Source organism: Streptomyces sp. NPDC059010, assembly GCF_042740355.1.
Taxonomy (GTDB): domain Bacteria; phylum Actinomycetota; class Actinomycetes; order Streptomycetales; family Streptomycetaceae; genus Streptomyces.
The window spans coordinates 9,953-62,026 of the sequence record NZ_JBHYJA010000057.1 but is presented as its reverse complement, the minus strand read 5'-3'; the positions used below and the strand labels follow the sequence as shown (position 1 = coordinate 62,026).

The window sequence follows — 52,074 nt, the reverse complement described above, 5'->3', positions numbered from 1 at the left end:
CCCGGCCCCCCCCCCGGGGGGGGGTGCTTCCACCCCGCGCGCCCCCGGGGTGTTCATCGGGCGGCCCGCGGGGCGGCCCCCCCCGGGGCGACCCCGGGGGCGGCGACCTGGTGTGCGGGGTTACGGGCGGGACGTCTTGGGGTCCTTGAGGATGCAGTTGCCGGACTCGGGCAGCGGCCGGCGCTGCGTCAGCAGGTCCTGGAACCGCGCGCCGGGGCGGAACTTCACGGCGCGGGAGGCAGCGACCGTCACCGTGGCACCGGTCTGCGGGTTGCGTGCCTTGCGTGCCGGACGGTGCCGGGGGGTGAGAGAGCCGAAGCCGGTGACGGAGACGGGGTCGCCCGCGACGACGGCGCGCACGATGACGTCGAGAACGGTCTCCACGGCTTCGGTCGGCGAGAGGTGTCGGCCTCCCTTGGCGGCGACGGCCTGGATGAGCTGGGCTTTGTTCACTGGTTTCCCTTCATTTCACATACAGAGCTGAGTAGTTGGGGTGCCGGGTGGACCTGGACGGGGAGGGCGAGCCATGCGATGGGCAGGGCATGGAGGCCGAAGCCTGGATCGCCTTCCAGGGCGGTCGCATTGAGCGCAGCGCCCTCATCCACTGAGTTCTCTTCTATCAGTTTCAAAAATGCCACCTATCTCTGGGGAAAGGTCAGGCAGGGGTGCGCAGGAGGGGACCACCGGCGCTGAGCACCACCGACAGCGGCAGTGCGGCTCCGGACGGGTCAGCGGAGACGGCCATCGGCTCCTGCCCGGGCGCGGGACGGGCGACGATGCGCCACACCTATCCCCCACCGGTGCACGTAGCCGGCCCCCACTTCGTAGGGCAGTCCCTCGTGCAGGAACCACCGCGTGCGCAAAGACGTGGTCCAGCCGTCCAGCGGTTTCCCGTCCGGCCCTTCGGCGAACTGGGGCAGGTGCAGGCCGATGAAGTCCTGGCCCGAGGTGATGATGAACGCCGCCGCCCTCGCTGCAGGCCAGATCTCGATGTCCTGGCCTGCAGCCTCCCACAGGGCGAGATCTTCGGAGCTGATCTGTACCGGGCGCGGCATGGCCAGCGGCGGGCGCGCCTCCCGGCGCACGATGTCCCGCCAGGGCAGCTCGGGCGCATCAGTGGGGACGGGCATGGTGATCTGCGCAGGGCCCTCGGCGAAGCGCAGCAGCGGGCGGCCACTGTCGAGGGTGTGCTCCACATGGACGCGCTCGGAGGTGTCCAGCCAGGCGCGCAGGGCGATGGCCTCGTCGTAGTCGACAGGGGCCGTCCAGTGCGCGGTGTTCTCGATCGGCGCGCGGGCGACGGCGAGCGTGCGCGCTCCGGCGCCGACGGCGTGGAGCCAGCCGCGGGGGCATTCGAGAACGACTACGTCCAGGCCGTCGGTGTCGCGGCCGCGGAGGTGGTGCGGGGCGATTTTGTCGAGGATGGCGGACAGGTCCTCCGCCTTGATCGTGAACACGTCTCTCTGTCTCTCCAAGAAGGGTTGGAAGGGGTATTCATGAGCCGGAGGCGCGCTTTCGCTCGCGTCGGCGAGCCTGGTCAAGCCGTCCGGCTTCCCGGCACAGGGAGCAAGCCGGTTCACCGCGTCGGTTGTGGGCGCGGGCCCCTGCCGGAGTGCCGTGCGTGATAGGTGCAGCGCCTTCCTTCAGTTCGCCAGGGTGGGCGCCCTCGCAGGTGGCGCGGACTTCGCCGTCGAGCCACAGCCGTCCGCCGCAGATCCCGTCGAACCGGGAGCCGCGCGGCTTGACCAGTGCAATGCACTGCGCCCGGAAGGGGCACGCCTGGCAAACGGCAAGCAGCCTGCGCGTCTCCGCCGTGCTGAGTGAGTCCGCGGTCACGTCGCCGGGAGTGAAGCGCGCGTCCCCGGCGCACCGTGCCTCGCTGGCCCACCCAGGGCCGCTCATCCGATCTCCGTTACGGCTATGGGGTCGGCGGCAGCGGCATCAGACGCCACGCCTTGTGGATACGGTGCCGCTCGGCGTCGAGCTCTTCCCGCTGCTGGGCGAGGACGCCCAGCTGATCGGATATGGCAGGGGTCATGACGGTGTTCTCCTTCTCCTGGGGGTGGGTCAGGCCAGGACCGGTATGAGGCACTCGCCGAAGAAGCGGGCGACGCTGACGGTCACGGCCTGTCCGGCCTGATGGGTCACTTCGGCCTTGTTGCCGACGGGCTCGAACGTGTCGGGGAACCGCTGTGCCCAGAGCTGCTCGCGTGGCTGGAGCATGCGGAAGTAGCAGTCCTCGATCGCGGGCGCGTTGTGCACCACGGCCGCCGAGTCACGGGTGGCCATGGTGTGCAGGGGCTCGCCAACGGTCTTCGGCGTGTTGCCCTTGCGGTAGGGGATGACGAGCGTGTTGCGCTCGCGCTCCCGCACGGCCCCGTCCGGCACGACAAGACCGTGATGGCGGGCCGTGGCCAGTGTGCTGAGCGGGTTGGTCACCGGTGCGGCGTCGCAGTTGTTGCGGAACTCCACGATGAACGGGGCCGGATCCAGGGTCACCAGAGCTTCGCTCTCCCGCGTGGTGCGGGTGCGCATCGGCCCCTCCACCGGATACGCGGTGTCGTTCCACGAGCCTCCGACCGGTACGAGTAGGGCTTCGCCCTGCTTGCCCGTCCTCGTCGGCAGGGGGCGATCGTGCGGAGCGAAGGCCCGGTCGGTGCCGTCCTTGCCGTGGGTGAGGGTGATGACACTGGGCTCGAAGGGGTACTTCGCCCGTCCGGCTTCGATGCGCCGCATCGTGTTCGGCACCAGCGGCCGATCCCGGTCACCGATCCGTGTGCCGATGTCGTCCCACATGATGATGTCGGACGCGGGGCGCACATAGGGCTCGACCAGGGCATGACCGCAGCTGGTCCTGGGGCACCGGTAGTCGTACTGCTGGCCGTACTTGCCGACCTTGACCTTCGGGTTGCGCCAGCTCTGCCGGGCCTTGACGTCACGCCCGCACGAGAAGCAGTACGCCCGCGGCCGAGGTGCCAGATCCGGGCGGCGCACGCTCTTGAGCGTGAACACGATGTACACCCGGTCGCGCCACTGGGGGGCGTACGGGTTGGTGTCGGAGCCGATGTGCGCGGAGGACACGGAAACGATCTGAACGCGGTAGCCCAGCTTCCTCATGGACCTGATCCATTCCGGGAAGAACGGCCAGTCCGTGACGAACTCCACGACGTTCTCGACTACGACGCACGGAAACTTCTTGACCGCCGCCGCGCCCAGGACGCACCACGCGGTGGCGCGGGTCATCTCGAAGGCTTCCGGGGGTAGTTCGCGCCATTGCTCCTCTTCCTCGAAGAGGGCTTCCTGCGCAGGATCGGGCGGGCGCCTGCGTCCGCCGGCGGGGCTGATCTCGGTACAGATGACCGACGCCCACAAGATCTCTGCCATCGGCAGCCAGCGCATCGGGTAGTTGCGCAGATCGGCAACCCGCCCGGTGGCGCCGGGGAGGTTGAGCTCGAAGGTGTCGATGGCGGTTTGCCAGTGATTGATGCCGAGGAGGATGTCGAATCCGGCCTCCTTCAAGCCGAGGGCATCTCCGCCTGCTCCGCAGAGGAGGGATATGGCACGGGGCAATGGGGGTGTCTCCAGGAAAGCGGGGCCGCCCGGCCCGGCGGTGGGGCCGGGCGGCCGTGGTCAGGGTTGTTCAGGAGCGCAGAGCGCGTGGTGGTGGCGGCTGTCTTCGATACCGAGGGCGATGAACGCCGTGAGGCCGAGGAGTAGAAGGATCAGCAGCCAGGTCACCGGCCGCGCTCCTTAACGGCCATGGCGCCAGCCGTTGATGTACGCGCCGACCTCCTCGGCGAGAGGTTCGAGGGACATGTCGCCCGGCGGTTCGCCCTCGCCGGTCGTGGTGTCGTAGATGACCTTGGCTGTGCCGTGGGTGTTGTCGATGTGCTGGGCCTGCCAGCCGCCGAGCTTGCTGCGGTCGCTGTGCCAGTCCAGCGATGTGCGGCCTGTGATTGCGACGTACTGCTCGCCGTCGTCCGTGAGCGGGACGACGATGCTCAGCTCGTTGCCGGGCCAGTCCACGTCGACCTCCGTGCAGTGCTGTTCGAGGGCCTCGATGACGTCGGCGTACAGCGCGCGGGCCTTGGCCTTGTCGGCCTGGCGCAGGATCTGGACGGCGCTGAGGTAGTGGAGAGCCATCACGCGCCCTCCGTCTCAGTACTGCGTGCGACGCGGAGGGCGGCGATGTAGCCGTCCTTCTCCAGTACGGCGAGGGGGTAGCCGTCCTGCTCGGGCCGTTCCCAGACGCGCTGGTATCCCTCGGCGGCCATCAAGTGCCGGCACCACTCGAAGTAGCGGGCGACGGCCATCCCGGGCGTCTCGCTTGCTCCGCCCTGGGTGGTGTTGAGGCCGTACGGAGCGCAGTAGGTGGCCGATGTGGTCAGTCGGTACTGGGGCCGAGGGGCGTTCAGGGTGTCGATGCGCGCGAACATCGGCAGCAGGCCCGCGTGGCAGTGGCGCTGTGGGCCGCCGGGCACGGAGTCGTACAGGACGGTGTGGCGTCCGGGGTTGTCGATGTCCCGGCGTATGACGCGCCAGCCGGTCACCTCGGCGGGGTCGGCGGGCAGTCCGTGTTCGGTGGCGACGACCAGTTCGGTGCCGTCGCCGATATCGGCGCGGATGACGAACTCGTCGGTGAGGTCGACGTCGCTGATCCAGCCGAGGTAGCGAAGCGGGGTGATGACGTGCCAGTAGCTGCGGAAGAGCTGCTGCCACAGCGGGTCGGCCCGAAGAGCGTGGTCGGGCAGTGCCGCGAGGGTGGTCATGTGGTCTCCAAGAGGGGTATTGCCGGGCGCACGTTTCAAGTTGCACCGATTTGAAAAATGCAACCTATTTTGGATTGCGTTGAGTTCAGTGCACAGCGGGGAGTTCGCGGGAGCCGAGGATCTGCACCGCCCACATCCGCCCGTCGCGCGTGACGGCGCAGCCGACGGGGCGGCCCCGGTAGGGCAGGACGAAGGCCGAGCCCTGCTCGCGCTTAGCGATCGAGGCGGTCAGTTCGTGCACCCCGGCGGAGGCGCACCCAATGGAGCAGTACAGGCCTTCGCCGAGGACGGGTGTCGCGTGCGGGCCGTGGATGACTTCGGCGACGACGACGAAGGCGTCGGGTGCGGGGTCGAGGGTCGTGGTGGTCATGCAGTCTCCAAGAGGGTCGAGTTCGAAGGGCTTTCGAACTGATACTTATATTTTATTCGCATGCACCGGGGCGTCAATGATCGTCTATCTCTGAACTCGCCTCCCCATCAGGAGAGTTGTGTCGTGTACGCGCCGCGCGGGCCAGCTCCCGCGCCCGCCGGCGGGCCGTCTCCAGCGCCTGGGGGTCCGTCTCGGCCACACGGCGCCGCTGCTCGGCGAGGAAATCCCGCAGCCACTGCTCCTGCGAGGCGTGCTCGCGTGCAGCAGCCTCCCGCCGCGCCTGATCGCGGCCGGCCCGCGGGTTCGTCGCACACCCCCGGCAGTTGCCGACCGGCACCGGATGCTTCGGGCAGCCGGGCGGCGGCTCACCCTCGGCCTGCCCATCCCGGTTTCCAGCCGAGCCCTCCGTGGGGGTAGGGGGAGAAGGAAGGATGTAGGAAGGAGAAGGAAGAGAAGGGGTTTCCCCAGGGAAACCCTCTCGGTTGCCCTGGGGAAACCCACTGGGTTTCCCTGGGGCAACCCTCTCCAGCCCGGCTTCAGGGTTTCCCTGGGGAAACCCTCCTTCGTGCTGTTCTCCTGCCGCGGCACGCACTTCGTCCCGCTCGGCCACGTCCTCCTGGGTGCGGGCTGCCGCCGACGGCTTGCGCCGCGGCACCTTCCGGGCCAGCCGCGGATTCGTCGGTGCACGCCGCGCCACACTGCGCCACTCGATCAGCTCCTCGGTCGACGGAATCGGGGGCACGCCATGCGGGAACACCCTGTACTCGGCGCGCCGCCCTATCCGGCCGACCTCGCTGCGCTCTACCAGGCCGAGACCGACGAGCTCCGTGACGACCCTGATGACCTGCTTCTCGCCCACACATGCCCAGGCCATCATCCGCTCCAGGCCCGGACGTGCCAGGCGCGTCTGGTCGTCGGCAGAGTCCGCGATCTTCATCAGGACGAGCTTCTGCGTTCTGTTGATCACCTCCTTGGGCAAGTAGGCCGCCACCACCATCAGTTGGATGCTCACCGGCACCTCTTTCGTGTTCCGTCCGAGTCGACTCGGGCCGCACTGGGGTAGGGGCAGGACCATCGCGGCCCTGCCCCTATCGGAGGCGCGGGTCAGGTCCTGGTGCGCGCGGTGACGTTGATGCTCACCGCGGTGCGCCGCTCATGGTCGAGCCGCTGCGGCACGGGGATGCCGGCCGCTCTCAGCTGTGCCTTCATCACCGCGGTATCGGGGCCCATGGGCACGGTCAGCCCGGCCTGCCGGTAGAGCGCGACCATGGCGTCGATGTCGTCGACCTTGGACGGATTGCCGCCGCTCCACGACAGCACGTTGCCTCCGTACACGCCCTCCGCAGACCCGTCGAGCTGGGCGCGCAGATCCTTCTGCCGCTCCTTGAGCGGCTTGATCTGCTCGGATACCTCGACGTACTCGGCCAGCGCCTGTTCCCGCTCGGCGTCGTCGTGGATGAGCATGCTCTGCGGGCGTTGACCGGCGACGGCCGGGCCCCAGCAAGCCGTCTTGAAGGGGCAGTTGTCGCAGATCGCGGACAGGCCCGGCCCGGAGAAGGTGCGTGGCAAGTCCTCGGGCGTCTCGGCGGCGCGCACCTGCTCCACCCACCAGCGCGCGCCCTGCGCCCGCTCGGCATGGAAGGGCATCTCCTGGACGTGGTCCTCACCCGAGTCGCGGTTGAGGAACCGGAACCGGACGCGGCCCACGGGCAGCGGGCCGAGACGGGCGAGCTGGCGCTGACCGTCGATGTCGGCGAACCCTTCAGTGCGCAACAGGTCGGCGTAGAGCAGGACTTGGCGCAGCTCGGCTTCGCTGGCCCCATACCGCACGATGGAGTCCCACTGGAAGGGGCTCTTGGTCTTGACGTCCTCCACAGTCAGCTCCTCGGCCGGGAGGCTCGGGCGCAGCCGCTTTGGCAACCGGGCCGCGGTACGGCCATCGAGCTGGACGGCATCGATGTGCCCGCGGATGGTGTCGTCCTCGACGCGGCGTTCGATGATCCAGCCGTACTCCTGGCGGACGGCGTCGAGCGCGCCTTCGTGCAGCCAGGTGCCGAGGATCGCCTTGCGCTTCTCGCCGACGTCGGTCGGCGTGCGGCCGTGCAGGAGGTATCCGGCGCGCCGTGCGCACACGGTGTCGCTCGCGCCGATCTTCGTCTGCCGGGAGCGGGGGCGGCGTGCGTCGGCCGCGTGGGCTGCGGGCCACAGGCTGACGGGCCGTTCCTGGACGAGGGTCACTGCTGCGCTCCCACCTGGCCGGTTGCCACGGCAGCTGCCGACTGCGGCCAGACGGCCCGGCAGAACAGCTCCAGCGCCTCCGGGATGGCACCGCCGAGCCGCTCGCCACCGGCAAGTGCGTGCCCGACGGCGGGTGTGGCCATGCCGTCGCTGAGCCGGTCGGCGGTCACGAGGTACTGCTGGCCCTGTCGGTCGACGACGTTGATCCACCGCTGTTCGATCCGCCCGGGGATGTCCTCGTTGCGGGGAGTGGAACCTCCGGCCATACGGCGGCGTATGGCTTCGGCCGCCTGAGGGCTGGTGTCAGGACTGATGCTGAACCCCTCGCTGCGCAAAGCCAGGGCGACCGTGTCCGCTTCGGCCGCGATCGTCGTAGTGCGGGTGGCCCTTGCCGACGCGACGATCACCTCTGCGGGATGGAACAACTCCCACAACAGGTCCGGGATGGGCAGCGGCTGCACGCTCACACCGGTATCGCTGTGGCGCTTGAAGACGAGGATCTCCGGCATCTCGTCCCAGTCGGTTCGTGCCGACAGGGACGCTCGGGCAACGGTCAGTATCTGGCACTGCAGGTCTGTGCTGTTCATGATCTTTCCCCCGTGGTTCAGGACATGGCTGACGGCTTACCGGCGGAGCCGGCCGTCTTCTTGCCCGTGGCCCGCTGACGGCGCGCAGCAGGCTTGCCGCCCGCCTCCGGTCCACCCGGCTCGCTCTTCGGCCGGGCCGGGGTGCGCTTGCGTGGCTGGGGCTGTTTCTCCTCCGCGGCCGCGCCTTCGGACGGCTCGGCATCGCTCCCGGGCTCGCTCGCCTCAAGGCCGGCCGCCTCGCGCAACCTGCGGGTGGCCTCATCTGAGGCTCCGGCCACGACTTCGGCGTCAGCCTGAGCCATCTCCTCGTCCACATACACGCCGGACAGGTCCTGCGGGGCGGCCATCCGCAGGGAGCCCGCCTCGGCGCATTTGCGCAGCATGTGGGAGCCCATCTGCCGCCACATCTTGGCGACGACGTACTTGCTCTGCTTGGCGTCCCAGTACTCCGGGGCGAACTCGCTCCAGCGCGCGATGAACGGGAAGCGGCTCGCTCCCCGGAGCACGGTGACCTTCACGGCCGACGGCGGAACCGGTGCCAGCCACACGTCGTGGGCGGTGCCGTCCGCGTCGTAGTAGACCGTGTCCTCGTAGGAGATGCGCTCCCCGGTCCGCTCGGCAGCCCGGTGGGCGATCGCGCGGAAGCCGTCGATGCCGGTCTGGATGGTCCAGTTGACCGGGTTGTCCTCACGGTCCTCGCCCTTGTTCTTGCGGCCGATCATGTAGATCTGGCGGGCAAACGGGTCGAGACCGGAGCGCACGCAGTAGTGGAAGAACACCGCCAACTGCGCGCGGGGCGCCTGCTGCAGGCCGGGGCTGATCAGCGCCAGGGCAGCCACCTGGCGGGCGGAGAACTCCGCTTGGTCCGCGCGCAGCACGATCGCGCTCTGGGCGACGGCCTGTTCGGGCAGTGTCCCCACAGCAGCCGGTGCGCGGTCATCCTGTGCGGTGTCGAGGGCTGGTTGTTCGGTTGGTTGGTTCATTGGGTCGTTGGTCTCCAAGAGGGGTGGTTCAGTCGGTCCGTAGAGCGCGGACCTCGAACGCGGGGGTCCACTCCGGGTGGCGCTCGATGAGCAGCCGCACGTAGCGGGAGCGGAAGTTGTTGTTGAGGCGGAACTCGTCGCCTTCGGTGGCCGTGGCGTAGCGCCAGCGCAGGACCTCGAACAGCATCCCGATGCCGACACGGGTGGCGCCGCGCCTGAGGTAGTCGGCGGTCAGGCTCTCCAGCGCACGCAGCACCCACGGGTTGAGCCGGTGGAACGCCTCGAACTGCGCCTGGATCGTCGCCGCCTGGCCGTCAGGCAGCCGCACGGTCTGGATCACCAGGCCCGGAATCTCGTCCTGGACGGCCCCCATAACCCCACCTCATCGCGACAGGTTTCAAGAATGCAACCTATCTTGGGGGTTAGGTGCCGGATGATCAACCCCACTTACGACATGCGCGACTTCACTCCGCCACAGTCAGGCCGGGGTTGCACCCTCGACCAGGTCCTCCATGCGCACCTCCCGCTCCTCGTTGACGCGGGAGACGTCTGCAAGCAGGCGGACAGTGAGAGCGGAGTCAGATTCCTTCACTACGCAATGCGGCTGCGCCAGCCCCATGAGCAGGACCTCTTCCGCCTTCAATGACGGCAACGCAGCCACCAGTCGATGCGTCCACAGACTGCACGATTACCTCCTATGCGAACCGGATGCCCCCGAAAGGGGATACGTATATCTTATTCGCATAAAGGCTCTGCGTACAGTGTTTACGCAGGTCATAGGCTCTTCCGTGCGTGTCGTCCCCGTGTCAGGACCTTCGAGCCGGGCCCGTCGTACGTGCCGCCACGCAGGGCGGCGACCACGGCCTCGTCGACCTGCCACGGCAGGGTGCGGGCGCTCGCACGCAGCTCAGGCACCGCCTCCAGCACCGTGTCCAGCAGCCACAGCGGCGATCCCGACAGCTCCCAGTCGGGGTCCGGGAAGCGGCCGGTGGCAAGAGACGTGGCGAGATTGCCCTGCGAGGGCAAGTGGAACAGCTGGATGATCTCCTGCTGGCCGACGATCGCGGGCAGTTCGTCACCCAGGTCGGCCTCCCACCCCTCGCCCTGCTCGGCGATGAGCCGCTGCTTGACCTCCACGTCGACCTGCTTGAACCGCGGGGTGGTGGTGCCGTAGCGGGCCGCGAAGGCCAGGGGCCAATACCGCACGCCCGACACAACGATGGCGGTGGCCGGGTCCAAGGCATTCCTGCTCGGGCTCAGCCACTGCCCCACCATGGCCGGCTCGACCCGGTACAGGGCAGCGAACTCCTGGTGACCCACCAGATACGGCTTGAGCCGATGCATCGTTCCGTTCTCCGCCTTCTCATCGCGCGTGCCGACGGAAGAGTAGCGGCAGCAGGCCATGGGCCTGTGAAGTGGACGTTGCTATCGTGGACCATCGGTCTTCCAAGAGGCCTCCGTGGCCCCCCGCTTCGTCGGGGGGCCACTTGCCTTCTACGCTTCACGCTACGCGCGCGGGCTTCGCCACGCTTCCAGCTGGGTGTGGCACTCTCAACAAGCTATGGGTGAGCCAATCCAACTCTGTGTGCCAGCCGTTGCATGGGCTTCTCTTTGACGCCTCGAAGCGGTCTGGCTCGGCGCACTCCGACATGCGCCCCCAGCCTGCGACGCCTACGGTGGAAGTGGGTACGCCCGATCTTGTCCGGCAGCCGCCCGTCATCTGGAGGCGTGTCATCGTGGCGACAATCGACTTCTGGGGGCCGTATTTCTTCGATATGGGGGCTCAAGGTCTTCCGACCGGTGGGGCAAAGACCGTCTCATTCGCTCCGGTCAGTACTTTCGACGGAACTGTCACGGCTACAGCCCATCCGGACACCACCTCACCAAGTGGCACGGCTCACGACAAAACCGCTGTGTGGGCGCAAGAGGCCTACATCCAAAACATCCCCCATGTTCAGGGTGACCTCGTCTCCCATGAATACGTCCTTTGGGTGACCATGACCAACACGGGCGCAGCCACCGTCCGGTACATCACCCTGTGGATCTCTCTGGTCAAGCCGTGAAGGAGATTTCAATGCTTTTGACGGTGGTCCACGACCAGGCGGGGAACATCGTGGGTGCGGTGGCCCATCCTCCGGGTACCGCCCCGCCAGCGAGCCCGCGACTGGAATCTGGGCAATATGTTGCGGACATCGATGTGCCAGAAATTACGGCAGACCTCGAACCATCCGCAGTATTCGAGCGACTGACACAGGTAGTCAGTGACTATCGCGTTGAAGTAGGCGCCGACACAACCAGTCTGGTCCAGAAGTAAAGCGTCATCGCTCGCACCGGCACTGAGCTGGCCACCACTCAGCCCCGGATCACCCCGAACACCGTCAACGCCACCGCAGTGACGGTGGCAAGGACAGCGATGGTTGGCAGCGGCCACCTCCCCTTCTCCAGGGAGGCAACCCGTTGCTCCAAGTCCTCGACGGCCTTGTCTGTTTGGTCACTGCGCTGCACGAGTAGCGCCAGCTGCCCGTCGATGCGGGCAAGGCCGACTTCCAGGGCGCTGCGCAGCTCCGCGAGAGCCAGCGCGATCTCTCCCTCGGGCACGGATGCCTCCTTATCTTCTGCTGCGCGTCAGTACTTGGGGGTGGCCGGGTCATGCTGGCTCGACAGCCAGGATGCCGTGCCGACCCGTCCGAGGACCGTGCCGAGCGTGGACTTCAGTGCCGACAGGCCTGCGGGGATCGCGGCAACGGCTGCTGCCTGCCACGCGGAGAGCGACACCAGATCGGTGGTGCTGGAGGCAGCCATCAGGCCCAGGAGCGACTGAACGTAGGTGGCGATAGTCCGCTCCGCTATATCAGCGAGGGCCTGCGGCATGGGGTCGTGCTCCTGTTCCGGGGCGGTAGCCGTCGGATCGGTCGTGCCAGCTGCGCGCGGCACGCGCAGAGCCGCCCACGTCTGCGGGCCGGGGACTCCGTCAGCTGCAGCACCGTGGTGCCCGCGCTTGATCTGGTAGGCGGCGTACGAACGGCGGTGCGCGTCGTTCCACACCGGGCCGGGCGGGGTGTCGTAGGAGTCGCAGCCTTCCGCGATCAGCCGCTTCGCCATCGCCTCGATCACCGGTGACGACCGGCCGTCGCGGAAGAAGTCCCTGCCGGGGTACGCGGCGTACGTCGTGACCGGCTTCGGCCTGGGCTTCGGTTTCGGCTCAGGAGTGGGCTTCGGCTTCGGCTTGGGCTTGGGCTTGTCCGGCGTCTCGCCGTCGTCCTTGAGGTAGCGGGCGACGCGGGCGCGGAAGTCGTCCATGTCGATGCCGCCCGGGTCCGGCTTACCCGGCTTCCACTCCTTGTGGCCGATGACGCTGTGCTCGTTCCAGCCGTGGGCCCGGCAGACGGCGGCGGCAGCGCGGGCCATCGCGTCCAACTGCGCGGAGGGCCACATCTGGTTGCCGGTGTTGATGCACTCGAAGCCGTAGAAGTGCCGGTTGCCGTCGGTGTCGGCCTCGTTGTCCCGTGAGAGGGTCTTCTTCTCCGCGATGACGGCGAGCAGCACATCGGTGTCGCCCATGCCGGCGTGATTGGCCCTGCCGTACCCGACCAGGTGGATCGTCCCGGACCGGTCGATCACGCCGTGGCACAGAGGGCCGGGGAGGTCCTGGTAGCCGACGCGGCACAGCTCCACCATGTCGGCCTCGGACGAGTACGCGCCAGTGTGGTGGATCATCACCCCGTTCACGGGGCCCCAGTTGCCGTGGGTGTTTCGGTTGTGGGTGCGCCACGTTCGGTGCTCGACGACACCGAGGCCCGCGCGCTTCAGCACGGACAGAAACCTGTCCGCGCTCAACGGAGTTGCCACGCTCGCTTCGCATTCTCCCCTGCGCCGTTTGACAGTCGGCCGAGCCCACTGCTGCGGACTGGTCCCTCGGGAGGTGTCAGCGAAGACTGGGCCGGAGGGTCGGCCCGTGAACATGCTAACGCTGCAGTGATCTCCAAACATGCGGAGACCTCAACTCCACCTCTGAATACCGAAGTTGGAGGAATGACTTCATGACCGATGGGACAAGATGCGCGCACGGGCCGAAGTCTGAAGACAGCTCGCCCAGGTCGCGGATCTTCCGAATCGGGGGCTCAGTCCTTCAAGGCCGGCGAAGTGAGGTCAGGATGTCTGAAAGCAAGAAAGATCCGAAGCGGTCCCGGGTGTTCGTCCATGTGGGCGTCGCTGTCCTGGCGACGCTGATCATCGCAGCTGTCCTATGGGGCCCATGGATCCTCGACGACCCCTACCTGCGCGATCAGAACGGCAACCTCTCGTCCTCCGCCGGCACCATCATCACCGGCCTTCGCACCTCAATCGTCGCGCTGGCGGCTGCCACCATCGCCGCAATTGGGGTTCGGTACACTCATCGCACACTGGAGCACACGCGGGAGAAAGATCTAAGGCAACAGGCAGAGGAAGGCCTCAACCGTTACCGCCAGTTGGTCCATGACCACGACATTGGCTTGCTCCTCAAGGCCGTCGAAAACGATGATGTCGCGGATGCAATCGATACGTACGCCGTATCATTCTCTGCCGAGGATCGCCGCAAGATAGTCGTGTGCGATGCCCAGTACAAAAACGTGTTGCTGGCCTATCGTGGCGGAGTGATGCCCTTGGACGAATTCATCGGCCGAGTGCGGGCTTTGCTGCAGAATCACTACTTCCAAATGTACTGGGATGCCTCTCGCGACCGGCGCCGGAGCCTCCCTGAGGACGCAGTTGAAAGCTCTCTCGGCCTCATTGTGGATCGACTAAAAGCCGAATTGGATGAGTCCTCGGACGAGGAGTGGTGGGCCGTCGGCGCAGAGGAACCCCGTCAAGCGGACTGAGGCTAGATCGCGGCTGGAGGACGCAGACTGTGCCTCTACTCCTCGTCGCCGTCCAGACGGCACGAAGAGCTGTCGAGGCTGAGCCAGGTGGCTTTGACGCTGCCGCCGTCCTGGACGCGCAAGGTCACCTGGCCCTTGGGATCGATGTCGAGGTGAAGTTCGCGGCGCGCCGCATCGGAAGCAACGGGAATCGTGCGAGGTACAGCGGGCCAGAAGCCCTCCGGCAGGAAGGCGATCACGGCTTCATCCACGGCCCGGGTGCCTGGTAGGCCGATCCGTCCACTGAACTCCAGGGTGTTCCACAGGTTGGCGCGGATCTGCGGAGGTTGCGCGGGGTCGGGCACCACCGTGTCTCCGGTGAGCGGCAGGTTGCGCCACGGTGGGTACGGTGCGCGCCGGGCCCGCTCCAGGACACTGACGCGCCGCTCCAGGGCGGCCATGCGGCGTGCGAGCTCGGCGATCGTGTCCGGCATCTACGCCTCCTCCGTCTCGTCGCCGTTCTCCTCTGGTTTGAGGGTGCGTTCCAGCTGCAGCGTCACGCGCTCGGGGGTCTCGCCTTCGCCGGGGCGTACGGTCCAGCCGGTGATGCGGTTCCAGCCGTCGTAGGCGGTGTGCGGTTCGTGCAGGCGGATGCGGACGTCATCGCCGACACGCAGCGCCTCGATGGGGGCGGCGGGATGATCGGTGATCTCCATCTCGGTGAGGGTCGGCAGGATCTGCCGGGCCAGCCGCTCGCGGCGAGCGCGCTGCCGGAGCTTGGTCGTGTCCTTCTCGCTGGTCTCCAGCTTGTGTTCCAGGCGCAGCCGTCCGTTGCGTTCGCCGTCGACCACGACCTTGCGCCTCGCGCCTTCGCCGGCGCCGAGACCGATGACCCACTGGGCGTAGGAGTCGGCGTCCTTGAGGATGTGGGGTTGGCCGGTCACGTTGGCGCCGGTGGTGAAGGTCAGATCCTCGCGGCGGCGGCCGAGGCGGGGGGCGCCCAAGACGATGCGGCGCTCGGTGTGGCGCCCGCGCCAGGTGACGGTCTCGGTCCATTCCAGGCCGTCATCGATGTCGGCCATCTCGTCAACGATCTCGCCCAGGTTTCGGGGGTCCGCCTTGGAGGTGGTGTAGGGGTCCTTCGCGGTGCCGGTCTTCGCCGTCGACTTCGTGTCGTCCACGACCACACCGAGATCGCCGTCGGGCTGGTCCTGGGCGTATGACCAGACGTCGCGGATGACCTGGCACGGATCGGCCTCGATGTAGGGGCCGCGGCCGTCGAGGTTGCCGTGCAGATCGAAGCGGCGGTGCAGATAGCTGGTGAATCCTGAGGCCTCGACGGGGAGTCGGGGGCCTTCTGGTTCGGCCCGCCACAGCAGCCCTCCCCACACCAGCCGTGCGTTTCGCTCGACGAGGATCACGGTGTCACCGGCGTCGTCGAGCATGTCGCTCAGCGCCCGGGAGAACGTGGGGTTGAGGGTCGCGTGGAACGAGCCTGGCCCGGACCGCTCGGGACCGAACTCGACCCCGGTCAGCGGCAGGTTCCAGTGCAGGATCTCGCCCGTGGCGGCGCGGGCGAGGATGTAGCGGTAGTCGGCCATCACACCGGGCTTTCGGTGAACGCGATGTCGCAGGTCACGGTGGTGCCCCTGGCAACGGCCAGGTCGCCGCCGCCGTACTTGTCGACCTGGTTGGTCTGCACGGCCAGGTGCTGGCGGGTACCCCGGTAGGCCGGTGGGAGGGTGAACGTGTCGGCGAGCGTGACGCTGCAGCGGCGGGTGGTGGTGCCGTCGTCGTCGACCACGGTGGGTGAGGCGTTGTGTTCGCCCAGGCGGGTGCGGAGTTCGGCGTAGATGTTGCCTGCTTCGGCGCGCAGGCCGGAGAGGGTGACCACGACGGTGGTCTTCGTCGCCCAGGAGGGGATGTCCACGTCCCAGGCGGCTTCCCTGGGCCAGTTCGCCCACTGGCCGTGCGGGGCGGGCACCGGTTCCTGGGCGGTGGGGTGCACGGTGTGCAGGGTCCGCTCGGTACGTGGGTTGGCGAGCCGGCGCAGGTCGGTGATCATGTCGGCGGTGACCGCGGCGGTGTTGCGGGGCAGGGTGATGCGGGCCAGGGGGATGGCGGTCATCCCGCGCAGCACGGTCGGGTCCTGGTCCACGCCCTTGACGAGGTGGAAGTAGCCGATGTCCTCGGTGCGCGGGTCGCGTTCGCCCTCGTATTCGGGGTCCTCGACGCGCAGGACGAGCAGGTCGGTGCGGGCGAACGGCCCGGTCGGAGGGACGTCGACGACCGCGTCGCCGATGTTGCTCTGGGTGTAGGAGCCCTGCCAGGGGTGCACCCCGTGGATGAGGGCCGAACCGTCGCCGACACGGACCCCGGGCCCGGGGGCTTCCAGGGGCTGGACCTTGAGATCCGCGGCTGCGACAACGCCCTGTCGGCCGCGCGCGAGGTCGCGGATCATCAGGCGCATCGCGCGTGCGGAGTGGCGGCCGCCGCGCACCATCATCGGGGGTTGGACAAGGGTCACTGGTGCTCCGTTCACAGGGCGGTGTACGCCGACCGCCACGAGACTTCGAGGCGCGCGGTGCCGGTGGGGTCGTCTCCGCTCCAGCCGATCTCGGAGCGGCCCCGCGGTATGGCGAAGAGGTCGAGGCGGGAGGCTGCGGTGAGGTCGTTCGCGACGTTGACCGTGCCGTTGCGCAGGGCCCAGCAGGTGTTGGGCCGGGTCTCCATCTCCACCCACTCCCCGGCGCGCAGCGACAGGCGCAGTTCGAGTACGCGGCGGGTGACGGTGTTCCAGATGCGCGGGTTGGCGACCGGGCCGTGGATGCGGATGCTGGGCCAGGTCGACACGTTGCCCTGGTTGGTGATCCATCCGGGCCGCTCGCCCGGGGCGGTGTGGCCGCAGGTTTCGGGCGCGCACAGGGTCTGGTCGGCGGTGTTGTCGCGGTCCTTGGGCCTCGCCGCCTGGTCGAGGCCCAACGGCAGCTGCGACAGTTCGTCGTCGTACCAGCGCGGGTCCGTGCCGGCGAACTCCAGGTCGAGCGGGATCCACCCGTTGATCGCCGTGGTGGTGCTGGTGGCTTCCGCGCGCCGCAGGCGCCCGTACATGCGGCGGGTGCGGTGCCCGGGCCAGCGTCCGCGCAGCACATGACGGCCCTCGGGCCGGGTACGGGCGGCAGGGTCGTCGAGGGCCAGTTCCAGGCGGGCCAGCAGATCGGCGGCTGCGGCCGGGTCTCCGGGGGTCTTGATGCCGGCCTCGATGCGCAGGGTGCGGGTGCCGTAGAAGTCCTGGCCGGGGAACGTGCCGTCCCCGGTCGGGTTGTCGACGTCCTGCGGCCTGGTGGCGGGCGAGCCGAGTCCTTCGATGTTCCCGACCGGGATACGGGTGCCGTGGCCGAAGACGAAGCCTTCGATCTCGAACTGCCAAGGGGCCAGTTCGATGCGGGGCTGCTTGGTTGGTGTGGTCAAGGTCAAACCCTCCCGCCACGCTGCGCGTTGCGCAGGTTGCGCATCATTTCGGTGCCGATCTGCTCAGGTGTGGCGGAGCTGTCGGTGACGGTGACCGGCATGGTTCCGATCAGCGGCTGCTGCTCACGCACGACGACGACCTGGACGCGCCCGCCGGCGCGGGCGTCCACCACGCGGGTCCGGGCGGCGTCGTTGCCCGTGCGGACGTCGAAAGCCCGCACCACGCCCGCCATGACGTCCTCGCTCCGCGCCCGCTTGAAGGAGCTGGCGAGCACGGGGCTGTAGTCCTGGCTGTCTCTTACGCCGCCGTTGGCGAACCACTCGACCTGTCCGCCGAAGCGGCCGACGACTTCCTCCACGATGGCCTTGCTGCGGTCCCGCTTGGACTGCGCCAGCGGCACGTAGGCCTCTCCCCCGGTGGAGGGCTCCGCCCAGATGCGCCAGCTCCCGGCCGGGGCGATCTGCGCAACGTGCTGCTCACGACGGGGTCCGGTGATCCCTCCGTCGGCGAAGTAGTCGACGACGGCACCGTCCGCGTGGCGGTTGGCCCGCCTGCTCAGGTTCTCGGCCTGTTGACGCACGGCGTCAGCGGCCCCGGACCCGTCGCCGAGCGAGGAGAAGACGCTGACGTGGCGCGTGGTGACGGTCACCGACTTGCCGCGCAACGCGTCGATGCGTTGCTGAATGGAGTCAGCGGCCTTGCGCGGGCCGCTGGTCGGCACGGTCACCTTGACGTTCTTCGAGCCGGGGACCTTCTCGATACGGAAGCCGAGCGCCTGAAGTTCCTTACGGGCCTGCGCGGTCGGTGCGCGCACGATGACGGACTTCGCGCCGGGCGTGGACCGGATTTTGGCCTGCACCGCCTCCAGGCTCTTGATGGCCGCGGCGGTCGGCGCGGAGACGCGGACACGCTTGCTGTTCGGGGTCTGGCCGAGCTTGTCGATCAGCCCGTCGAGGTTCTTCCGGGCGGCGGCGGTCGGCGCGGTGATCTTGATCTGCCGAGTGCCTGGCACCGTCTCCACCGTGAAGCCGAGCTCGCGCAGCTTCTTCTGCGCCCCGTCGCTCAGCGAGTCCACCTTGATCGTCTTGGCGTTCGGCATCCGGTGGAGCTCGGCTTGCACCGCGATCAGGTTCGCGAGCGTGCTGTCCATGCCCTTGGTCTGGAGCAGCAGGGACACCTTCGACGGCAGCAGGCCGAGGCTGTCGGCGACGGCTTCGGCCTGGGTCCGGGTCAGGCCGAAGCCGCGGGCTGCCTGGATCGCTTCGGTGCGTGCGCGGCTCATCTCCCCTCGGGCCTTGGCCAGCGCCTGGGGCAGTGCCTCACCGTTGCGCTGGGCCAGGTCGTACGTCGCGACCGAGGCGTCGGCCGCTGCATCGGCCAGTGCGGTGAGCTGGGTGTAGAGCTGCTGCCCGTTCCTCGTGGTGGTGTTGAGGGTCTTGTCCTCGTTGACGAGCTGTCGGCCGCCGTATCCCTGGTCGCGGCTGACGTTTCTGCTGCCCTCTTGTAGATCGAGGACGGCCGAGTTCACCTTGGCCTCGGCGGCCTGGAGGGAGATCTGGCCGCCCGAGAGCAGGTCGAGTGCCGACTTCAGGGAACGGGTGCGGGTGTCGGCGTCGGCGGTCTCATCCGCCAGGCCACCGACGGCCGCCTTCAGCCTGTCGTACGCCGACGTGCCGTCCCCGGTGCCCTTCGTGGCCTGTGCGAGGTCCTTGGCGTTCTTGATCGACTCGGCCATCTCGCCCTTGACGCTGCCGAGTGCGTCGGCGGCGTCCTTGTACTGCTGGCCGACGTCGGTGTAGTCGAGGACGGAGGCCTTGCCTGCGGCCACGTCCTTGTAGGCGCGGTGGGCGTTCGCGGTGGTCAGTAGCTGCTTTTGCAGTGCCTCCAGTGAGGTGCCCTGCCCGAGGTAGGCGTCCGTCAGGGTCGCGAGCGGCACGCCGGCCTGGTCGAGGACCTTGGTGAGCTGGCCCTGGCTGGTCTTGGTGTCCAGCAGGGCTTGGGCGGCCTGCTGGCGCACGTTGCTGTCGATCTGCCCGCCGGATTCGCGCAACGCTGAGGTGAGTGAGGAGATGCGCTGCTGGTGTTCGGCCGCGGCCTGGGCCGCGCGCTGCTGGCGGGCGGCGAGCTGTCCCAGGCCGACAGCGACACCTGCCATTGCGATGCCGAACGGCCCGCCGAGCGCATTGGTGATGCCGCCGAGTGCTGAGCGCAGGCCCGAACCGGCGGCACGGGTCATGCCGTTGAGGGTGCCGGTGAAGGTTGTGCCTGCGCCGTTCGCGCTGCGGAAGGCTGTGGTCATGGTGCCGAGGAATCCGACTCGCGCCTGTAGTACGGCCCATGCGGCGCCGTACCTCGACAGGGAGACACCGGCGCTGGCGGCGAGGGACTGCTGCACCCGCATCTGCTGGGCGAGGGACTGGAAGCCGCTGCGTACCGGCCCGCTGACCGTGTTCGCGACGTTGGTCAGGGCCGGCTGGAAGCGGCGGAACAGCAGCATCGCCAGGGCGGCGGACTGGATCGGCGCGGGCAGCGCACCGAAGGCGGTGACGAGTCCGCCGACGAGGTGGCCGATCGGCACGAGGACGAGGGACAGGCCGGAGACGGCGTCCATGGCCGCGTTGGCGACGGTGGCGATGATGTCGAGCGTTCCTGCCGCCGCGCCGCCGTCCTCTCCCAGCGTGGAGAGGGCGGCCACGATCGGCTGGGCGCCGTCCGCGGCGTTGTCCAGGACCTCGCCCAGAGCCCGGGCCGCGTTGATCAGCAGGTTCAGGCCGGTGGCGAGGGCGTCTTCGCCGAGTTCCGTCAGCGGGCCGACGAGCCGTTGTGCCTCATCGATGAGCCCGCCGAGACCGGCTTCGGCCTTCTGCTTCAGCTCCGGCCCGTACAGGACGGCGAGGTTGCGGCCGTACTCCAACGCGGTGGTCAAGTACGGGGTTGCCCCGGCCATCCCGCGGGTCAGCAGCCGGGTCACCCACTCCAAGCCCGGAGCCATGCCGTCGTACAAGGCCAGCCCGGTCTGGCGGGCCTGGGTACGCAGCTGCATCATGGCGCCCGCCAGGCCCTGGCCGCGCGAGGCGGTGATGGACGCGGCGGCGCCGGTCTGGCGTACCGCCACCGACAGCGCATCGAAGGACTCGGTGCCCTGATGGGCGAGAGCGACCGCACCGCTCAGCGCCGGCTTGCCGAACGCCTGGGTGACAGCGGCGGTGAAGTCCCTCTGGGACATCTCGTGTTCGGCCTTCGACAGTCCCTCGATGACCGTACGAAGACCACGGAAACGGCCCTGTGCGTCCCAGGCCTCGATCCCGAGCTCCCTCAGCGCGCCGCGCATCTTCGGCGTCGGCGCCGCCAGGTTCGCGAAGATCCCCCGAAGCGATGTGCCCGCGGTCTGCCCGAGGATGCCCGCCTTGCCGAGCATGCCGACCGCGGACGCGGTGTCCTGCAAGGAGACGCCCAGGCCGTGGGCGACCGGGCCCGCGTACCGCATCGAGTAGTAGATGTCGGTGATGGAGCCGGAGGCGTTGTTCGCGGTCGCGGCCAAGGTGTCGGACGCCCTCGCGGCCTGATCGGCACCGAGACCGTACTGGTCCATGATGTCGCCCAGATACTTGGCCGACGTGGCGGCGTTGACGTCTGCAGCGGAGGCGAGCTGGAGCGAGGCGCGTACGGCGTCGATCGACTGATCCGCCCGGAAGCCTGCCTTGGACAGCTCGACCATGCCCTCGGCAGCATCGGCAGCGGTCGAGCCCGGCAGACTCAGGTCGTTGCCGAGTTCCTGTGCCACAACCGCGGCGCGCTGCATCTGGGCGGCGGTGGCGCTGGTGACCGCCCGGAACAGGTTCATCTGCCGCTGGTAGCGGTTGCCTTCCTCGACCATCTCGCCCGCGCCGAGCAGCAGACCACCACCGGCGAGTACGTTGGTAGCGGAGATGCCGCGCCTGCCAGCTCCCGCCACGGCCCGCTCCAGGCGGGACATGGAGCGGGCCCCGTCGTTCCCGGCCGCCCGGAGGCTGGCGCGGGCCGTCGCAGCGCGGCCGGTGATCTGGCCCAGCTCACCGGCGGTCGCGCGGACAGAGCGGTTGAGCGCGGTGAACTGGCTGGTGAGAAGGTCCCCTTGCGCATCGAGGCGGGCGAGGGTGCGGGTTGCAGCATCCGTGCGGTCCGCCAGGGTGCGCATCTGACCGGAGGCAGCACGCGTTCCCGCGATCAGGTCGCGGACCTCGGCGCGCATCGCCACGGTCAGGGTGAACCCGGCCACCGCAGCGGGCCTCCTTCCATCGTCGGGCAGGGGTTGTTCAGGGGCGTTCGTCGTACTAGGCGCGCGGCAGGAGCTGGATCTTCACGCCATATCCGGAGCGGTCGTTGGGGACGTGGTCGCGTTCCTGCTCGATCAGCTCGCAGCCGGGGCAGCGCACCGTGTCGGTGACGTAGGCGTGCCGGTCACCGCCGCGTTGGTCGTCCCACTCCTCCAGGCGGGTGTGGCACTCGGGGCACACCGACCGCTGCCACTGCGCCCACGCCAGCGCCTTGGCCCGGTCCAGCTCCGTCCACCGGCCGTCGCCGCCGAGGAACTGCGAGTGCGGGATCCGGTATCGCTCGCACAGCTCCAGCTCGGCGCGCAGCTGCGCATCGCGGCTCAGTCTTTTCCCAGCTCCACCCGGCTCTCTTGCTGGACCTGCCAGGCCGCGTCCCACAGGGCGTTGGCGTCCGGAGCGGACCAGCCGTTCAGCAGCTCCTCGGCCTCCTCACGGCTCATGCCGTCCATGGAGGCCGCCGAGACGAGAGCCGCGGGGAACGTGTCCGGGTTGAAGATCGCGCCTTCCTCGGTCTGCTGTTCGGTCGGCGGATGCTCGGCGATCAGGTCCTCCAGCACGGGGCGCGGTATGGCCCGGAAGGTGAGGAAGTCCGACGCGGCGTCCAGCGCGGCTCGGGCGTCGTCGTGCGTGGCAGCAGCGTCAGCGGCTCGCTGGAGGGCCTGCTCGTCGCCTGGGCTGGCCTCGGCGAGGAACCGGGCACGCCGGGCGGCCTGCTCACTCTCCTCGAACCGCTGGCGAAGGGGGTCGTCGTCGCAGATGCGGAGCTTGTTCTGCGGCCGGGGGCGGCGGCGCAGGCGGTCCATCTTGGCCGCCCACTCCCCCTCCGCCTGCGTGGCGGCGGAGGGGGACGCCGGACGCTTGGCCGGTGCGGGACGTGACATGGTCAGTCCTCGTCGCTGTGCTCGCGGACCGTGGCAGCGGTCTTTGTGGTGCTCACGACGGTCACGTCGACGTGGTCACCGTCGTGGTGGCCGTGCTCGTCGTCGCAGTCCTCAACCGGCGTGGGCAGTGGGTGCGGGGGAACTGCCTCGGGTACAGGGGCATCCAGCGAGGGCTCCTCGGTGACCGTGAAGGTCACTTGGAACTTCGCGGCCTCGTTGCCGGTCGAATACGTCGCAGCGCGGGTGGCGACCTGGGCGGGGAACACGTCGACCGACCGGGAGCCGGGGATGTCGCCCTTGCGGAGGAAGGCGACGAAGCCCTGGGCGCCCTTGGGCAGTTGCTGCTCGATGTCGTCGGAGAACCGGTCCTCGTAGAAGGTCAGGGAGCTGGCGTCGGCCTTGTCGTTTCCCGGGATCGAGGAGTTGAAGGTGGTCCCCATGTCCGGGGTCTCGATCGGCTCGTTCTCCAGAGCCCAGCCCTCGATGTCGCTGACCGCCTTGGTCAGGTCGAAGCGGTTGGGCTTGGAGATCTCCGTACGGGTCGGCCGCTCAGGGTTGTTGACCTTCTGGAGCCAGTAGATCTTGGAGATGCCGCGCCGAAGGAATCGGGTCTGGGCAGACGGCTTCGTAGACGGCTTCGTCGAGGACACAGGTCCGCTCCCACTTCTGGGGCAGCGTCCCGTGCCGAGGCCCTGCCCCTTGAGGTTCAAAGGGGGTTCGCCTGGCCTGGGGCCTAGCGTCCGCGCGGGCCTCCGCGGTGAGGATGAAGAATGCGATTCTTCAGGCGGGTGTCACGGTGATCGTGAACCGCTGTACGTAGGACACGATAGCGCCTGCCGCTGACACTGACGGCTCCCCTCCGGCGTCATGATCCAACTCACGGTCAATGACACGGGCTTGGGGAACACGCAGGTCGTAGGCCCATCCGCCGTCACTGCGGCCGATGATGCCGTCGCGTACGCGGTCGGCCAGCCACTCCACCTGGTCGCCGCGCTCACCGACCGAAGTGACCTGGTAGCCCCAGGCCACGTCCGCGTGCCAGTCCTCCAGCGGCGGACCGCTGAACTCTCCCGGCAGCGAATCCAGCACGGTGTACGGCGCCGTGGCAGGGGCCCACTCACCTGACTCGCCCTGTACACGCGGGAGTTCACCTATGCCGCACGGCCGGCCGGTCGCCTTCTCGATCAGCGCCGCCATTGCCCGAGTCACCGGCATGCGGGGTGCGCTCACGGCAGCACACCGTCCTCCAGCGCCTGGAGGAAAGCAGGCTGGGTCTGCCGGAAGGCAGGCTCGACGTGGGGGAAGGGCGGCTGCCGGTAGTGGCGGCCGAGGGAGTCGACACCGACAAAGCCGTACTCCAGCCTCCGCGCCTGCGGGGCATCGGTGAACACCTCTGCGGTCACCTGCCCGCCGCTGGCGCGCACCCGTACATCCCACGACGCCCGGTACTGGCCGGTGATCACATTCGGCCCCGGCCTGCCGCTCGCATTGCGCTGAATACGGACCCGCAGCAACATCGCGTGATGCCGGGTGATCGTCCGCGTGCGGGACCGGGCAGCCGGACCCATCCGCGCCAGAGCAGCGGCCAGAGCGATCGGATCGCGGAACGAGGTCGCATCCGGGTGGGCATTCGGGTGAGAGTTCGCCAGCGCCATCAGTCGACCACTTGCACTCGCAGGATGCGCACCACGCTGTAGGTGCCGACGTGCTGGTCCGAGACCCGGAACCGCCTGCCGACGAGCTGCGGGTCACGCGGACCGCCGGACCGTACCGAACCCGCGACGCGCACCACATCGTCCGGCCTCAACTCCGGTGCCTGCACCGGAAGAACAGCCTGGTAGTCAGTGGTCGGCGGCTCCTGGACGGCCGCACCGTCCAGCGGTCTGGTGATCGCCGGGCGCCCCCACGGCATCACCGCGCCCAGCCCATCCCAGACGAGCACCTCGTCCGGCGCTGGAGGGATCAGTCTGCCCGTCGACTCGTCGAGCACGTCGTCCGCGCGGCCCGCGCTGTCGCGCCACACCTCCAGCTTGTCATCGAGGATGCGGCCGACGACGCGACGCGCGCCGTCCACATCAAACGCCACGTGCCCACTCCTGGAGCTGGAGGAGCATCGCCTGCGTCAGCGAGTGCGGGCCCGTTCCGAGGTCAGGCCGGGCCAGCGCCGAACGTTCAAGTTCCTCGGCGTCGATCGCCGCCAGGAAGACCGCGGCCGCCGGGCCCGGATCGGAAGCATCAGCAACCGAGACGCGGGCTATGCCCTCGAAGGCCGTCTCGGCCCATTCCCCGGCGGACAGGACGACTTGCGGAGACTCCCCTTCGTGGTGACTGATCGCGTAGCCCTTGAAGCCTCCTGGGTCCACCTGCCGTCCGTCGATCTCGATCGCGGCCTTCGGACCGCGGGCGGTGATTCTGACGCTGTGCAGATCCGCTTCGTTGTGATCCATTCAGCAAACGCTAAATCCGCTGTCGGACAGCACCAGACGTACGGAGAGACGGCCCGTGGCTACGTTGCCCCAAGACAGCTCGTCATCGCGGAGGACTCTCCTGGAGAGGCACACGCTGTGGTAGGAGAGAGACGGCCCAACGCCCCCTCAGATTAGGTGGTGGGCTGCATCCAATAGCCCTTGGGTGATGGCGTCGGTAGCGCCCTGGGCGAGGGCGTCACGGATGTGGATTACGAGCTGGTGCATCCGGCTGACTGTTGGTACGGAGCTGGCCGACTCGTTCGCGAGTTGCTCGGCGTCATCGATGAGCTGGCTGCGCTGTTCTTCCGAAAGGTCGACGGTGTGAGCAGCATCCAAGACCCGCCGGGCGAAATCGGCAAAATCCGCAGGCGACGCACCATGGGTAACCTTTAGGATGTTGTGATCTCCGATTGTGGTATTGCCATAGACCGAGCCAATGTTGATATTAGGCTGGTTCTGCATGAACTCCCTCACACTCACTTCGTTTTCCCCTTCGAGACCACATTCGATGCCCGCGCCTGTCAGGCGGAGCACCTGAAGACGCCCGTCGCGGCGGTAAAGAACAGCCAGCCCTTTCTCGCCGAGATACTCTGCGGCCTGCAATACTTCCTCTTGTGTCAGCCGGTCCCGGTACAGGCACAATGCGCCTGAGGCGAGGAAATCCTCCACCATGAGTCGACACTGCGGGTAGGTATCCATGGCGGCTTTCACCAGCGCGCTGGTGAGGTAGTCGAACCGCACCCGGCGGGTGCGGCGGGCAAGCAGGAGCTCCTCCGCTGCCGCCACGCCGGTGATCGTCAGCCGTACGATGCTGTGGCGGAGTGTCTGCAGTACTTCAACGGTTTCCTGCTGTTGGGCGTATGCCAGGACAGCTTGTAGCCGCGCGTCGCTGAGCTGCTGTTCTTGGGTGAACTGCTCCGGATTCTCGTAGCGCAGGGTGTCTTCGCCGACCTTCTCCGATAGCCACAGCACTAGCAGTGCAGCATGTGCTGCCAGGCTCGGCTGTTCCAGATGCCACGGGGTGAACAGGTCACGTACCGGTGGTGCCGCTGGAGCGGGGACCAACCGCTCAGCTGATGCGAGCTGGCGGCTGCGCCGGCTCCAGTAGTCTCCGATGTCCTCAAGGCCGCGGTAGGCTCTGATTCGCCGGTCAACCCCCAATTCCCATCCGAACAGGCCAACGTTGTCTTCCCAGTGAACCGTAGGGGTGACGTCCTCCGGGCTGCCGCCTTCCGGGATGGCAAAGGCGCGAAAGGGGAAAGGGTTGGTCAGCGAATTCGAGTAGACGCACCATGGCTCCTCGCGCGACAGGATGAAGCCCAGGCGTAACAGTTCCTTCAACTCCGGCCGGGAAAGCAATCCCGTTTCAGCTTGGGCGTTCTCGCTGTGTAGCCGGACCGGCTGTTCACTGCGTGCGGGCCAGTGTTCCTCGATATGAGCCAATGTTCGTACCAGCGTGACGAAGGTGTCGATCACGTCGGTGGTTTCGGCACAGTGGGCGGCGCCAGCGGCGGTCAGCTTCAACAAGCTGTTCGGCGAAGGCACATGGTGCCGGCTATCGGGCCAGCCCACTAGCAGATGTGGTGGGAGCTGCGCCAGCATCTCCACTGCGTCGATGCCTTGCTGGTACAGACTCAGGTCGATCATACGGAAGGTAGGCCAGCCTTCCTTCGCTGCCTCCTGCCAGACCAGATTGAGTAGCAGGCGCTCTTCGTCGTTGCGCGGTGCTGGGATGCGGTCGCTACCCGGTGGCTGTCGCGGCACAGCTCATTGTGACGACTCATGCAGGCTTTGCGCCATAGGCCTTTCGGCTAGGGCCTGACTCCCCGATCATGAATGCCGCCTGGCGGTTGCGACTGCCAGGGGGAGGTGCGGTGACGCTTCCGTATACCCTGCGTTTGCGCGGGGCCTTCGGCACGAAGCTCCATCTCGATCCGTTTGAGGAGCGTCGTCTTGCCGGTGGAGTGGGTGCCGAGCACGGCAATACGGATGGGCTGGCTGGTGGTCACCACAGTGTGGGGTCCTCTTCTGGTTGGGGGGCGCCAGGCAGGCCAGGGGGGACGGCCGCGGCGATGAGCTGGTCCCAGGTTTCGTAGTGGCTAGCCATGGTGAGCAGGAGTTGCGCCGTGGCGTAGGCGTCGTAGGTCGCGCGGTGCCTGCCGACGCGCGGGGCCTGTGACAGGTCCGGCTGTGCGTGTTTGATCAGAGCGTCGAGGGTGTAGGACGGCAGGCTCTTGTACGTCGCCTTAGCGAGGCGAAGCGTGTCGATGACCCCACCCGGCTTCCACGTCGGCAGATGGCGGCTCAACTCCCGGTAGTCGACGTGGGCGTTGTGGGCGCAGATCCAATCGTGGCCGAAGAAGTCACAGACCTGGTCGGCGAGTTCTCCCCATGCGGGCTTGTCCACCAGGACCTCGTTGGTCAGGCCGTGGATACCGGCCGCGCGCGTCGTGACCGGGCGTTCCGGTCGGATCAGCCACGCCCCGGCTGTGCTGATGTCCGGCTGGCCAGCACGGACGGGCAGCGCGGCGATCTCGACGAGGTCGGGCGGGTTGGTGCCGTTGCCTTCGACATCGACGGCGAGGACGCGTTGCGGCCAGGACTGGAAGTTCATGGTGTCGGCGTTCCGTTCTCCGCCTCCCGACCGATGGGGGCCCGGCCGTGCTGGCGGTAGAGGTGAGGGGTGTCCGGTCGTGGCACGGGAAGCCGAACACCTGCTGGAGGCAGTTACGCTTGGGTCCGTCCGGGCCCTCCACGATGATGGCGCGTTCGTCGATCTCCACGGATCCAGTCGCGCCGAGATCGCGTGCCGCGCGGGTGGCCTCGACTAGGTCGGGCTTGATCCACGCCTCCTTGCACAACGCCCTCACGGATGCTGCTCGGGCTTGAAGGCGACTCCGGCCAGCGCGCCCGCTTCGTGCGGGTCAAGGTCGGCGTGCGGGTGACTCGGGTGCCAGCGGTGTGGTGGTACGAGTCCTGGTGGCTCCAGGGCCCAGTTGCCGAACAGCGCCTGAATGGTGGCGGCATCGCGGGGCTTGAAGTCGATTCCCGCCATGCGGAATGGCGCCGTGAACCTGGACATGGGGTTGTCGCCGAGGTCAGTGGCGTGGGTGAGGGACAGGGCGCTGCCGGGCGGCAGTTGTTCCCGCAGGACGTCCATCGCCTCGGTCACGGTCTCGTCGGAGCCGATCCAGGGCAGGACGTCATGCAGCAGCACCCCAATGGGACGGCTCCAGTCGAGTACGTACTGCATCCGCCCCGAGGTGAGGAGGTGGTGCATGTACTGGATGTCGCCCTGCACCCACTGCGGTTGAAGGGGGTGCTCTTCCACCGTCGCGCGACTGGCCCCGAAGGCCAGCGCGTTGTGGTCGGCGTAGACGACACGAGCCGTGTCCTGGTGGCGGGCGACGATGTCGTGGAGGGTGGTGTACGGCTCACCGTCATCGGGCGGAGGGCTGGGGAAGGGCATCAGTCCGCATCCCAAGTCAAGGAACTGGCCGATACCGCGGGCCGTGAGGTGACTGATCACGCTCGGCCTGTGCAGTCGGTTGACGACGGCCGCGACCGACAGGGTGTCGGCATCGGCCTGCGCGAGCGACCACACGAACTTCCTGTCTGCCAGGTAGCTGTCGGATCCGCCGATGAGCATGTCGTAGATGCCCGCCACGGTCGGGCCGAGCGTAGGGTCCTCGGGCATCGGCGTGACGGGGATCCGGGGATCCGTCTGGTTCTGTTCTGCCTGGTAGGAGCGCACGCCAGCGTCGTGGTAGCCCCACATCCTCGCCCGCTGCTCCTGATCCCCGAAGGGGGCGCCCAGGCCCCAGCGGATGGTGCGGGGCGCATCGATCGCCTCGACGCAACTGGTGCCGTCCCGCAGGTCCGGAAATCCCGGCTGCCCGTCCAGGGCGAGCAGGACGTGCAGGGCCTGAGTCCAGCCCTGCACGGTGACTTCCCCGGCCACCCGCAGGCCATCCAGGGGAACAGCCAGGCACGTCTCGCAGGAGTCGTCGTTGCCCAGTCTGATCTCCAGGGCCCGATCGACCAGCGTCGGATCCGCCAGCCGCTCCCTCATCACGGTCCGTTCTCGCTCGCATCGTGAGGGGGCGCCGGCTTGGGGCATTCCGGTTTCTGTGCCCGGGGAGGGAGTCAGCGCAGCCATGCGATCACCTGCTGGGCGGTCAGGATCCGGTACTGCCAGGCGCGCTTGATGGCGTGCGCGCGGTTCCTGGCACCGAGGTTCGCCAGGAGGTCCTGCTCGTCGCAGCGGATGACGCCGAGCCCTCGCTTCAGCTCGACGGCGATCTGCGCGGACGTCTTGCCTTGGCCGATGAGCGGTACGAGATCGAGCTGTTCTTTGGGCACTGTCAGTCTGTCGGGGTCCAGGGCGTCCGGGTGGGTGATGGTGTTGGTGGCGTAGCCGACGGCGATCGCGGCCTCGATCTCGCGCATGCCGTGCAGCTTCGTTTTGGCGAGCTTGAGGTAGCCGGAGGCTGTTCCCGGCTTGATCAGGAGGTCTGCGGCGACCTCGGTGAGTGTGCTGCCGTCGGCCATTCCTTCGACGACCTCTCGCTCTCTGGGCGCGAGTCGGATCTTCGGGATGGTCACGGTCACTTCTGAACTCCTTGGCGGGCGTGGTTGATTTGCTGACACAGTGTGGCGAACCGGTGTTTCTCGTCGGCAGTAAGCCGGCGTATCGCCGGTTGCGGACGGCGGGTCCGCCGCCACCGCCGTATGGCAGCGAGGGCGAGCGCGGCGAGCAGTGCAGGGGCGACGGTTGGGTTCGATACGGTCTGTCGACTCGGGCAATTCACCCACCAGGGCTTTCGGTTGTGGATGGCGTGGTACGTTCCGGGCGCCTACGGCCATCCATGTATTTCGAGGAGAGCGATGGCGTACACGCCCCCTACCTGGCCTGTCTCCGTCAAGGGTGTGGCAATGGACAGCTGTCGACGCGTCCTGCTGCTGAAGAACGAACGCGAAGAGTGGGAACTGCCAGGGGGCCGACTCGAAGCAGAGGACTCCACCCCGGAGTTGACGGCAGAGAGGGAGATCGGGGAGGAGGCCGGCTGGACGGTGAAGGCGGGCCCTCTCCTGGACGTGTGGATCTACCAGCCCTTGCCCGAGACGCTGCCGGACCGACGGGTCGTGATCGTCACCTACGGCTGCACCGTCCTCACCCCGGATATGGCGCCGGTAGTGAGTAACGAGCACAAGAAAGTCCGCTTGTTCACGGCCGAAGAGGTGCCCAGGTTGAACATGCCCAAGGGGTACAAGCAGTCCATCGCCGCCTGGTTCGAACGGACGTGACCGGCGATGAGCAGCGGCAAGGTGGCGCGGCGCTCGCCGCACACCTTGTGGCACTGGGCCACCCCGCAGGCCGAGACCATCCTGGCCACCCGCGACCTCGGAGAGGGTGCTGCCGCCGACCAGGCCCTCAACGACCTGTCGCTCTCTGCGCGCGAGACGGATCCTCGCGACGGTCAGGGTCACTTCTGAACTCCTTGGCGGGCGTGGGTGATCTGCCAGCACAGTGCGGCGAACCGGTGTTCCTCGTCGGCCGCAAGCTGACGTATCGCTGGTTGCGGACGCCAGGTGCACCGCCACCGCGGTCGGACAGCGAGGGCAAGCGCGGCGAACAACGCGGGGGGGCAATGCGGCCGAGGGGGTGCCCGGCGCTGGGGTGTTTCGACTTCCCGTGGGGGACGGATGGAGTCGTGTTCTCCCAGCGCCGGGCGGGGAGTCGGGCCGGCTGCCGTGTGGAAGAGTCACGGCACAGGGCGGGCCCGACGTGTTGGGAGGGACGCGCATCACTCGTCGTCTCCCATGAGGTCGAGAATGTCGACGATCGCGAGGGCGTAGCGGCGCAGGTGCGACAGCTCCTCGCCCTCGCTCGGCCGTTCGTCGCGAAGGGCGAGCAGGCGCCGCAGCTCGTCGGTGGGGTACATCGCGACGCGGTGTGGGGCGACCTGCATGAGCTGGGTCGTGGCCCGGTTGAACCGTGTGGCGATCCGCGCAGCCTCCTCCGTGCTGAGCGGCGGCGCGGACCTCGTGTGCTGCTGCCGCCGTGGGAGGGGGAGGCCGAAGCGAAGTAAGAGGCTGTTGAGCTTGCGGCCGTCGTTTGCAGGGGCGGGTGCGGGCCGATCGCCGAGGACGTCTTCGAGGGTGTCGATCAGGTCGTCGCTGACTCCCTCGGCCGCGAGTGAGCGGGAAAGTACGTGGGCGAGCCTGCGCATCGTCTCGTCCTTGGAGGAGACGGGACGACTGAGCAGTTGGGTGGCGGTGGCAGTGTCTACGGCGACCATCACGGCCTCCCCGCAGGGAGACGGATGACGCACCACGTTGTCTTGCCGTCGTCGCTGACGCCCCACTTGTGTGCGAGGACGGCGACGATGAAGAGACCGCGACCGGAGGTGTCCTCGTCATTCGCGCAGGTGAGTTGAGCCGGTTGCGGGTTGCCGTCGGAGACCTCAATCCGTACGTGACTGGCGGCATAGAGGACCTTCAGCCCGACGCTTCCGTGACCGTGTTGGATGGCGTTGGTTACGAGTTCGGACACGGCGAGCAGGGTGCCGTCCGCAGCCGGCCCGGATACCTCCCACAGCCGCAGGTGGGCCTTAGTTATCCGACGCATGCGGCCGACGTAGGCAGTGTCCGGGGTGAAGGCCACGGCGAAGCCGCGTGCGGTCTGGTGCTGCACTTCCATTGCATTCACCATGGCGACGGCGGCTGTGGCCGGGCTCACTGAGGGCCTCCCAAGTGGGCGGTGGGGGATCCTCTACCTCGCTTGTCCGGGTCCACCCAATCGGTGTCCCGAGTTGCTGTGCTGACGAGCATGAGTGGGGGCTCCTGGGCTGTCAGGTGGACGTGGGAGGGAGCCGCCGCTCGCAAACAGGATGGGGGGCGTCTGCGATTCGCGCGGGGCCGTCAGCCGTGCGGTGTGGATCACCGATCGGCCGGTAATCACTCAACTCCTGTGCGCGCAGCGGGGTAAGGGAGGAGAGTGGATGCACGGTTGAACTGGTTGAACACACTCGGGGGTTCGCCATGGCCCGACGGCCACGCACACCGAATACCGCTCTTGCGGACCTGATGCAGACGGGAGGGATCGGAAATGCCCAGCTAGCGCGACGGGTCAACGCGGTAGGTCGCGAGCTCGGCGTAACCCTGCACTACGACAAGACGAGCGTCAGTCACTGGCTTGCCGGCAGCACACCCAAGCCCGAGGCACGGCCCGCAGTGGCCGAAGCCCTCGCGCGGCTGCTCGGCCGCCCCGTAACGTGCGCTGAGATCGGCTGGGAGACCGCCCCATCCGAGGAGAGCGACGTAATTGCGGGAGTGATCGACCTGAGCCGAGCAGACATGGACCCATCGCGCCGAGGGGTGCTGAAGACCGGCATGTACGCGGCGGCTTTGGCCGTGCCGCGGTTCGAAGACGTGGCCGGGCGGCTGGAAGCCGTGAAGGCCGGTCGGACCGTGCACATAGGCCAGTCCGACGTCGAGACCGTCCGCACCATGACAGACAAGGTCGCGGACATCCTTGACCAAGTCGGGGCGGGGCACGCCCGCCCAATGGCCGCCGCCTTCCTGGTCAATACGGCCGGACCCTATCTGCGCGCCACAGGGACGGAACGTGTGCAGCAGGACATGAGGGCGGCCGTCGCCGACTTCGTGTATCTGACGGGCTGGATGGCTATGTACGAGAACGCCCAGGGGCTTGGGCAGAAGTACTACCTCAAGGCCCTGGAACTCGCCGGCGCCGCAGAAGACCACGTCACCTACTGCCGCACCTTGCGCGGGATGAGCCTTCAAGCAACCCATCTGGAGCACGGCGCGAAGGGTCTAGAACTGGCCGACGCCGCCGCCGAGGCGGCCCCCGCCGCAGGGCCCCGTCTCGTGGCCTTCCTGCGAGGCCAGCAAGCAGCTGCCGCCGCGATGACGAGTGACCGGCATACGGCCGTTGCCCGACTTCGGGAGACGGAAACCGCCCTTGCCCGCGCTGATGATCGGCGCGACGCCGTAGGCGGCTACGACCAGGCCGCTTACTACTTCCATGAGGCACACGTCCGGTGGCACCTGGGAGACCGTGAGGAGTCCATCAAGGCCCTGCGCCGGTCCAACGCCGCACGCAGCCCCCTGGAAAGGCAAGGGCGGCTGCACTGCCTTGGAGTGATCGCCGAGCGGCAGTTCCGCATGCGGCATGTCGAAGCCGCGTGCCAGACGTGGACCGCATTCCTCGACGAGCACATGGCCATCTCCTCAGCCCGAGGAGATGAGCACTTGAAGACGATAATCAAGGCACTTCCCGCCTATCGCAGCGTGCGCGGCGTGGCCGAGCTGGAAGAACGCGCCCGGCACGTGGCCGCCCTCAAGGCGGCCTGACCGGCATCACCACGAGCACTGACAAGCCGTGTGACGTGCGGAAGTTCGTCATCCTTGCGGGCTGGTGCTCTGCCCGTTACGGAGACGCCGAAGTTCCTGCTTCAACTAGCCCGAGAGATCCGAGAATGGCCCTCAACAAGCGCGGCCTGAACCTCGCTCCTGAAGGAGAGTGGTTCGTTTCCTAATACCGCGGCGGCGGCAACAACTGCATCAAGGTCGCCGCCCCGACCGCCGCGCTTGAGCACGTCGGCGTGTGCGACTCCAAGCAGGACAACGGCCCCGCCTTCATCGTCGGACCGGAGGCGTGGAAGGCGTTTATCGCTTCCGTCGCCTGAGCTGTTTCACCGTATGGCCGAGATCCCGCGCGCACTCATCGCGCGGGGCCTCTCCCGTCCCCTACCCAGCAGGGAACGCTCCTTCTACCTGCCACCCCGCGCGCATCAGAGCTTGTCGAGGTTGTCTTCACCCCAAGCCGCCTTTGGTGTCCGGGCAGGCCGGTGCCGCGGTACTGATGAGCTGGCGGAGCGCGCCGTAGTAGACCTCATGGTCCACCACGGCATGCAGGATCACCGAGAGGTGGCCGGTCAACACCGGGAACTCATCGGGGTCAAGGGCGGCTAGCGCCTGCCGGGTTGCGGCCTGGGCCGCCTTCGGATCGCGGTGGTCGACGAAGCTCGCGCTGCCCAGGGTGAGCAGGTACATCCGCCGGTAGGCGCTGATGGCGTCTTGTGGCGTCATACCGGCCGCCACGGAGTCGGCGAGTTGCGGCTCCACCAGGCATTTGAGCAGCTGGGGCCCGAGCCACGGCCGGGCGCCGCGCAGCGCCACCAGCCCAGGATGGGCGGTCAGCAGCTCGTACAGTGCGGTGAACCTGGTCTCGGTGGCCGTAGCCCAATCAGTACCGGCCGGAATCCGGGGCAGGCGGCCGGCGAGGTGGTCGGTTATCAGGTCCAGCAGCCCGGCCACGTCTGTGCAGCGGCGCTGGAGCGAGGCGAGTGAGATGTCCAGCGCCGTCGCAAGGCTGCGGAAGCTGAGCGCCTCGGGGCCGCCCTGATCCACGATCAACAAGGCTGTTTCCGCGATGCGTTCGGGAGTCGCTCGGTCCAGGGAAGCGGATTGCCTAGGCATGCGAGTCAGCGTACGGTACAGCGTATCGCTACGCTAGGCTTCTGACTCCTCACGGAGGCGACATGCCGCACAGCACGGCGCTCGATCCGCTGTTCACCGCCGTGAACACCGCAGCCTTCACCGACCGGCACCTGGCCAACCTCGCGGCCGGCACCCTCGCGGCCGTCCGTGTCCCCGACTTCCTCGACAAGCCCACCTGCCGGGCCGCGATGGAAGCTCTGCACCGGCTACCCACCGCCGAATACGACTTAGCCCGCGTGCCGACCCCCATCGTCCGGTTCGGCCCGGCTCTCAACGACTACCGCGGCCAGCGCGGCCAGCTGGACGCTGCGCGGTACTGGCGCGACGCCGAGACCGCTCGCGCGGCCTGGCACCGCGCCGGGATGCGCCCCGACCCCATCGCCGTATCGCTGGCCCGGCTCGGGGGTGCCTGGGGCGCAGCAGTGACACCGGCGACGATCGGCGGGCGGGCGGTATTCGGCGGCACCCTGCGCGAGATCAACGCCGGCGCCCTGATCCACTACGACGACATCAACCGCGAGGTCCCCGGTCTGTTCGACCAGGAGATCGTCGCCCAGCTGGCATTCAACGTCTGGATATCCGTCCCGGCCGAAGGCGGGGCGACCGCCATATGGCGCCACCGCTGGGAACCAACCGACGAGCGGTACCGCCACGCATACGGCTACCGACCCGAGACCGTGGCCGACCACCAGCAGGTGAACCTGACGCCCGAACTCGGCGACGCACTGCTGTTCAATCCCGCCAACTTCCACGCAGTCGAACCCTGCCCCCACGGGCGGCGGATCGCCTTCGCCTTCTTCCTCGGCCTCACCACCACCGGCCAGCTCATCACCTGGTCATGACACCCCCTCAGCAAGGGAGCCCACCGTGCACCACCTGACGTACGGCGACATCAAGGCCGCCACCGACCGGATCGCCGGACGCATCCGCCCCGTCACCCTCTCCCCCGTCGACCGGGGTGCGATCAGCACCGCCCACCGCGACCCCCTGGACGACCGGCCCGAGGAACCGTGCCAGGTGTGGCTGGCGCTGGAGTACATGCAGCACACCGGCAGCTTCAAAGCCCGCGGCGCCCAGAACTTCATCCAGGCCCACCGCGAAGCCGGAACGCTCCCCGACGCCGGTATCACCATCGCCTCCGGCGGCAACGCCGGACTGGCATGCGCCTGGGCCGCACAGCAGCAGAAGGTGCGGGCCACCGTCTTCCTGCCCGCCAACGCCCCAGCGGTGAAGGTGGCCAAACTCCGCGACTACGGAGCCGACGTCCGCCTCATCGGCTCCGAGTACGCCGAAGCCCTCTCCGCCTGCCAGGACTTCACCAACGCCACCGGCGCCCTGGCCAGCCACGCCTACGACCACCCGCTCATCGCCGCAGGGGCCGGCACCCTGCTGGAGGAAATCCGCCGCCTCATCCCCGACCTGGACACCGTGGTGGTCGCGGTCGGCGGCGGCGGCCTGTTCGCTGGAGTGGCCACCGCCGCCCAACACCACGGCATCCGCACCGTCGCAGTCGAACCCGAGAACTGCCGCGCCCTCAACGCCGCCCTCCAATCCGGCGCCGTCATCGATGTCACCGTGGACTCGATCGCCGCCGACTCCCTCGGCGCACGCCGCACCTCCCAGATGGCCCTACACGCCGCCCAGCAAGACCGGGTCCACTCCGTACTCGTGCCCGACACCGAGATCATCCGCGCCCGACAAGCACTGTGGGACCACCGCAAGGTGGCAGTCGAACACGGCGCCGCAACCGCCCTGGCCGCCCTCACCGCGCCGCCCACCCACGTACCCGACCGAGACCTGCCCTCCCGGCCCACCGCCCCCAGCCGCAACTACCGGCCCGGCAACGGCGAACGGGTCTGCGTCGTGCTGTGCGGGGCGAACACCGACCCCACCGACCTGGCCCACCGGCCCTGACAACACACCTAAAGCCAGCGAAATGGAGGTTCCCGGTGACGACGCTCACCCCGAAGCCGTGGGGATTAACCCGGATGCGGCCGTTCCCTACTACGGCCGTGCTGACCGCGGCGACCGTCGTTCTGGATCCGGAGACCCAGACGGGGCTGTGGATCGGACCGGACGGCCTGGAACTACCGACCATGGACCGGCACAAGCGCAGCGAAACGTCCACGGAGACGACGACGAAAACCTCGCTGGACGGCAACACCGACGAGGGCAGCGACCAGTCGGGGGACACCGATTGACCGCGTCGTCACCGGTCCTCGTCGTCACACAGCTGGACGACGCGACGGCCGACGTCGTCATCAAGGAGTTAGACAGACGCGCGGTCCCGGTGGTCCGTCTCGACCCGGCAGACTTTCCGGACACCGTCACGGTGACAGCACGCGCCGACGGCTTCGGGCTCGCCGGAGAGGTGCAAACGCCGACCAGGACCGTGCCACTGGACAGAGTGCGATCGGTGTACTGGCGCCGCCCCGGCCCGTACACCGCCCCCGAAGAGCTGGACAGCCAGGACGCCCGCTGGTGTGCGGACCAGAGCCGCTACGGACTCGGCGGCATCCTGGCCGCACTGCCTGGCACGCACTACGTAAACCACCCGTGGCGCAACCGGGCCGCCGAGTACAAGCCTGCCCAGCTCTCTGCAGCTGCCCAGTGCGGTTTCCACGTCCCGCCGACCCTTCTGACGAACCAGGCTGAAGAGGCGCGGCGGTTCGCCTCCGAGCACGGGCCCGTGGTCTACAAGCCCCTGTACAACACCGACTACACGGACCAGGACGGGCGCGGCCTGACTGTGTGGGTTGAAGAGGTCGCCGCGGAGGACCTGGACGCCGGAGTCAGCCGGACGATGCACCTGTTCCAGCGACGCGTGGACAAGGTTGCAGACGTCCGGCTCACCGCGGTCGGCGGCCAAGTGTTCGCGGTCCGGATCGACGGCTCCCCAGGCCTGGACTGGCGTCGGCACTACGACGACCTCACCTACACCCTCATCGACACGCCGCCCGACGTGACGAAGGCCGTGCAGGACTACCTCGCCGTGTTCGGGTTGGTCTACGGGGCCTTCGACTTCGGGCTCGATGCCAGCGGCCGGTGGCACTTCTATGAGTGCAATCCGAACGGGCAGTTCGCGTGGTTCCCCGCCTCCATCACCGACGAGATCACCACCGCCATTGCCGACCAGCTCCACCACCCTGATCGGGACCGCCGATGACCAGCAGCGCCTCCCTCCGCCGAGACCTCGCCGACGAACTCGCCAAGCGCGGTCAGCTCACCGACCCTGCGTGGCGGTCCGCCGTCGAAGCCGTGCCCCGCGACGCCTTCCTCGATGCCACCGTCTTCCGCCCCAACGGCACCCAGTGGGAGCCCGTACGCCGCGATCAGCTCGGTGAGAGCGAATGGCTACGGATGGTCTACTCGAACACCACATGGGTCACCCAAGTTGACGGTGCCAGCGCCACGGACGCCTCCGGCCCGTTGCCCGGGCGGCCCACCTCGTCGAGCACCCTGCCGTCCCTCGTCCTGCGCATGGTCGAACTCGGGGACATCCGCGACGGTCACAGGGTGCTGGAAATCGGAACGGGCACCGGCTACTCCACTGCGATCCTGTGCCACCGGCTCGGCGACAAGTCCGTGTACTCCGTTGAATACGACGAAGGCTTGGCCGCGACCGCCGCGCAGCACCTCCACGCTGCCGGCCACTCACCGCATCTCGTCGTCGGCGACGGCCTGCGCGGGCACCAAGACGGTGCCGACTACGACGCAGTCATCGCCACATGCGCCGTACGAACCATCCCGCCATCGTGGCTGTGGCAGCTCCGCGATGGCGGCAGCATCACCACCACGATCAGCGGCTGGATGCTCGCCTCGGGCCTCATCCGACTCGCCCTAAACGAGGAAGGAGTCGCCAGCGGCCGATTCGCCGGGGACACGGTCTCGTACATGCTCGCCCGCCCGCATGAGCGCCCCCCGCGCCCCACCTTCTACCCCCACCCCGGCACCTCCCGACGCACACAGATGGCCCCGGAGCTACTGGACGACTGGACGGGGCTGTTCGTAGCCCAACTGGCCGCCCCCTCAGCCGAACTGGTCCGTACGGGGGACGGCATCGCCCTGGTCGACGTGGCAACCGGCTCCCAGGCATGGACCGAACCGGACGGCAACGGCTGGACGGTCCACCAAGACGGCCCTCTGCGCCTGTGGGACCAAGTCGAGGACGCGCTCATCACGTGGCAGCAGGCGGGCTCGCCCGATCAGACCACGTTCGGGATGACCGTAACCGAGTGGGACCAGACAGTATGGCTGGGCGACCCGAGCGGCCCGCACTGGCGCCTGCCAGTGTGAATGGCGCCGTGCCTACCGGTAGCGGCGCCCGGGGGTCAGCCACGTAACCGCCATCACCACCCCCGCCTGGTCGTCCTCGTCACCGGGCTCGTCCGGGGCGGGAGCCTGGCGGATCTGTTCGATCTGCCGTTCAAGACCGCGCAGGTTCTCCTGAAGGTCCATGGTCACCACGTTGTCGACGCTGACCTTCAGCGGGTCAGCGAGGAGCTTGGCGCGCCGCTCGCCGAGGACCTCAAATGCGACCGCCCGTACTGAGCGGAGTCGGAAGAAGCGGCGTTCCAGGTCGGCCGGGTCGGTGTCCGGGCCGAGCTGGGCGAGCAGCCATGACCGCTGGAACTCGTCCACCGGCTTTCACATCCCTCGGATACGAGGCACGGCCCGGAGCCTTACGGGGGTGACAGCTCCGGACCGTACGGTGAGCGTACTGCTAGGTGGTAGTCGAGCGGGTCCGCCGCGACGGCGGCTTCTTCGTACCGACCCCGCCGGCGTCACCCGGCCCAGGGTCGGGCTCGGCGGTGCCCGCCGTGGGGTCCGGTTCACCGACCGCGATCGTCTCCGGCTCGACGTCGGCGTCCAGTGGCGAGTCCCAGGCATCGGGGTTCGTCACCAGCGCGGCGATCTCCGGCGACGGGCTCTGGCCGGGCCGCAGGATCAGGTCCTCGTGGGTGGCCGGGTCCTTCACGTACACCGCGGCGATCAGTCGGCGGCCCGGCATCACAGGACCTTCGCCACGATGTGTGCGTCCGGGGTGTGCATGACCGGCATGCCGACCGCGGCGCCCTTGGTCCAGATCTGCACGGGGTCGTCCTGCACCCCACGGGTGATGATCAAGCCCGGCGCGTCCTCCCGGATGATCTCCGGGTTCGAACCGCGCGACAGCACCAGCGCCTCAGCGGTCACGCCGAGCATGGTCTGCGCCCACTTCTCCCGCTCCGGCGGCACCAGGATCCACAGGTCCTCCGGCAGCACCTTGCGCGGCTTGCCATCCACACGGACCTGCGCCTTGTAGAACGTCACCGGCGGCAGGCCGTAGTTGCCGCGCACCACGTTGATCTGCTGCGGGGTCAGCGTTGCCGTCGGCGTCGCCGACGGGCTCACCGACCCGTAATAGGCTGCCCGGTAGGCGTTGTTCGCCGCGAAGAAACTGAACGCCTTCCGGCTGGTGACCACCTGCTCCGGTTCGGGGGCGCCGATATCGTCCAGGTGCTGGATCCACCGCAGTTCATCCGCGATCGGATCCGATTCCGGGTCCGACCACGGGCGGGCGGCGACGGGCATGTTCTCGGCGGGGACGTTCCAGTCCACCTCCAGCGTCAGCCCGTTCTCCTGCACCAGCGTGAACCGGCCGTCGGCAAGAACATCGCCGGCGGCCAGCTCCAGCCGTGACCGGATCGCCTCCACATGCCGCTCGACATCGTCATACAGCAGCTCGATCAGCCGGTCCTGGTCCGAGCCCCGGGAGGCCTCCAGCAGGATCTGCTCCTGCTCCCCCACCACGAGCTTCTGACCAAGCGCGGGCAGCGCACCTTCGCGGGAGGTCTGCCACGCCTCGCGTGTCGCGAACGGCACCGACGCGTCGAACGCCCGGTACTTTGCGACGTTCACGTACCGGCCGGAGTCCTTCACCCGCCACTTGACCTCCGGCAGCACCATCGTCGGGAAGATCGACTGGGTGAGCAGGAAGTCCTTAGGGGACGGGATGGCGCGGGCGAACGTCGTCAGGTCAACGGCCTGGACGTCCTTCAACAGGTCCTGAATCGTCACAGCTCAGGCCCCGTTCACACGAAGCGGATCTGCGCGGCACGCGGGTGCCACGCCAGCTGCGACATGTCGATACCGCCCGGAACCTTCGACGCCTTCACCGCGCCGTGCCACAGCAGCGCGGCTGGCACGCGGGTTTGCCCCGGCGCGAACGGCGCCTCCGCCACGATGAAACCGCGCAGCACCTGGCGGCCACACGTGGCCTCCGGGTCGTAGGGGCCGTACAGCTTCGACTCCGCAACCTTGCCCACCGGCACACCGGAGAAGACGCGGCCGTACGGCTCGCAGCCGTCCCCGCACTGGTAGTGCACGCCTTCGCTGAACAGATTCAGGTCGAGGGTGATCGTGTCCGTCGAGTCCGTGCCGTGCAGAGAGGCCAGCCACTCACGGTTGGCGGTCGTGTACTCGGACTTCGAAACAGGCTGAATGGTCATGCTGTTGTCTCCATGGACGATGCGGTCAGCTTCCGCACACCGCCCATAGGGGGCAGTGCCGTCCACGAAGTCGAGGGGGCGTGGTCCCCACTGCTCTTGTCAGGCGCTCAGCTCAGCGGGCGTCGCTGAACTCCGGCACGAGCCCGCGCCTTCGAGCCATCTCCAACCCGGCCGCGCCTGGCTTCGCAGGAGGCGTCGTCCGGGACGGGCCGCGCCCAGCCGGAGCCCCGGCAGGGGCCGCCGGCACCGGCGGCGTACGCACATCGCCGAACAGCTCTGGACGCCGGGCGCGAAGGGCCTCCGCCGCCGCCTGGATCTGCGCGTCATCCGCGTCCTCATCGTCGGTTGCCAGCAGACGCTCCGCGTCCACCAGGTCATCACCCGACGCACCCAGCGCCACCAGAGCCGCACGCCGCAGAGCCGCCCTTTCCCGCTCCGCCGCGAGTTCCTCACGGCGAGCAGCCTGCAACTCGCGCTCGGCAGCGTCCTGTTCGCGACGCTCGACCTCCGTGAGCGCGGCCTGCTCCGCCTCGCGCTGCGCGGTGACGAACTCCGTCAACGCCTTCGGTGTGTCGAATCCCAGGGTGGCCAACAGGCGCTTGACAGCGGCGCGTTCACCCTGCGCCTTCTCCCGCGTGAGCATCTTGCCCAACCGGTCCTGGGTCACCGTGACCTGCTGCTCCTGGCCGCCGTCACCGGCATCGTCCAGGTGGTCGTTCGTCTCGTCCTCCGACGAGGCTCCGAGAATCGGGTAGATCGGCCGCCCATCACGGCGGTAGCCGACAGGGCTGCTATTCGGCAGGGGCCGGACCATGCAACTCCTCCAGTGCGCGCCCCCGCGCTAACGATCAGTGTAGCCAAACCGCGATCACACCACGCTGCGCCACCGCGTGCAGCTGGGTTCGCCCAGCACGCCCAGGTCCAGGATCTCGATGCCGCCGCTGTAAGCCGAGAACGTGATCCACCAGCCTGTGCCGGACAGTGTGGTCACGTCCCAGCCTCCCGGCGCCGGCCACGCATCCTTACGAACCAAGGCTGTGGCGACAGACTCCATCGCATCCTGCCGGTCATCCTCGGAGAGCTCCATGAGGGCTTCTTCCACCCAGGGCGCCAGCTCCACCACGTACGACATCGCATATCCCCGCGCTCGTGATCAACCAGGAGTGGCACCGTACGACGAACGCGACGGCCCCGCTCACGCCTGTGGATAACTTCAACCGTGCAGGTCAGTCCAACATGCCGAGCTCAGTCATCGGCCGGCAGAACGGGCACTCCTCGATGTTCGGGTCGAGCAGCGCCGCCCGCGCGTCGTTCGCGGTGATCGGATGCTTCGCCCCACCGTGGCTGCAGTCGTCGACATGGATGCGCACCGGCCCGGCGCCTATCGCCCGCGGCTGCCGCTCCGCGACGAAGCCGGTCGACTGCCGCTCCGTTCGGTTCGGGGCGAAGGGCAGCGCAGCGGCAGGGCGATGCCCATTGCGTGAGGGTGGACCCGGCGACGGCGCCAGCACTCCGTCGGCACGAGCGAGCGCATCTTGTACCGCTTTGCGCTGGAGTCGCAGGTAGATCACGACAGTCTCTCCGTCAGCGAGCTGCTTGTCCAGGTACGCCAGGATCGCGCGCAGGCGCACAGGATCCGGAGGTAGCTCGCTCATGCGTTCGATTCAAACATCAAGCCCCGAGCTCGTCGAGGTGGGGGCTCATTGCCCTGTGCCAGCGAAGGTTGAGCACGTGTCCCGTCTCAGCGGAGCTCGTCCCCGTCTCAAACGATCTGGCCCCGTTCACTGCCGTGGGCCAGATCGCTTGAGCTGATCCCGCGAGATGTCCATGTCAGGCAATGTGCGGTCCGCGCGGAGCCAGACCGGGAGGCGTCACGTCAGCCAGTAATCGTGACGCAGGGAAGCCCTACGCTCTCATCACCGCGGAAGCCCTCCGCACAGAGTCGGGTGCCTGCCGGGAAGTGGCGTTGCGGGTAAGCCTGGTCCCTGTAGGTCCGGAACGCGTCGACGTCCTCGACCTTGGTGTCTGCGCTCCAGCCATTGGTGGTCCACACCCGCGCGCGGATCCTGTGCGGCTGGTTCGTGTTGGTGACCGACACCTCCACCCTGCCCAGGTAGGTGCCGCTGTCGTAGGTCTCGATGCAGACGGAGTTGTTGCACCACTTGCCCGCGGCTGCTGCAGGCGGGCCGGCGGCGAACACGAGGCCGACGGCGGCGGCTGTCGCCCCGAAAGCCGAAATGATCCTGCTCAAGCTCATGTTGGGAGATCCTCCAAATGCTCCTCTTCGCCTCGCCGTGAGGCGGCGCATGGCTACCCAGACGCGGTTTGCACAAAAGCCGCCTTGAACCTCGATCCCCGTCAAAAGTGGGTGCTGTTCGGCGACGGGCACCGGACTAGCCCCGGGGAAGATCGGGCGAGAGGGAACAACACTCCAGGTCAACGCTTCGTCATGCAGCAGCCTCAAAGCGGGGAAGGCGGTTCGCCATAGGCATCACTCGAGATCGGCGGCCGCTGAGCCATCACCCGATCTGGTCTCTCCACGAGTCAACACGCTGCAAGAAAACAGGCTGAACGAGGTGGTGTGTCGGCGCGAAGCGTGTCCGCGGACCAGATCAACTGAGATCTGCCCTATCCGGACGTATCAATTGACCTGGTCGTTGCTGGTCAGAGCCGCGGCGCCGGACCAGATCGTTTGGGACGGGACAGCGCGTGCCATCGCTGAATGAGTGCAGGGGCATCACTTGGTGACGGGCCTGATGACGCCCTACGGTGAGCCAGTGACTCGAACGCTGTACCACTTCACAACGACCGAGTTCTGGGAGCAGATCCTCGCATCCAAGGTCCTCGAAGCCCGGTGGCCAGGGGACGGCTCCGCGCCCAAGACGGTGCACATGATGGAGTCCGGGGACCCCGAAGATCTTCCATGGGCTTTCCGAGAGGGGCGGACCGTCCGCATCGAGCTGCGGATACCCGAAGCCGAGACCCGCCACTGGTTCGGCTGGGCGAGAACCAACGTGCCGCCGAACGCATTTCAGTCGCTCGGGGTGCCGGTTTGGACTCCAGGCGATCCTGAGTACGTCAATGACCGGAATCTCGGAAGCAAGCACTGGTACGTGGTCGAGAGGGCGGTGCCCGCAGCCGAGTGGGTCTCGGTCGTGGACATCGAAACCGACACAGTGCTGTGGCGCGCTCCGGTGCAGTAGCCGGGAGATCCCGACCATCGCGGCGAGCGTGCCTGCTCAATGTTCGGTGGCAGGTGCTCAGCCTTCTGCCACAGGACATTCATTCGCGCCAGCGCCCCACGGACTCATGGCCTCGAAGTGTGAGTGCGGCGGGGATTCCGGCTGATCGTTACGCCGCGTCCTTCGGGGGGTGCCGGACGGCCTTCTTCACGTCCATCTCGATGGAGAATCGGTCCGTACCCTGTTCCGTCGCGTACTCCGTGACCTTTGCCTGGAAGGCTGCGGCAGCGTCGAGCCAGGGCTTCCACGCCTCTGGGCTGTATGGCACGCCCTTGATGGAGTCGTGAGCCTCCAGGGCAGCACGCTCCGCGTTGATCAAGTCATCGAACGAAATAGCGGTCACGGCGGAGCATCCTACGTCTGCGCACGACAAAGCCCCCCGCCAGCCGGAGCTCGCAGAGACCATGCGCTCACCGAGCTCGGGCTCGTCCGACGAGAGGAGACCGATCATCGGGCGAGCCCCTCGGTAACCGATGGAGTGAGTCCGCTTACCCGTTCGTGTGATGGGGCGTTCCTCGGATCATCCGAGGGCGTTCACGTTGGTGATCCCTACTCATCAGGAGAAATCATGCGCACACGTACCGTCACTGCCTTGATCGGCTTGGCCGCCGCTTCCCTGCTCATCAGCGCCGGGTCCGCTGCTGCCGACGCCGACGGCAATGCCAAGGCTGAAAACTCTCCCGGAGTGGGCGCCGGGAACGCAGCTACGGTGCCAGTCCATGTTCCAGTCAACGCCACAGGAAACAGCGGCAATGTGATCGGTGCCCTGAACCCGACCTTCGACAACTCCGTCGGCTGACCTAGCGGATCAGCCTTGCCGGACCACTGCCCAGTCCTACCAGCTGTGGGCCTGGGCAGTGGCACTTCGCGGAGTGGCGGAGGGTGATAGTCCACCAACTCCGCACATGTCTCGGACTGGACGGCGCGCAGGCTGCACGATCTACCGGACAACACACCTAGGCCGCCCTCCGGGTATCTTCGCGGTCCTGGTCGTCATCTCCATCGTCGTCGCGCTGCCGCCGAGCCGCATTCTCCGCGAGACGCATCGCCGCATCCTGCTCCGCCTTCACCCGGATCCGCGCCACCTCCTGCGACGCATCCTCGATCGGATAGCCCGCGTCCAACAGCATCTGCACCGCCGTCTCCAGCGAGATCACACCAGCCCCGTACGCCGTGACGACCTCCTCCAACACCGCGGCCCGGTCCGTCGGCGTGTGCGGCGCCCACGCCAACCGGGCCGAGAACGACTCCCCGGCCGCCCAACCCTCCGCGCGACCCGCCTGGTACAGCCGCTGCACGAACTTCAGCAGCAGCCGGTACTTGTGCTCCCTGGCCAGCCGCATCATGCCCACCAGCGCATCCAGCGGCGCCAACGCCAACTTGAACGCGTACCCCGACGGCACCTCCGCGGCATCCAACGTCCCCAGCCCGGCCGCCGTGATCCGCGAGTTCGCCGCGATCCGGTCCAACAGATGCTCGACCCGGGCCCGCAGCTCCGCCAGCTGCGGCGACGTGTCCAACGCATCCATACGCCCGCTATCGCCAAGCTGCCAGACCGCGCCGGCCTCCACCTTCAGCTTCTCCGGCCTCCCCGACCGGTCCACCGGCAGCCGGGCCCCCGCCAACCCGATGATCGGCGTGCCCGTCGTCGCCGACGCCGCCGAGCTGTCCGAATCCGTCGCCGCCAGCTCATCCAGGCCCTGGAGCACCCGGGCGAGCACGGAGCGCCCCCAGTGCTCCCCCGCGCCCGGGATCGTGTTCGTGAGGTGGATGACCGGCACGAAGTCGATCACCAGATCCAGCCGGTTCAGCTCCGTCCCGTCCGCACGTACCCGGAACACAGCCTTGTGCATCGGCAGCCGGTCCAGGGTCTGCCCACGCTTGAGGTCTTCCAGCAGCCACTCGGCGTCCGTCAGGTAGCACGTCACGTTCGACGCTCGTCCCGGCTCCCACGGGTAATGCCGCACTGCGCTGCTGTCCTCGGAGATCGGGCCCAGCTCGTACGTCACCCGCCGAACCCGGGCCTTCAACCCGGCGTCCTCGTCCTCCGGCAGCTCCCACGCCAGATGCACCCGGCTCGGGAAGTCCTGGTCCTGGTCGTCATCCCACTGCGGGAAGAAGAAACCGGGATCCTCCACCTGCAGCGTCGGCCGCTGCTTCTCCGGATTCCACGCCAGCACATACACGCCATCGCCCAGCAGCGCAGCCGTACGCTCCGCCTGCTGGATCCGCAGCGACAGCAGCTCCTTCTCCGCCCACTTCCGCAACCGCTCCTGAACCGCCGCAGCCTCTATCGCCCCCGGCTCCGGGGACTCCTCATCGGCGTGCTCGGCACCGGCCACCGCGATCTGCTGATCCGACCCGAGCAGGTAACCCAGCGCCGTATCAACCAAGTTCGCCGCATCGCCCAGCTCACGCCGCTCCAACGCGGACTCGTCGCCCCCAGCCGCAGCCAGCTGTCCGGCCTGGTTGTTGTCGTACGAGGAGAGCACCTTGTACGCCGCCAGCCTGCGCAGCTCATGCGGAGGCAGCCACGACGCCGCCAACTCCGGAAACGCCCGACTTGACGGCCTTCCGGCGTCAGCCATCACCGGCTTGTAGTTCAGCCATGACCAGGCGTCGATCACGAATTGGCGCAGGCCCACAAGTCCCTCCAGGACGTCGGCCCCGCGCCGTCACTCACTCTAGCCACGGCAGTCGATGCTTCCGGCTCAGGACCGGTGCATGCTCGAACCCTCAGCGGTCATACCCGTCGTCCTCCACGAAGCCCTGGTGGACGTGTCGACAATCACTCAAAAGCACATGAAGCAGAACCGGATGCGCCGTTGGTCACGCCCAAGGTCGCACCAAGGCGAGAGCCGTACCGGATGGCCGTCCCTTCACCCGCAGAGCTACAAACGCGGCCCGTACCCAGCGGGGGAACACCGTTTCCCGACAGCCGGTGCTCACGAATGTCGCCGGGATGGGCGAGCGAGACACCAAGCAACTTATCGACTTTGCGGCCGGTTTGATGGTTCATCTGCGAGGAACCGTCGAGCGGAGTGACGCAGAAGGTGTTCCTGTTGTCGCCTGCTAACGTCGTTGTCATGGCAGCGGGGCAAGGCCGCATCGCACAGGGCGGGTTCTTCAACCAGACCTGAGACGCACAGCCCAGAATCGCCGCACACAGCGGTGCACCGCAGCGCGGGAACGAGGGAGAGGAAAGCGGGGGCATGAGCATGATCCTCAACGACATCCGTGTCGCGCCAATATGCTTCCTCATCGCTCATCTTCAGATGCCGGTTGATCATGGAGTACCTGTTCCAGAGTGCCCGCACATAGCGACTCAGCAAGGCAGTGGTGACCGTCCGGAAAGCCACATACTCCGCCACTGATCCACCACTCACCTTCTACGGCGAGCCAACCTGTCGCCGAGGCGCACCTGCCGCCAACGCGTAGGCACGAGTTGGCCGTTGTTCCTCCTGCTGGGCATGCCCAGTACTTCACCTATCCGCCGTGTCCGGAGGGAGGAACAAGTGGCCAAGCACGCTCGGCCCCGCAGGAACAACAACAACGACAAGAAGGAGGCAACAGACCGCACAGAACGCCGCGAGCGGACGATGCTCGTGATCAGGATCGCCATCCTGCTCCTCGCCATCGCCCGCTCCCTGAGCGGCAACTAACCGCACGCGAGGGTCGCCCCGGTGATTGGCATCAGGTGGGCGGCCCTCGCCCATGCACAAGACCCCTCAAGACGGAAGAGTCTAAGTACACGGTGTTCCCAGGTTATGCAACAGCGTCAAGTTATACGCGTCAAGTCACAAGAGTCAGCGGCAGCCGTTAAGCCGATAACTCACCTACGACCACTAAGCCGCTGATCATCGCCGCCACGTGGAGGCGGCATCATCGGGTCGAGGAACAAGTCCCACAACGCCCACACCGCCGAGTCCAACAGGTCCGGCGAGTCCTCCGTCTCCCCCTGCCCGACGAACGTCGTCATCTGCTCCTCCAACTCCGCGAACACCCGCGCCGAACCCACGTGATGCACACGCGCCTGCTCATACAGCTGCGCCGCCGGGGCAGCCCGAGCCCTCTTCCCCCGCGTTGCATGAACGATCCGCCAGTTCACCGTCGGGTCGACCTGCTCCAACAGCGCGGGCAAGTAGTCACCACCGTTGTTCGCCTCGATGACCACACAGTCCGCACGGTGCTCGTGGTACAGCTGCGCGGCCCGCTTCATCGCCTGCGTCGGCGTGTGCCGGTCCTGCTCGCAGTGCAGCAGAAATCCACGCGGCCGCTCGTCCCCGAACACTGACTCCACCGGAAAGCCGCGGCCCGCCACAGTGAAGGCCGTCATGTCCGCGTTCTCATGCGACTTCGTCGCCGGGTCCACAGCCACAACCAGACGCTGAAGATCCGGCAGATGCTCGGGCCGGGGCCTAAAGCCCTCGACCTCCAGCATCCAGCCCTTCCACAACGCACCCTCGACATCCTCAAGGAGTTCACCGGACAGCTCCTGCCGCCCCAGCCGAGTGCCGGCGTACTCCTCCTCCAACTCCTCCCGAGCCGCCGCCGACAGGTTCGCGTCGTTCTCCCGCATGTGCCCACGCGTCAGCACCACCCGCGGCGGCGCCCCGCCCTCCCGATGCACCCGCTCCTGAGCCCGGCCGCGCTCGACCAGCCGCTTCACGTGCGGCAGCGGCTTGGGCGTAGTCGAGATGACGACCTGCGGGAGCTCCGCCTCACGCAGGCAGAACCACAGCATGTCGTAGACCTCTTGCGCGGTATGCCGCGACCAAGCCGCGTACTCGTCCAACCACGCCTTGTCGAACGCCCAGCCACGCAAGTTGTCCGGCGTCTCCGCACCAAACCCGCGTATCAGCGTGCCGTTCTTCAGCCGCAGCGTCGTCTCACCCAGCGACGAGTTGTACTTCGCGACCTCCTCCGGCGGAAACACCGACAACAGCCCCGACTTCGGGGACTCAAAGCAGATGTCCCGCACCAGCGTGGCGTTCTTCGCCACCACCGCAATCTGCTGGCTCGGCGCCTTCGCCCACTCCCGCACCGCCTCCGCCGCCGTCCGCGACTTCCCCCAACCACGGCCGGTGAGCAGCATCCACACCGTCCACAACCACAACGGCCGCCGCTGCGCCGCCCGCGCATGATGATGCAGCCACCCCGCATGAGGCAGCCCGTCACAGTCCGGGACCTCACACGCCCACCGCCGCGCCGACAGCTCATCCGCCCGAACCAGCGCCGCGACCTCCGCCTTGAGCTGCTCATCGCTCATCACCGACGGATCCGCGAACTGCTCCACCATCCGGCGCTTGGCCCGCCCCCGGCTCACCGCGCGCCCTCCGACAACCGGCGCTCCAGCTCCCTGCGCAACTGGTCCATCCGAGCCCGGCGATCCTCATCCGACAAAGCGGCGACATCCGCACCCTGATCCCGGTCCTCGACCGCCCCGGCCACCGGCGCCTCACCCACAGCCCGGCGCTCGATCTCCGCTGCGACCTGGATGTACCGCAGCAACTCCGAAGGCGACAGCTCCCTCGGATCAAGCGTCTGGAGCCGAGCGACCGCCTTGCTCTGCACCGCCTGCGCCAACTTCGCATGCCTGCGAGCAATTTCCTTCCGCGCCAGCGCCTGCTCCGCAAGAAACAGCCGATCCTGCTCCCGGTCATACGCCGTCGCCCGAACCACCCAAGCAAACTGCCGCGACCACCGACCCACCAACGCACGAGATTTATCCAACTCCCGTGCCACCCTCGTGACACTCCGCGCCGGACCGAAATCCCGGTACACCACGAACGCCTCAAACGCCTGGGCAGACTCACGATCCTGGCGCCCCCAGGGGTCGACGACACCCCGGTCAACCACCGGTCAGCCTTCTCTCTCCCCCAGCACCACCGACAGTCCTGCCGCGTCAGGACACAAGAGTAGACATGCTCGATGGATCAGACGCTTGTTCCGCTCCGAGCAGGTCGTGGCTCAGGCGATGGACGAGCACGCGGGGAAGCCTTCGCTTTTGAGCATGGCGACATCGCCCTCCCCTATACGGACGGTGTCATCGAGGCCCGCAACGGGACGGCACGTTCTAGCCTCTTACGAAAGGGGTGGCCGGCAACGCTGGCAAAGGTCCCGATTCTCTCTTGGCCCACCTGCGCGAGGACCTGGTTTGCGGCACGCCGGCGGCCACCTAAGCGATGACGCCGCCATGGTGGCATTCGAGCGCGGACCGCCGCCATCCTGAAGTGTCCGTGGATGACCCGACCCCCAGCATGCGATCCATCCCAGATGCTGAGGAACTCGCGCTGTCCGCGGCACGGACACAACAATGAGCTGGCCGGATGGCTACTGGCCGCCCACACCGCGGTCGCCTTCTCCAGCGCCCGCACCCGCACCCAGATGGAATACGCGGTCGCCACCCGCCACGTGATCGGCGAGGCCATGGGCATTCTCATGGGCAGCCACCGTCTCACCGAAGAGGAGGCGTTCGACGTGCTGCGCCGCTACTCCCAGGAAACCAACATCACGCTCCGCGAAGTCGCCCACCGCGTCTGCGAACAGGGCAGCCTGTCCTGATCTCATGCTGCCAACTCCTCCCGCTTCCTGTTGAACCAGAGGAGCCTGAGCCGGGTCCCGGGGGGGAACGCCGCTGAACCCGGCCTACGCACCAAGTCCCTTGCCCGCGCTAACAGGTTGTCCCGTAATTGATCTTGGATACGATGCGGACACGGGCGACCGGAGCACAGTCGACTCGACCTGCGCACATGGCTCCGGAGCGATTGCGTCATTCGGGAGCCAGATGGCATCTGACCTGCGGCAGGACCGTGTCTAGGTACTTACTGCGACGCAGAGTGTGTCGGAGCTGCCTCGGGCGAGGTCTGAGATGGGCCGCAAGGTGTCCCGAAGCGTGGGCTTCACCAACTAGTGATCTGGTTCGGAGATCCTGTCGCAGTAGCGGCAGATGCGGTCGAGGATCTGGTCGGCGGTCTTGGTCCATCTGAAGGGCCTGGCATCGTCGTTCCAGACCTTGATCCACTCTTCGAGCCCGGCCTTGAGGTCGTCGAGTGAGCAGAACACCCCGCGTGTGAGGCAGCGTCGTTCCAGCTCCGCGAACCACCGCTCGACCTGGTTGATCCAGGACGAGTAGGCCGGGGTGAAGTGCAGGCGGAACCGGGGATGCGCAAGCAGCCACTTGTGCGCCACCGGCGCCTTGTGGGCGGAGAGGTTGTCGCAGATGACGTGGACCGCCAGGCTCTTGTCGGTCTGGCGGTCGATCTCGTCGAGGAAGTCGCGGAAGTCGACGGCCCGGTGTTGGGCGGACAGTTTCGTGATCACCTTGCCCGTGGCGGTGTTCAGTGCGGCGAACAGGTTGACGGTCCCGTGCCGGACGTAGTCGAAACTCCGCCGCTCGGGCACTCCCGGAATCATCGGCAGGACCGGTGTGGTCCGCTCAAGAGCCTGGATCTGTGGTTTCTCGTCCATCGCGAAGACGACGGCATTGGCCAGCGGGGCGAGGCAAAGGCCGACGACATCGCGGATCTTGTCGATCACGAACGGGTCGGGTGAGATCTTGAAGGTCTCAGTCCGCCACGGCTGCAGGCCGAAGGCGTGCCAGATCCGCAGCACGCTCGCCGGCGAGATCCCCACGACCTTGGCCAGCTCCCGCTTCGACCAGTGCGTCCCGCCCTGTGGCGTCTGCTCCAGGGTGCGGACCACGACCTCTTCCACCTGGGCATCGGTGATGGTCCGCGGCACCCCGGGCCGCGGCTCGTCGGCAAGTCCGTCCAGTCGCCGGGCAAGGAACCGTGTGCGCCAGCGGCGCACGGCATCTCTGCCGACACCGAGTCGCGCGGCGACCACGGTGTTGTTCCAGCCGTTCGCGCACGCCAGCACGATGCGTGCG

The 52,074-nt window shown here is 67.8% G+C and carries 59 protein-coding genes and 3 pseudogenes; 15 read left to right on the top strand and 47 right to left on the bottom strand.

Annotated features, from left to right (window positions below; genetic code table 11):
• Positions 1–120 precede the first annotated feature (120 nt).
• The 13 genes from ACFWYS_RS40810 to ACFWYS_RS40750 form a co-directional block, all read right to left on the bottom strand.
• Complete coding sequence (locus tag ACFWYS_RS40810; RefSeq protein ID WP_384780926.1) at positions 121–453, bottom strand: HU family DNA-binding protein; 333 nt, start codon at positions 451–453, stop codon at positions 121–123.
• Between the two features lie 275 nt (positions 454–728).
• The gene (locus ACFWYS_RS40805; RefSeq protein WP_384780923.1) at positions 729–1,475 is read right to left on the bottom strand and encodes a hypothetical protein; all 747 of its coding nucleotides are present in this window, start codon (positions 1,473–1,475) and stop codon (positions 729–731) included.
• Positions 1,476–2,067: 592 nt separating this feature from the next.
• Positions 2,068–3,570, bottom strand: coding sequence for a DNA cytosine methyltransferase (locus tag ACFWYS_RS40800; protein WP_384780920.1), 1,503 nt, complete (start codon positions 3,568–3,570; stop codon positions 2,068–2,070).
• Between the two features lie 180 nt (positions 3,571–3,750).
• Positions 3,751–4,143 (bottom strand): hypothetical protein, encoded by a 393-nt coding sequence (locus tag ACFWYS_RS40795; RefSeq protein ID WP_384780917.1) that lies wholly within the window; start codon positions 4,141–4,143, stop codon positions 3,751–3,753.
• Positions 4,143–4,769, bottom strand: a complete 627-nt coding sequence (locus ACFWYS_RS40790; protein WP_384780914.1) for a hypothetical protein — start codon at positions 4,767–4,769, stop codon at positions 4,143–4,145. The genes ACFWYS_RS40795 and ACFWYS_RS40790 overlap by 1 nt, the downstream gene beginning before the upstream one ends.
• An 85-nt stretch (positions 4,770–4,854) precedes the next feature.
• Entirely contained in the window at positions 4,855–5,139 is a 285-nt protein-coding gene (locus ACFWYS_RS40785; protein ID WP_384780911.1) for a hypothetical protein, read from the bottom strand.
• Positions 5,140–5,212: 73 nt separating this feature from the next.
• Positions 5,213–6,151 (bottom strand): helix-turn-helix domain-containing protein, encoded by a 939-nt coding sequence (locus ACFWYS_RS40780; protein ID WP_384780908.1) that lies wholly within the window; start codon positions 6,149–6,151, stop codon positions 5,213–5,215.
• A 92-nt stretch (positions 6,152–6,243) separates the two neighbouring features.
• Positions 6,244–7,377, bottom strand: a complete 1,134-nt coding sequence (locus ACFWYS_RS40775) for a PD-(D/E)XK nuclease family protein (protein ID WP_384780905.1) — start codon at positions 7,375–7,377, stop codon at positions 6,244–6,246.
• A complete protein-coding gene (locus ACFWYS_RS40770; RefSeq protein ID WP_384780901.1) occupies positions 7,374–7,964 on the bottom strand; it encodes a hypothetical protein in 591 nt (196 codons plus the stop codon). The genes ACFWYS_RS40775 and ACFWYS_RS40770 overlap by 4 nt, the downstream gene beginning before the upstream one ends.
• Positions 7,965–7,981: 17 nt before the next feature.
• On the bottom strand, positions 7,982–8,947 hold the full coding sequence (locus ACFWYS_RS40765; RefSeq protein ID WP_384780898.1) for a recombinase RecT: 966 nt from the start codon (positions 8,945–8,947) through the stop codon (positions 7,982–7,984).
• A gap of 28 nt (positions 8,948–8,975) precedes the next feature.
• Positions 8,976–9,320, bottom strand: a complete 345-nt coding sequence (locus ACFWYS_RS40760) for a hypothetical protein (RefSeq protein WP_384780895.1) — start codon at positions 9,318–9,320, stop codon at positions 8,976–8,978.
• Positions 9,321–9,425: 105 nt separating this feature from the next.
• The gene (locus tag ACFWYS_RS40755) at positions 9,426–9,608 is read right to left on the bottom strand and encodes a hypothetical protein (RefSeq protein ID WP_384780893.1); all 183 of its coding nucleotides are present in this window, start codon (positions 9,606–9,608) and stop codon (positions 9,426–9,428) included.
• Positions 9,609–9,721: 113 nt separating this feature from the next.
• Complete coding sequence (locus ACFWYS_RS40750) at positions 9,722–10,291, bottom strand: hypothetical protein (RefSeq protein WP_384780890.1); 570 nt, start codon at positions 10,289–10,291, stop codon at positions 9,722–9,724.
• Positions 10,292–10,683: 392 nt separating this feature from the next.
• On the opposite strand from ACFWYS_RS40750, the gene ACFWYS_RS40745 reads away from it, so the two are divergent.
• Positions 10,684–11,010, top strand: coding sequence for a hypothetical protein (locus ACFWYS_RS40745; RefSeq protein ID WP_384780887.1), 327 nt, complete (start codon positions 10,684–10,686; stop codon positions 11,008–11,010).
• Positions 11,011–11,299: 289 nt separating this feature from the next.
• On the opposite strand, the gene ACFWYS_RS40740 is transcribed toward ACFWYS_RS40745, so the two are convergent.
• Both ACFWYS_RS40740 and ACFWYS_RS40735 read right to left on the bottom strand, forming a co-directional pair.
• Positions 11,300–11,545, bottom strand: coding sequence for a hypothetical protein (locus ACFWYS_RS40740; protein ID WP_384780884.1), 246 nt, complete (start codon positions 11,543–11,545; stop codon positions 11,300–11,302).
• A gap of 330 nt (positions 11,546–11,875) precedes the next feature.
• Positions 11,876–12,796 (bottom strand): annotated as a pseudogene (locus ACFWYS_RS40735) (peptidoglycan-binding protein); the annotation flags it as partial.
• A gap of 305 nt (positions 12,797–13,101) precedes the next feature.
• On the opposite strand from ACFWYS_RS40735, the gene ACFWYS_RS40730 reads away from it, so the two are divergent.
• On the top strand, positions 13,102–13,806 hold the full coding sequence (locus ACFWYS_RS40730) for a DUF6082 family protein (protein WP_384780881.1): 705 nt from the start codon (positions 13,102–13,104) through the stop codon (positions 13,804–13,806).
• A 35-nt stretch (positions 13,807–13,841) separates the two neighbouring features.
• On the opposite strand, the gene ACFWYS_RS40725 is transcribed toward ACFWYS_RS40730, so the two are convergent.
• From ACFWYS_RS40725 to ACFWYS_RS40650, 16 genes are all read right to left on the bottom strand, one after another.
• On the bottom strand, positions 13,842–14,279 hold the full coding sequence (locus ACFWYS_RS40725) for a hypothetical protein (protein ID WP_384780878.1): 438 nt from the start codon (positions 14,277–14,279) through the stop codon (positions 13,842–13,844).
• Complete coding sequence (locus ACFWYS_RS40720) at positions 14,280–15,386, bottom strand: hypothetical protein (RefSeq protein ID WP_384780875.1); 1,107 nt, start codon at positions 15,384–15,386, stop codon at positions 14,280–14,282.
• A complete protein-coding gene (locus tag ACFWYS_RS40715) occupies positions 15,386–16,312 on the bottom strand; it encodes a hypothetical protein (RefSeq protein ID WP_384780872.1) in 927 nt (308 codons plus the stop codon). The genes ACFWYS_RS40720 and ACFWYS_RS40715 overlap by 1 nt, the downstream gene beginning before the upstream one ends.
• A gap of 11 nt (positions 16,313–16,323) precedes the next feature.
• A complete protein-coding gene (locus ACFWYS_RS40710) occupies positions 16,324–17,256 on the bottom strand; it encodes a hypothetical protein (protein WP_384780869.1) in 933 nt (310 codons plus the stop codon).
• A 2-nt stretch (positions 17,257–17,258) separates the two neighbouring features.
• Positions 17,259–21,515 (bottom strand): phage tail tape measure protein, encoded by a 4,257-nt coding sequence (locus tag ACFWYS_RS40705; RefSeq protein WP_384780866.1) that lies wholly within the window; start codon positions 21,513–21,515, stop codon positions 17,259–17,261.
• Positions 21,516–21,570: 55 nt separating this feature from the next.
• Complete coding sequence (locus tag ACFWYS_RS40700) at positions 21,571–21,951, bottom strand: hypothetical protein (RefSeq protein ID WP_384780863.1); 381 nt, start codon at positions 21,949–21,951, stop codon at positions 21,571–21,573.
• The gene (locus ACFWYS_RS40695) at positions 21,894–22,454 is read right to left on the bottom strand and encodes a hypothetical protein (RefSeq protein WP_384780860.1); all 561 of its coding nucleotides are present in this window, start codon (positions 22,452–22,454) and stop codon (positions 21,894–21,896) included. The genes ACFWYS_RS40700 and ACFWYS_RS40695 overlap by 58 nt, the downstream gene beginning before the upstream one ends.
• Positions 22,455–22,456: 2 nt before the next feature.
• Positions 22,457–23,104, bottom strand: a complete 648-nt coding sequence (locus tag ACFWYS_RS40690; RefSeq protein ID WP_384780857.1) for a hypothetical protein — start codon at positions 23,102–23,104, stop codon at positions 22,457–22,459.
• A gap of 130 nt (positions 23,105–23,234) precedes the next feature.
• Entirely contained in the window at positions 23,235–23,684 is a 450-nt protein-coding gene (locus ACFWYS_RS40685; RefSeq protein ID WP_384780854.1) for a hypothetical protein, read from the bottom strand.
• Complete coding sequence (locus ACFWYS_RS40680; RefSeq protein ID WP_384780851.1) at positions 23,681–24,109, bottom strand: HK97 gp10 family phage protein; 429 nt, start codon at positions 24,107–24,109, stop codon at positions 23,681–23,683. Before ACFWYS_RS40680 ends, ACFWYS_RS40685 begins: the two co-directional genes overlap by 4 nt.
• Positions 24,109–24,540 carry a DUF6093 family protein gene (locus tag ACFWYS_RS40675; protein ID WP_384780848.1) on the bottom strand — a complete coding sequence of 144 codons (432 nt, stop codon included), beginning with the start codon at positions 24,538–24,540 and terminating at the stop codon, positions 24,109–24,111. The genes ACFWYS_RS40680 and ACFWYS_RS40675 overlap by 1 nt, the downstream gene beginning before the upstream one ends.
• Entirely contained in the window at positions 24,530–24,901 is a 372-nt protein-coding gene (locus tag ACFWYS_RS40670; RefSeq protein WP_384780845.1) for a hypothetical protein, read from the bottom strand. Before ACFWYS_RS40670 ends, ACFWYS_RS40675 begins: the two co-directional genes overlap by 11 nt.
• Before the next feature lie 147 nt (positions 24,902–25,048).
• A complete protein-coding gene (locus ACFWYS_RS40665; RefSeq protein WP_384780842.1) occupies positions 25,049–26,686 on the bottom strand; it encodes a hypothetical protein in 1,638 nt (545 codons plus the stop codon).
• Between the two features lie 241 nt (positions 26,687–26,927).
• Positions 26,928–27,536 (bottom strand): exonuclease domain-containing protein, encoded by a 609-nt coding sequence (locus ACFWYS_RS40660; RefSeq protein WP_384780839.1) that lies wholly within the window; start codon positions 27,534–27,536, stop codon positions 26,928–26,930.
• Positions 27,537–27,788: 252 nt separating this feature from the next.
• Positions 27,789–28,994, bottom strand: a complete 1,206-nt coding sequence (locus tag ACFWYS_RS40655) for a DUF6302 family protein (protein ID WP_384780836.1) — start codon at positions 28,992–28,994, stop codon at positions 27,789–27,791.
• A gap of 74 nt (positions 28,995–29,068) precedes the next feature.
• The gene (locus ACFWYS_RS40650; protein WP_384780833.1) at positions 29,069–29,533 is read right to left on the bottom strand and encodes a LuxR C-terminal-related transcriptional regulator; all 465 of its coding nucleotides are present in this window, start codon (positions 29,531–29,533) and stop codon (positions 29,069–29,071) included.
• 276 nt (positions 29,534–29,809) lie between these two features.
• Between ACFWYS_RS40650 and ACFWYS_RS40645 the strand changes: the two genes are divergently transcribed.
• Together ACFWYS_RS40645 and ACFWYS_RS40640 are read left to right on the top strand one after the other, a co-directional pair.
• On the top strand, positions 29,810–30,229 hold the full coding sequence (locus tag ACFWYS_RS40645) for an NUDIX domain-containing protein (protein WP_384780830.1): 420 nt from the start codon (positions 29,810–29,812) through the stop codon (positions 30,227–30,229).
• 6 nt (positions 30,230–30,235) lie between these two features.
• Positions 30,236–30,418, top strand: coding sequence for a hypothetical protein (locus ACFWYS_RS40640; RefSeq protein WP_384780827.1), 183 nt, complete (start codon positions 30,236–30,238; stop codon positions 30,416–30,418).
• A 311-nt stretch (positions 30,419–30,729) separates the two neighbouring features.
• Here ACFWYS_RS40640 and ACFWYS_RS40635 read toward each other — a convergent pair whose 3' ends face one another.
• The gene (locus ACFWYS_RS40635; protein WP_384780824.1) at positions 30,730–31,224 is read right to left on the bottom strand and encodes a hypothetical protein; all 495 of its coding nucleotides are present in this window, start codon (positions 31,222–31,224) and stop codon (positions 30,730–30,732) included.
• Positions 31,224–31,625: an ATP-binding protein gene (locus ACFWYS_RS40630; RefSeq protein ID WP_384780821.1), complete on the bottom strand. Its 402-nt coding sequence runs from the start codon at positions 31,623–31,625 to the stop codon at positions 31,224–31,226. Before ACFWYS_RS40630 ends, ACFWYS_RS40635 begins: the two co-directional genes overlap by 1 nt.
• Before the next feature lie 341 nt (positions 31,626–31,966).
• On the opposite strand from ACFWYS_RS40630, the gene ACFWYS_RS40625 reads away from it, so the two are divergent.
• Both ACFWYS_RS40625 and ACFWYS_RS40620 read left to right on the top strand, forming a co-directional pair.
• Positions 31,967–33,301, top strand: coding sequence for a hypothetical protein (locus ACFWYS_RS40625; protein WP_384780818.1), 1,335 nt, complete (start codon positions 31,967–31,969; stop codon positions 33,299–33,301).
• Between the two features lie 203 nt (positions 33,302–33,504).
• A pseudogene (locus tag ACFWYS_RS40620) lies at positions 33,505–33,636 on the top strand (DUF397 domain-containing protein); the annotation flags it as partial.
• 127 nt (positions 33,637–33,763) lie between these two features.
• Here the strand turns inward: ACFWYS_RS40620 and ACFWYS_RS40615 are convergent.
• On the bottom strand, positions 33,764–34,429 hold the full coding sequence (locus tag ACFWYS_RS40615; RefSeq protein ID WP_384780815.1) for a TetR/AcrR family transcriptional regulator C-terminal domain-containing protein: 666 nt from the start codon (positions 34,427–34,429) through the stop codon (positions 33,764–33,766).
• Positions 34,430–34,491: 62 nt separating this feature from the next.
• Here ACFWYS_RS40615 and ACFWYS_RS40610 point away from each other — a divergent pair, with 62 nt between their 5' ends.
• From ACFWYS_RS40610 to tgmC, 5 genes are all read left to right on the top strand, one after another.
• Positions 34,492–35,292 carry a proline hydroxylase gene (locus tag ACFWYS_RS40610; protein ID WP_384780812.1) on the top strand — a complete coding sequence of 267 codons (801 nt, stop codon included), beginning with the start codon at positions 34,492–34,494 and terminating at the stop codon, positions 35,290–35,292.
• Between the two features lie 25 nt (positions 35,293–35,317).
• Positions 35,318–36,364, top strand: a complete 1,047-nt coding sequence (locus tag ACFWYS_RS40605; protein WP_384780809.1) for a threonine/serine dehydratase — start codon at positions 35,318–35,320, stop codon at positions 36,362–36,364.
• Between the two features lie 74 nt (positions 36,365–36,438).
• On the top strand, positions 36,439–36,651 hold the full coding sequence (tgmA, locus tag ACFWYS_RS40600; protein ID WP_384780935.1) for a putative ATP-grasp-modified RiPP: 213 nt from the start codon (positions 36,439–36,441) through the stop codon (positions 36,649–36,651).
• Positions 36,648–37,616: an ATP-grasp ribosomal peptide maturase gene (gene tgmB, locus ACFWYS_RS40595; RefSeq protein ID WP_384780806.1), complete on the top strand. Its 969-nt coding sequence runs from the start codon at positions 36,648–36,650 to the stop codon at positions 37,614–37,616. The genes tgmA and tgmB overlap by 4 nt, the downstream gene beginning before the upstream one ends.
• Positions 37,613–38,746, top strand: a complete 1,134-nt coding sequence (tgmC, locus tag ACFWYS_RS40590; RefSeq protein WP_384780803.1) for an ATP-grasp peptide maturase system methyltransferase — start codon at positions 37,613–37,615, stop codon at positions 38,744–38,746. Before tgmB ends, tgmC begins: the two co-directional genes overlap by 4 nt.
• A gap of 12 nt (positions 38,747–38,758) precedes the next feature.
• On the opposite strand, the gene ACFWYS_RS40585 is transcribed toward tgmC, so the two are convergent.
• The 8 genes from ACFWYS_RS40585 to ACFWYS_RS40550 all read right to left on the bottom strand — a co-directional run bounded on the left by ACFWYS_RS40585 (position 38,759) and on the right by ACFWYS_RS40550 (position 43,198).
• The gene (locus tag ACFWYS_RS40585; protein WP_384780800.1) at positions 38,759–39,091 is read right to left on the bottom strand and encodes a hypothetical protein; all 333 of its coding nucleotides are present in this window, start codon (positions 39,089–39,091) and stop codon (positions 38,759–38,761) included.
• 82 nt (positions 39,092–39,173) lie between these two features.
• The gene (locus ACFWYS_RS40580) at positions 39,174–39,461 is read right to left on the bottom strand and encodes a hypothetical protein (protein WP_384780797.1); all 288 of its coding nucleotides are present in this window, start codon (positions 39,459–39,461) and stop codon (positions 39,174–39,176) included.
• Positions 39,461–40,510: a major capsid protein gene (locus tag ACFWYS_RS40575; RefSeq protein ID WP_384780794.1), complete on the bottom strand. Its 1,050-nt coding sequence runs from the start codon at positions 40,508–40,510 to the stop codon at positions 39,461–39,463. The genes ACFWYS_RS40580 and ACFWYS_RS40575 overlap by 1 nt, the downstream gene beginning before the upstream one ends.
• 14 nt (positions 40,511–40,524) lie before the next feature.
• Positions 40,525–40,941: a head decoration protein gene (locus ACFWYS_RS40570; RefSeq protein WP_384780792.1), complete on the bottom strand. Its 417-nt coding sequence runs from the start codon at positions 40,939–40,941 to the stop codon at positions 40,525–40,527.
• Positions 40,942–41,053: 112 nt separating this feature from the next.
• On the bottom strand, positions 41,054–41,755 hold the full coding sequence (locus tag ACFWYS_RS40565) for a hypothetical protein (RefSeq protein WP_384780789.1): 702 nt from the start codon (positions 41,753–41,755) through the stop codon (positions 41,054–41,056).
• Positions 41,756–41,809: 54 nt separating this feature from the next.
• Positions 41,810–42,073 (bottom strand): hypothetical protein, encoded by a 264-nt coding sequence (locus tag ACFWYS_RS40560; RefSeq protein WP_384780786.1) that lies wholly within the window; start codon positions 42,071–42,073, stop codon positions 41,810–41,812.
• Positions 42,074–42,167: 94 nt separating this feature from the next.
• On the bottom strand, positions 42,168–42,596 hold the full coding sequence (locus ACFWYS_RS40555; protein ID WP_384780783.1) for a DUF6233 domain-containing protein: 429 nt from the start codon (positions 42,594–42,596) through the stop codon (positions 42,168–42,170).
• 221 nt (positions 42,597–42,817) lie between these two features.
• The gene (locus tag ACFWYS_RS40550; protein WP_384780780.1) at positions 42,818–43,198 is read right to left on the bottom strand and encodes a hypothetical protein; all 381 of its coding nucleotides are present in this window, start codon (positions 43,196–43,198) and stop codon (positions 42,818–42,820) included.
• A 520-nt stretch (positions 43,199–43,718) separates the two neighbouring features.
• Here ACFWYS_RS40550 and ACFWYS_RS40545 point away from each other — a divergent pair.
• Positions 43,719–44,144 (top strand): hypothetical protein, encoded by a 426-nt coding sequence (locus ACFWYS_RS40545; protein ID WP_384780777.1) that lies wholly within the window; start codon positions 43,719–43,721, stop codon positions 44,142–44,144.
• Positions 44,145–44,292: 148 nt separating this feature from the next.
• Here the strand turns inward: ACFWYS_RS40545 and ACFWYS_RS40540 are convergent, their stop codons facing one another.
• The gene (locus ACFWYS_RS40540) at positions 44,293–44,526 is read right to left on the bottom strand and encodes a hypothetical protein (RefSeq protein WP_384780774.1); all 234 of its coding nucleotides are present in this window, start codon (positions 44,524–44,526) and stop codon (positions 44,293–44,295) included.
• Between the two features lie 225 nt (positions 44,527–44,751).
• Between ACFWYS_RS40540 and ACFWYS_RS40535 the strand changes: the two genes are divergently transcribed.
• Positions 44,752–44,982: a chaplin gene (locus tag ACFWYS_RS40535; RefSeq protein WP_384780771.1), complete on the top strand. Its 231-nt coding sequence runs from the start codon at positions 44,752–44,754 to the stop codon at positions 44,980–44,982.
• 157 nt (positions 44,983–45,139) lie between these two features.
• Here ACFWYS_RS40535 and ACFWYS_RS40530 read toward each other — a convergent pair whose 3' ends face one another.
• Positions 45,140–46,828 (bottom strand): hypothetical protein, encoded by a 1,689-nt coding sequence (locus ACFWYS_RS40530; protein WP_384780768.1) that lies wholly within the window; start codon positions 46,826–46,828, stop codon positions 45,140–45,142.
• Positions 46,829–47,698: 870 nt separating this feature from the next.
• On the opposite strand from ACFWYS_RS40530, the gene ACFWYS_RS40525 reads away from it, so the two are divergent.
• The gene (locus ACFWYS_RS40525) at positions 47,699–47,845 is read left to right on the top strand and encodes a hypothetical protein (protein ID WP_384780765.1); all 147 of its coding nucleotides are present in this window, start codon (positions 47,699–47,701) and stop codon (positions 47,843–47,845) included.
• Between the two features lie 170 nt (positions 47,846–48,015).
• Here the strand turns inward: ACFWYS_RS40525 and ACFWYS_RS40520 are convergent, their stop codons facing one another.
• On the bottom strand, positions 48,016–49,482 hold the full coding sequence (locus ACFWYS_RS40520; protein ID WP_384780762.1) for a terminase large subunit domain-containing protein: 1,467 nt from the start codon (positions 49,480–49,482) through the stop codon (positions 48,016–48,018).
• A gap of 23 nt (positions 49,483–49,505) precedes the next feature.
• Positions 49,506–50,042 carry a hypothetical protein gene (locus ACFWYS_RS40515; RefSeq protein ID WP_384780759.1) on the bottom strand — a complete coding sequence of 179 codons (537 nt, stop codon included), beginning with the start codon at positions 50,040–50,042 and terminating at the stop codon, positions 49,506–49,508.
• 456 nt (positions 50,043–50,498) lie between these two features.
• Between ACFWYS_RS40515 and ACFWYS_RS40510 the strand changes: the two are divergent.
• Positions 50,499–50,747 (top strand): annotated as a pseudogene (locus tag ACFWYS_RS40510) (ANTAR domain-containing protein); the annotation flags it as partial.
• Positions 50,748–51,092: 345 nt separating this feature from the next.
• On the opposite strand, the gene ACFWYS_RS40505 reads toward ACFWYS_RS40510, so the two are convergent.
• A partial coding sequence (locus ACFWYS_RS40505; protein ID WP_384780756.1) for an IS630 family transposase occupies positions 51,093–52,074 on the bottom strand: 982 nt, incomplete at its 5' end.

What these genes read in the sequence shown, in the direction of transcription:
- ACFWYS_RS40795 (WP_384780917.1), bottom strand. Translation starts at nt 4,143, where the DNA reads ATGGCTCTCCACTACCTCAGCGCCGTCCAGATCCTGCGCCAGGCCGAC.
- ACFWYS_RS40790 (WP_384780914.1), bottom strand. Translation starts at nt 4,769, where the DNA reads ATGACCACCCTCGCGGCACTGCCCGACCACGCTCTTCGGGCCGACCCG.
- ACFWYS_RS40785 (WP_384780911.1), bottom strand. Translation starts at nt 5,139, where the DNA reads ATGACCACCACGACCCTCGACCCCGCACCCGACGCCTTCGTCGTCGTC.
- ACFWYS_RS40770 (WP_384780901.1), bottom strand. Translation starts at nt 7,964, where the DNA reads ATGAACAGCACAGACCTGCAGTGCCAGATACTGACCGTTGCCCGAGCG.
- ACFWYS_RS40765 (WP_384780898.1), bottom strand. Translation starts at nt 8,947, where the DNA reads ATGAACCAACCAACCGAACAACCAGCCCTCGACACCGCACAGGATGAC.
- ACFWYS_RS40760 (WP_384780895.1), bottom strand. Translation starts at nt 9,320, where the DNA reads ATGGGGGCCGTCCAGGACGAGATTCCGGGCCTGGTGATCCAGACCGTG.
- ACFWYS_RS40750 (WP_384780890.1), bottom strand. Translation starts at nt 10,291, where the DNA reads ATGCATCGGCTCAAGCCGTATCTGGTGGGTCACCAGGAGTTCGCTGCC.
- ACFWYS_RS40730 (WP_384780881.1), top strand. Translation starts at nt 13,102, where the DNA reads ATGTCTGAAAGCAAGAAAGATCCGAAGCGGTCCCGGGTGTTCGTCCAT.
- ACFWYS_RS40725 (WP_384780878.1), bottom strand. Translation starts at nt 14,279, where the DNA reads ATGCCGGACACGATCGCCGAGCTCGCACGCCGCATGGCCGCCCTGGAG.
- ACFWYS_RS40720 (WP_384780875.1), bottom strand. Translation starts at nt 15,386, where the DNA reads ATGGCCGACTACCGCTACATCCTCGCCCGCGCCGCCACGGGCGAGATC.
- ACFWYS_RS40695 (WP_384780860.1), bottom strand. Translation starts at nt 22,454, where the DNA reads ATGTCACGTCCCGCACCGGCCAAGCGTCCGGCGTCCCCCTCCGCCGCC.
- ACFWYS_RS40680 (WP_384780851.1), bottom strand. Translation starts at nt 24,109, where the DNA reads ATGGCGCTGGCGAACTCTCACCCGAATGCCCACCCGGATGCGACCTCG.
- ACFWYS_RS40670 (WP_384780845.1), bottom strand. Translation starts at nt 24,901, where the DNA reads ATGGATCACAACGAAGCGGATCTGCACAGCGTCAGAATCACCGCCCGC.
- ACFWYS_RS40660 (WP_384780839.1), bottom strand. Translation starts at nt 27,536, where the DNA reads ATGAACTTCCAGTCCTGGCCGCAACGCGTCCTCGCCGTCGATGTCGAA.
- ACFWYS_RS40655 (WP_384780836.1), bottom strand. Translation starts at nt 28,994, where the DNA reads ATGAGGGAGCGGCTGGCGGATCCGACGCTGGTCGATCGGGCCCTGGAG.
- ACFWYS_RS40645 (WP_384780830.1), top strand. Translation starts at nt 29,810, where the DNA reads ATGGCGTACACGCCCCCTACCTGGCCTGTCTCCGTCAAGGGTGTGGCA.
- ACFWYS_RS40640 (WP_384780827.1), top strand. Translation starts at nt 30,236, where the DNA reads ATGAGCAGCGGCAAGGTGGCGCGGCGCTCGCCGCACACCTTGTGGCAC.
- ACFWYS_RS40635 (WP_384780824.1), bottom strand. Translation starts at nt 31,224, where the DNA reads ATGGTCGCCGTAGACACTGCCACCGCCACCCAACTGCTCAGTCGTCCC.
- ACFWYS_RS40630 (WP_384780821.1), bottom strand. Translation starts at nt 31,625, where the DNA reads ATGGAAGTGCAGCACCAGACCGCACGCGGCTTCGCCGTGGCCTTCACC.
- ACFWYS_RS40625 (WP_384780818.1), top strand. Translation starts at nt 31,967, where the DNA reads ATGGCCCGACGGCCACGCACACCGAATACCGCTCTTGCGGACCTGATG.
- ACFWYS_RS40615 (WP_384780815.1), bottom strand. Translation starts at nt 34,429, where the DNA reads ATGCCTAGGCAATCCGCTTCCCTGGACCGAGCGACTCCCGAACGCATC.
- ACFWYS_RS40610 (WP_384780812.1), top strand. Translation starts at nt 34,492, where the DNA reads ATGCCGCACAGCACGGCGCTCGATCCGCTGTTCACCGCCGTGAACACC.
- tgmA (WP_384780935.1), top strand. Translation starts at nt 36,439, where the DNA reads ATGCGGCCGTTCCCTACTACGGCCGTGCTGACCGCGGCGACCGTCGTT.
- tgmC (WP_384780803.1), top strand. Translation starts at nt 37,613, where the DNA reads ATGACCAGCAGCGCCTCCCTCCGCCGAGACCTCGCCGACGAACTCGCC.
- ACFWYS_RS40580 (WP_384780797.1), bottom strand. Translation starts at nt 39,461, where the DNA reads ATGCCGGGCCGCCGACTGATCGCCGCGGTGTACGTGAAGGACCCGGCC.
- ACFWYS_RS40570 (WP_384780792.1), bottom strand. Translation starts at nt 40,941, where the DNA reads ATGACCATTCAGCCTGTTTCGAAGTCCGAGTACACGACCGCCAACCGT.
- ACFWYS_RS40565 (WP_384780789.1), bottom strand. Translation starts at nt 41,755, where the DNA reads ATGGTCCGGCCCCTGCCGAATAGCAGCCCTGTCGGCTACCGCCGTGAT.
- ACFWYS_RS40560 (WP_384780786.1), bottom strand. Translation starts at nt 42,073, where the DNA reads ATGTCGTACGTGGTGGAGCTGGCGCCCTGGGTGGAAGAAGCCCTCATG.
- ACFWYS_RS40555 (WP_384780783.1), bottom strand. Translation starts at nt 42,596, where the DNA reads ATGAGCGAGCTACCTCCGGATCCTGTGCGCCTGCGCGCGATCCTGGCG.
- ACFWYS_RS40550 (WP_384780780.1), bottom strand. Translation starts at nt 43,198, where the DNA reads ATGAGCTTGAGCAGGATCATTTCGGCTTTCGGGGCGACAGCCGCCGCC.
- ACFWYS_RS40535 (WP_384780771.1), top strand. Translation starts at nt 44,752, where the DNA reads ATGCGCACACGTACCGTCACTGCCTTGATCGGCTTGGCCGCCGCTTCC.
- ACFWYS_RS40520 (WP_384780762.1), bottom strand. Translation starts at nt 49,482, where the DNA reads ATGGTGGAGCAGTTCGCGGATCCGTCGGTGATGAGCGATGAGCAGCTC.